This is a genomic window from Alteromonas sp. MmMcT2-2, from assembly GCF_022348305.1.
Taxonomy (GTDB): Bacteria; Pseudomonadota; Gammaproteobacteria; order Enterobacterales; family Alteromonadaceae; genus Alteromonas; species Alteromonas macleodii.
Map to the genome: position 1 here is coordinate 1 of NZ_JAKRFA010000006.1, position 57671 is coordinate 57671.

General features: G+C 45.2%; 50 protein-coding genes, 1 tRNA gene and 1 pseudogene (1 of these 52 running past the window's edge). 22 read left to right on the forward strand and 30 right to left on the reverse strand.

The window, feature by feature from the left end; all coding sequences use genetic code 11:
- The first annotated feature begins 283 nt into the window (after positions 1 to 283).
- On the forward strand, positions 284 to 2599 hold the full coding sequence (locus MHM99_RS05260; protein ID WP_168463467.1) for a DEAD/DEAH box helicase: 2316 nt from the start codon (positions 284 to 286) through the stop codon (positions 2597 to 2599).
- A 91-nt stretch (positions 2600 to 2690) separates the two neighbouring features.
- Here the strand turns inward: MHM99_RS05260 and MHM99_RS05265 are convergent.
- The 8 genes from MHM99_RS05265 to MHM99_RS05300 all read right to left on the reverse strand — a co-directional run bounded on the left by MHM99_RS05265 (position 2691) and on the right by MHM99_RS05300 (position 11192).
- Positions 2691 to 2777: transfer RNA gene (locus tag MHM99_RS05265), tRNA-Leu, on the reverse strand.
- Positions 2778 to 3103: 326 nt separating this feature from the next.
- Positions 3104 to 4201: a HupE/UreJ family protein gene (locus MHM99_RS05270; RefSeq protein ID WP_168463468.1), complete on the reverse strand. Its 1098-nt coding sequence runs from the start codon at positions 4199 to 4201 to the stop codon at positions 3104 to 3106.
- A 28-nt stretch (positions 4202 to 4229) separates the two neighbouring features.
- Positions 4230 to 5300 carry a hypothetical protein gene (locus MHM99_RS05275; protein WP_239218434.1) on the reverse strand — a complete coding sequence of 357 codons (1071 nt, stop codon included), beginning with the start codon at positions 5298 to 5300 and terminating at the stop codon, positions 4230 to 4232.
- 62 nt (positions 5301 to 5362) lie between these two features.
- A complete protein-coding gene (locus MHM99_RS05280; protein WP_168463470.1) occupies positions 5363 to 5941 on the reverse strand; it encodes an Ig-like domain-containing protein in 579 nt (192 codons plus the stop codon).
- Between the two features lie 11 nt (positions 5942 to 5952).
- Positions 5953 to 7545 carry a DUF4331 domain-containing protein gene (locus MHM99_RS05285; protein WP_239218436.1) on the reverse strand — a complete coding sequence of 531 codons (1593 nt, stop codon included), beginning with the start codon at positions 7543 to 7545 and terminating at the stop codon, positions 5953 to 5955.
- A 152-nt stretch (positions 7546 to 7697) separates the two neighbouring features.
- Positions 7698 to 8435: an anti-sigma factor gene (locus MHM99_RS05290; RefSeq protein WP_014950608.1), complete on the reverse strand. Its 738-nt coding sequence runs from the start codon at positions 8433 to 8435 to the stop codon at positions 7698 to 7700.
- The gene (locus tag MHM99_RS05295; protein WP_014977297.1) at positions 8432 to 8965 is read right to left on the reverse strand and encodes a sigma-70 family RNA polymerase sigma factor; all 534 of its coding nucleotides are present in this window, start codon (positions 8963 to 8965) and stop codon (positions 8432 to 8434) included. Before MHM99_RS05295 ends, MHM99_RS05290 begins: the two co-directional genes overlap by 4 nt.
- 151 nt (positions 8966 to 9116) lie before the next feature.
- Positions 9117 to 11192: a TonB-dependent receptor gene (locus MHM99_RS05300; protein ID WP_343213273.1), complete on the reverse strand. Its 2076-nt coding sequence runs from the start codon at positions 11190 to 11192 to the stop codon at positions 9117 to 9119.
- A 175-nt stretch (positions 11193 to 11367) separates the two neighbouring features.
- Here MHM99_RS05300 and MHM99_RS05305 point away from each other — a divergent pair, with 175 nt between their 5' ends.
- Positions 11368 to 11952, forward strand: coding sequence for an RDD family protein (locus tag MHM99_RS05305; RefSeq protein ID WP_239218440.1), 585 nt, complete (start codon positions 11368 to 11370; stop codon positions 11950 to 11952).
- A 58-nt stretch (positions 11953 to 12010) separates the two neighbouring features.
- Here MHM99_RS05305 and MHM99_RS05310 read toward each other — a convergent pair whose 3' ends face one another.
- The 3 genes from MHM99_RS05310 to lptF all read right to left on the reverse strand — a co-directional run bounded on the left by MHM99_RS05310 (position 12011) and on the right by lptF (position 15659).
- The gene (locus tag MHM99_RS05310; RefSeq protein ID WP_239218442.1) at positions 12011 to 13339 is read right to left on the reverse strand and encodes an IS4 family transposase; all 1329 of its coding nucleotides are present in this window, start codon (positions 13337 to 13339) and stop codon (positions 12011 to 12013) included.
- A gap of 157 nt (positions 13340 to 13496) precedes the next feature.
- Entirely contained in the window at positions 13497 to 14558 is a 1062-nt protein-coding gene (lptG, locus tag MHM99_RS05315; RefSeq protein ID WP_168463472.1) for an LPS export ABC transporter permease LptG, read from the reverse strand.
- On the reverse strand, positions 14559 to 15659 hold the full coding sequence (gene lptF, locus MHM99_RS05320; protein WP_014950603.1) for an LPS export ABC transporter permease LptF: 1101 nt from the start codon (positions 15657 to 15659) through the stop codon (positions 14559 to 14561).
- 263 nt (positions 15660 to 15922) lie between these two features.
- Between lptF and pepA the strand changes: the two genes are divergently transcribed.
- Genes pepA through MHM99_RS05335 form a run of 3 tightly spaced genes read left to right on the forward strand, consistent with a single transcriptional unit; the run spans position 15923 to position 20667 of the window.
- Positions 15923 to 17428: a leucyl aminopeptidase gene (gene pepA / locus MHM99_RS05325; protein ID WP_014950602.1), complete on the forward strand. Its 1506-nt coding sequence runs from the start codon at positions 15923 to 15925 to the stop codon at positions 17426 to 17428.
- Between the two features lie 6 nt (positions 17429 to 17434).
- The gene (locus MHM99_RS05330; protein ID WP_071815862.1) at positions 17435 to 17857 is read left to right on the forward strand and encodes a DNA polymerase III subunit chi; all 423 of its coding nucleotides are present in this window, start codon (positions 17435 to 17437) and stop codon (positions 17855 to 17857) included.
- A gap of 35 nt (positions 17858 to 17892) precedes the next feature.
- On the forward strand, positions 17893 to 20667 hold the full coding sequence (locus MHM99_RS05335; RefSeq protein WP_168462826.1) for a valine--tRNA ligase: 2775 nt from the start codon (positions 17893 to 17895) through the stop codon (positions 20665 to 20667).
- 213 nt (positions 20668 to 20880) lie between these two features.
- Here MHM99_RS05335 and MHM99_RS05340 read toward each other — a convergent pair whose 3' ends face one another.
- Both MHM99_RS05340 and MHM99_RS05345 read right to left on the reverse strand, forming a co-directional pair.
- Entirely contained in the window at positions 20881 to 23553 is a 2673-nt protein-coding gene (locus MHM99_RS05340; RefSeq protein ID WP_168462825.1) for an ATP-binding protein, read from the reverse strand.
- A gap of 54 nt (positions 23554 to 23607) precedes the next feature.
- Entirely contained in the window at positions 23608 to 24891 is a 1284-nt protein-coding gene (locus tag MHM99_RS05345; protein ID WP_049588254.1) for an extracellular solute-binding protein, read from the reverse strand.
- Positions 24892 to 25078: 187 nt separating this feature from the next.
- Between MHM99_RS05345 and MHM99_RS05350 the strand changes: the two genes are divergently transcribed.
- Positions 25079 to 25927, forward strand: coding sequence for an SPFH domain-containing protein (locus MHM99_RS05350; RefSeq protein WP_049588252.1), 849 nt, complete (start codon positions 25079 to 25081; stop codon positions 25925 to 25927).
- Between the two features lie 71 nt (positions 25928 to 25998).
- Positions 25999 to 26205 (forward strand): hypothetical protein, encoded by a 207-nt coding sequence (locus MHM99_RS05355; protein WP_039235341.1) that lies wholly within the window; start codon positions 25999 to 26001, stop codon positions 26203 to 26205.
- Between the two features lie 56 nt (positions 26206 to 26261).
- Here MHM99_RS05355 and MHM99_RS05360 read toward each other — a convergent pair whose 3' ends face one another.
- The 3 genes from MHM99_RS05360 to MHM99_RS05370 form a co-directional block, all read right to left on the reverse strand.
- The gene (locus MHM99_RS05360; RefSeq protein WP_049588251.1) at positions 26262 to 27074 is read right to left on the reverse strand and encodes a choice-of-anchor H family protein; all 813 of its coding nucleotides are present in this window, start codon (positions 27072 to 27074) and stop codon (positions 26262 to 26264) included.
- 116 nt (positions 27075 to 27190) lie between these two features.
- Positions 27191 to 27589 carry a ribonuclease E inhibitor RraB gene (rraB, locus tag MHM99_RS05365; protein WP_239218444.1) on the reverse strand — a complete coding sequence of 133 codons (399 nt, stop codon included), beginning with the start codon at positions 27587 to 27589 and terminating at the stop codon, positions 27191 to 27193.
- A gap of 32 nt (positions 27590 to 27621) precedes the next feature.
- On the reverse strand, positions 27622 to 28347 hold the full coding sequence (locus MHM99_RS05370) for a 1-acylglycerol-3-phosphate O-acyltransferase (protein WP_168462824.1): 726 nt from the start codon (positions 28345 to 28347) through the stop codon (positions 27622 to 27624).
- A gap of 205 nt (positions 28348 to 28552) precedes the next feature.
- On the opposite strand from MHM99_RS05370, the gene MHM99_RS05375 reads away from it, so the two are divergent.
- On the forward strand, positions 28553 to 29692 hold the full coding sequence (locus tag MHM99_RS05375) for an HD domain-containing phosphohydrolase (RefSeq protein ID WP_239218446.1): 1140 nt from the start codon (positions 28553 to 28555) through the stop codon (positions 29690 to 29692).
- A 62-nt stretch (positions 29693 to 29754) separates the two neighbouring features.
- Here MHM99_RS05375 and glnG read toward each other — a convergent pair whose 3' ends face one another.
- From glnG to glnA, 4 genes are all read right to left on the reverse strand, one after another.
- The gene (glnG, locus tag MHM99_RS05380) at positions 29755 to 31164 is read right to left on the reverse strand and encodes a nitrogen regulation protein NR(I) (protein WP_239218448.1); all 1410 of its coding nucleotides are present in this window, start codon (positions 31162 to 31164) and stop codon (positions 29755 to 29757) included.
- Entirely contained in the window at positions 31154 to 32239 is a 1086-nt protein-coding gene (gene glnL / locus MHM99_RS05385) for a nitrogen regulation protein NR(II) (protein ID WP_014950590.1), read from the reverse strand. Before glnL ends, glnG begins: the two co-directional genes overlap by 11 nt.
- Positions 32240 to 32369: 130 nt before the next feature.
- Positions 32370 to 32996: a DUF4124 domain-containing protein gene (locus tag MHM99_RS05390; protein WP_343213272.1), complete on the reverse strand. Its 627-nt coding sequence runs from the start codon at positions 32994 to 32996 to the stop codon at positions 32370 to 32372.
- Between the two features lie 239 nt (positions 32997 to 33235).
- Complete coding sequence (gene glnA, locus MHM99_RS05395; RefSeq protein ID WP_168462823.1) at positions 33236 to 34645, reverse strand: glutamate--ammonia ligase; 1410 nt, start codon at positions 34643 to 34645, stop codon at positions 33236 to 33238.
- A gap of 457 nt (positions 34646 to 35102) precedes the next feature.
- Between glnA and typA the strand changes: the two genes are divergently transcribed.
- From typA to MHM99_RS05410, 3 genes are all read left to right on the forward strand, one after another.
- Positions 35103 to 36935 (forward strand): translational GTPase TypA, encoded by a 1833-nt coding sequence (gene typA, locus MHM99_RS05400; RefSeq protein WP_049588246.1) that lies wholly within the window; start codon positions 35103 to 35105, stop codon positions 36933 to 36935.
- Positions 36936 to 37296: 361 nt separating this feature from the next.
- Positions 37297 to 37674 (forward strand): response regulator, encoded by a 378-nt coding sequence (locus MHM99_RS05405; protein WP_014950586.1) that lies wholly within the window; start codon positions 37297 to 37299, stop codon positions 37672 to 37674.
- Between the two features lie 263 nt (positions 37675 to 37937).
- On the forward strand, positions 37938 to 39113 hold the full coding sequence (locus tag MHM99_RS05410; RefSeq protein WP_039226147.1) for a PatB family C-S lyase: 1176 nt from the start codon (positions 37938 to 37940) through the stop codon (positions 39111 to 39113).
- Between the two features lie 215 nt (positions 39114 to 39328).
- On the opposite strand, the gene MHM99_RS05415 is transcribed toward MHM99_RS05410, so the two are convergent.
- Positions 39329 to 40525: an Nramp family divalent metal transporter gene (locus MHM99_RS05415; protein ID WP_239218450.1), complete on the reverse strand. Its 1197-nt coding sequence runs from the start codon at positions 40523 to 40525 to the stop codon at positions 39329 to 39331.
- 253 nt (positions 40526 to 40778) lie between these two features.
- On the opposite strand from MHM99_RS05415, the gene MHM99_RS05420 reads away from it, so the two are divergent.
- Complete coding sequence (locus tag MHM99_RS05420) at positions 40779 to 41480, forward strand: UPF0149 family protein (RefSeq protein WP_239218452.1); 702 nt, start codon at positions 40779 to 40781, stop codon at positions 41478 to 41480.
- Between the two features lie 60 nt (positions 41481 to 41540).
- Here the strand turns inward: MHM99_RS05420 and MHM99_RS05425 are convergent, their stop codons facing one another.
- The 3 genes from MHM99_RS05425 to MHM99_RS05435 form a co-directional block, all read right to left on the reverse strand.
- On the reverse strand, positions 41541 to 41732 hold the full coding sequence (locus MHM99_RS05425) for a hypothetical protein (RefSeq protein ID WP_014950582.1): 192 nt from the start codon (positions 41730 to 41732) through the stop codon (positions 41541 to 41543).
- Positions 41733 to 41928: 196 nt separating this feature from the next.
- Positions 41929 to 42357, reverse strand: coding sequence for a CopD family protein (locus MHM99_RS05430; RefSeq protein WP_014950581.1), 429 nt, complete (start codon positions 42355 to 42357; stop codon positions 41929 to 41931).
- 1 nt (position 42358) lies between these two features.
- The gene (locus MHM99_RS05435) at positions 42359 to 44035 is read right to left on the reverse strand and encodes a chloride channel protein (protein WP_239218454.1); all 1677 of its coding nucleotides are present in this window, start codon (positions 44033 to 44035) and stop codon (positions 42359 to 42361) included.
- Positions 44036 to 44141: 106 nt separating this feature from the next.
- On the opposite strand from MHM99_RS05435, the gene MHM99_RS05440 reads away from it, so the two are divergent.
- Complete coding sequence (locus MHM99_RS05440; protein ID WP_049588142.1) at positions 44142 to 44849, forward strand: DUF6776 family protein; 708 nt, start codon at positions 44142 to 44144, stop codon at positions 44847 to 44849.
- 58 nt (positions 44850 to 44907) lie between these two features.
- On the opposite strand, the pseudogene MHM99_RS05445 reads toward MHM99_RS05440, so the two are convergent.
- Positions 44908 to 45306, reverse strand: a pseudogene (locus MHM99_RS05445) (putative manganese transporter); the annotation flags it as partial.
- A gap of 168 nt (positions 45307 to 45474) precedes the next feature.
- Positions 45475 to 45924 carry an azurin gene (gene azu / locus MHM99_RS05450; protein WP_014950577.1) on the reverse strand — a complete coding sequence of 150 codons (450 nt, stop codon included), beginning with the start codon at positions 45922 to 45924 and terminating at the stop codon, positions 45475 to 45477.
- 190 nt (positions 45925 to 46114) lie between these two features.
- Between azu and MHM99_RS05455 the strand changes: the two genes are divergently transcribed.
- From MHM99_RS05455 to minE, 5 genes are all read left to right on the forward strand, one after another.
- Positions 46115 to 46453: a hypothetical protein gene (locus MHM99_RS05455; RefSeq protein ID WP_014980170.1), complete on the forward strand. Its 339-nt coding sequence runs from the start codon at positions 46115 to 46117 to the stop codon at positions 46451 to 46453.
- A 153-nt stretch (positions 46454 to 46606) separates the two neighbouring features.
- Entirely contained in the window at positions 46607 to 47980 is a 1374-nt protein-coding gene (locus MHM99_RS05460; RefSeq protein ID WP_239218456.1) for a class II fumarate hydratase, read from the forward strand.
- Positions 47981 to 48331: 351 nt separating this feature from the next.
- Positions 48332 to 49114 (forward strand): septum site-determining protein MinC, encoded by a 783-nt coding sequence (minC, locus tag MHM99_RS05465; RefSeq protein ID WP_239218458.1) that lies wholly within the window; start codon positions 48332 to 48334, stop codon positions 49112 to 49114.
- Between the two features lie 30 nt (positions 49115 to 49144).
- The gene (gene minD, locus MHM99_RS05470; RefSeq protein WP_014977272.1) at positions 49145 to 49954 is read left to right on the forward strand and encodes a septum site-determining protein MinD; all 810 of its coding nucleotides are present in this window, start codon (positions 49145 to 49147) and stop codon (positions 49952 to 49954) included.
- Positions 49954 to 50214: a cell division topological specificity factor MinE gene (minE, locus tag MHM99_RS05475; protein ID WP_014950572.1), complete on the forward strand. Its 261-nt coding sequence runs from the start codon at positions 49954 to 49956 to the stop codon at positions 50212 to 50214. Before minD ends, minE begins: the two co-directional genes overlap by 1 nt.
- Before the next feature lie 48 nt (positions 50215 to 50262).
- Here minE and MHM99_RS05480 read toward each other — a convergent pair whose 3' ends face one another.
- Positions 50263 to 51096, reverse strand: coding sequence for a UDP-galactose-lipid carrier transferase MED92 (locus tag MHM99_RS05480; RefSeq protein ID WP_014950571.1), 834 nt, complete (start codon positions 51094 to 51096; stop codon positions 50263 to 50265).
- A 248-nt stretch (positions 51097 to 51344) separates the two neighbouring features.
- Between MHM99_RS05480 and erpA the strand changes: the two genes are divergently transcribed.
- Together erpA and MHM99_RS05490 are read left to right on the forward strand one after the other, a co-directional pair.
- Positions 51345 to 51689 (forward strand): iron-sulfur cluster insertion protein ErpA, encoded by a 345-nt coding sequence (gene erpA, locus MHM99_RS05485; protein WP_014950570.1) that lies wholly within the window; start codon positions 51345 to 51347, stop codon positions 51687 to 51689.
- A gap of 191 nt (positions 51690 to 51880) precedes the next feature.
- Positions 51881 to 52453, forward strand: coding sequence for a glutathione S-transferase family protein (locus MHM99_RS05490; protein WP_014950569.1), 573 nt, complete (start codon positions 51881 to 51883; stop codon positions 52451 to 52453).
- 72 nt (positions 52454 to 52525) lie between these two features.
- Here MHM99_RS05490 and MHM99_RS05495 read toward each other — a convergent pair whose 3' ends face one another.
- The gene (locus MHM99_RS05495) at positions 52526 to 53518 is read right to left on the reverse strand and encodes a D-2-hydroxyacid dehydrogenase (protein ID WP_039226160.1); all 993 of its coding nucleotides are present in this window, start codon (positions 53516 to 53518) and stop codon (positions 52526 to 52528) included.
- Between the two features lie 155 nt (positions 53519 to 53673).
- Between MHM99_RS05495 and MHM99_RS05500 the strand changes: the two genes are divergently transcribed.
- Positions 53674 to 55485 (forward strand): PLP-dependent transferase, encoded by a 1812-nt coding sequence (locus MHM99_RS05500; protein WP_041449864.1) that lies wholly within the window; start codon positions 53674 to 53676, stop codon positions 55483 to 55485.
- Positions 55486 to 55686: 201 nt separating this feature from the next.
- Positions 55687 to 56133, forward strand: coding sequence for an SRPBCC domain-containing protein (locus tag MHM99_RS05505; RefSeq protein ID WP_014950566.1), 447 nt, complete (start codon positions 55687 to 55689; stop codon positions 56131 to 56133).
- 100 nt (positions 56134 to 56233) lie between these two features.
- Here the strand turns inward: MHM99_RS05505 and MHM99_RS05510 are convergent, their stop codons facing one another.
- A complete protein-coding gene (locus MHM99_RS05510) occupies positions 56234 to 57355 on the reverse strand; it encodes an alkene reductase (protein WP_049588122.1) in 1122 nt (373 codons plus the stop codon).
- A gap of 211 nt (positions 57356 to 57566) precedes the next feature.
- Positions 57567 to 57671, reverse strand: partial view of a carbohydrate porin gene (locus MHM99_RS05515; RefSeq protein ID WP_239218460.1) — the 3' portion only. Its footprint extends 1215 nt past the window's final position; 105 of the gene's 1320 nt are visible here — the last part of the coding sequence; its start codon lies beyond the right edge, outside the window — the gene reads right to left on this strand; it ends in the stop codon at positions 57567 to 57569.

Below are 57671 nucleotides of genomic sequence, written 5' to 3' on the forward strand. Positions count from 1 at the left end.
ACCAGAAACTGGGATAAGATCGGAAGCGTAGAGCTAAATCCGGAGAATAAAAAAGAAGCAGCTTAACAGCTCAGGCGACAACTACCTTGAAAAACGCCGGACTTGAGGAGATTCGTATCCGAAGCTGCAATACAAAATGCCAGCAAAGGCATAAAATCTTACTGCGCCGCTTTTTCAATCGTATCAGATAACCCTCTAAAAATAATGCGAAATGCGTTAGATTCAGTTCACTTGAAAGACCTTCTTCAATTTGAAGCTATCTTCCTCATAGGGGTCAAAGTAAATGCTTGAGCAGATAGCGAACGGCACCGGTATACGAGAGATACTTTCTAGCGCAATTAAGGAGTTCCACACTAAAGGTCCTACAAATCTTGAACTCTTAGAAATCATTAGTCTGATCAAAATGATTCACCCTGAAACATTTTCTGATTATGAAGATAAGCTAACGAGTGTAATGGGACTGTTTTATAAGCAAGTTCAGCCTCGTTCTGTACTAGAAGCGATATACAAAGATTTAGGCGATGCAATTGAAAAGAAGTACGGACGAGCTTTCACTCCAATGCAGGCAACTGCTTACAAGGCAATTCGTGAAAAGCACTTCTACTCATTTTCTGCTCCTACAAGTACTGGCAAGTCATACCTATTTCGCGAACTTGTTAAAGACTACGATAAAGATATTGTAATAGTAGTTCCGTCACGTGCATTAATCGCCGAGTTTTACTCGGTAGTTATTGACTTGGTGCAAAACGATGTGTTGGTGCTTCAGTTTATTGAAAATGTAAATCAGCATAATACTTCAAGGCGAATCTTTATAATTACACCGGAAAGAGGGACTGAAATATTTAAATATAGCGGTGATTTTGATGTTGGAATTTTTCTTTTTGATGAAGCTCAAATATCTGAAGAGCCTGTTAGGGGTCTGTCCTTCGATGCGTTCGTAAGACGCACAGAAAGAGAGTTTCCAAACGCTACAAAGGTATTTGCGCACCCATTTGTCTCCAACCCCAAAGCACAGTTCACTAAACACGGTTTTGTAGAAAACTATCAAGCAGATAGCTTCAAGCAGAGCAATGTTGGTAAGATTTTTGTCTCTTTGGAGGTGGATGGAAGTTTTGAAATATTTTCTCCTTACAAAGATGCTGACGACATAAAGTTGGATGAAGACATAATTTCCTCCACACTCGCCAAAAATGGAACTGTTCTTATTTACTCATCGAAGGCAAAAATTTTTGATGGGAGGCACATTGAAGAGTATGGGCAATATATAGAGCAGTGTCAGCCGCTTGACGAACCAGAAGCTTTGAAATTTGTTTCTATGCTTGAGAAATATATTGGTTCTTCAGAAACCCAGCTAGGTAAGCAGTCTTCTTTTATTCAGTTAATGAGAAGGGGTGTAGTAGTTCATCACGGCTCTATGCCGCTAAAGGCAAGGATCTTAATTGAAAACTTTGTGCGAAAGGGATATGCAAAACTTTGCTTTGCTACATCGACATTAAATCAAGGTATTAATATGCCGTTTGATTGCGTACTGATCGATAACTTCACTTACATGAATGAGCTGACACTCAAGAATTTGATCGGCAGATCTGGAAGAAGTACGGATCTTCCTAAATTTGATTATGGATACACCATTGTTCGTAGAGAGAACGTTAAAACATTCTCAAGTAGGTTGTCGTCTGATGTTGTAATTAGCGAAACGTCAAAATTAGACGATGATATAAAGAATATCCATGAAGATTTCACAGATCTAGTCGAAGCTGTTAAAACAGATACGTTTAATGACGACCTCCACTTGACTGATTCTCAAGTTGAACGTATTCGAAATGCTAACTTAAAAGCGCAAATCAAATTCATTCTAGATAAACTTATTGATGGTGAGAAGGCCATAACTGGTAACCAATATTATGCGTTGGGGGACTCAATTAGGCGGCAAATAAAAGAAAAATTAAAGATCATATATTGCTCTCATCTAAGACGCAGTCAACTCTTATCTGGTGAACAAGCTGTACTTAGTGCCGCCATACCTCTTCTTTTGTGGAGGGTTCAAGGCAAGTCCTTCAGTGAAACCTTGTCGTTACGTCACTCTTACCTAACGCAAAGAGATGAGAGACGAAAGCTTGCCCGGAAACTCAGAGAGGGTGAGCTAGAGCAAAGTGAATACAATAAAGAATTAAAACGGCTAAAGATCAAGTATTCTGCACAAGCAGAAAAGTTACCCAATTCGAATTTGAAAAAGTCATATCCGCTTTTTCCTGCTAGTGTATCTGTCAAAAATTTTGATTATGATCGATTGGTTTACGATACATACGATTATTTAGATAAGGTAATAAGCTTATCACTAGCTGATCCCATATGTGCTGCCTTAGCAGTTTACTATGAAGAAACTGGAGATGGACGTTCCAAGGTGCTTAGTAACTATCTTCGGTTCGGCACAAATGACGAAACCGAAATTTGGCTATTAAAATATGGGTTCGATCCTGAAGATGTTGAATGGATATCAGCTGTTGTTGCTCATGTAGATGAAAATGGCATCGTGTTTATAGATGACCTTTCCACTTTGACAGATGAGCAGAAACTAATAATTAGAAGGTACGTCTAGCTTTAAGCTATGGTAGATAAATAAAAAGCGATGACAAAAACAAAAAAACCAACTCAAAGGTTGGTTCATTATGTGCAAAGAATACAGAGATTGGTACCAGAGGCCGGACTTGAACCGGCACGCTATTTCTAGCAACGGATTTTGAATCCGTCATGTCTACCAATTTCATCACTCTGGCATCAAATTTTAATATTTGCGAAACTTAAAAACTTTGCAAATCTTTGCAAGCATATTTTAGCTTGTTTGAGTCAAAAGGCGCTTACCTTTCAGTGACTTGCCTTAGTTTGATTGTTAGACACTATCAGTTTTGAATCCGTCATGTCTACCAATTCCATCACACTGGCATTGTGTATGGTTATCAACGTGGTGTTGATGCATGGCATTATAGCGATGCGGCGCGCCTATACAACAACTTTTTGAGCTTTTTGTGATTAAGTGCCGAAAGATTGTTCAAAAGCGTATTTTGCTTTATCTATTTCTTATTAATCAACAGAACGCACACTTTTACCAACGCTGAAGCGTCCAATTAATCGCTACTACCGCGATTACTGACGACGCAATTGGCATTATGGCTTTTGAATATAATCTTACGTTTCTAAGTAAGATGAGTAAGGGCAATAGCAGCGTAACTATGGCAAGTTGACCCAGCTCTACCCCTATATTAAAAGCGAATACATTCATTACCAAGCTGCCCGACTGGGCGTTAAGGTCGCCAAATACACTCGCAAATCCCATTCCATGAAGTAGGCCGAACCCAAAGGTAATTAACCCTAAACGCATGATGATAGGGTACATATTGTTAAGCGCAGTTATAGCCACTGATATAGCAATGCCTAGCTCAACAATACGGCTATCTAGCGTAATAAAATCCAGTGCTGTGGCAGTTAATGTAATCGAATGCGCTAACGTAAACGTGCTTACTAATATCACCGTACTTTTTATAATGTGCCTTTTGCTTTGCTCTTTCACCCAGCTCTTATTTTCCCTGTAAAGATTAACGGTGAGCAACGTAGCAACCAAAAACAGTATATGGTCTAGTCCAATGAAAATATGCCAAATTCCCTGATAAACCATCTCCCCAAACTGTGAAATCCAGCTGTTTCCTGTAGCAGAAGCAGTGATAAACGAGCGTTCATCACTTAGCACATAAACACTTGTGTGATCGTTTAACGTTACCGTTGTGAGTAGCTTGTGGGTGGGAAAATCGCTAACTATGCCAGTGTATTGTATCGATACTTCGTTTACATATACGCAGTTTACCGACAGCGGGTATACCAGTAATGACTCTGCAGATATATCTCGCATAGAAGGGGGAGCAATACTAACCGAACATCGCGTTTTGCTATCTCGAATCACTAGGTGGTTTTGGATATAGTCGTTCGCCATAGTGTGGTTTCTGTTGACTTCACCCCAGGTCAAATTACCGTCATTATTACTATCTAGCCCTGCTGCTTGTCCTATATCTTCAGGCTTTAGCAAAAGCTCGCCAGACAAAGTGTTATTTGAATCATTTGTAAGCGTTAAATAGCCGTTGCTCAGTTCGTGTGAATGCGTGAAAACGCTGAAGGCGGCAAAGATGAAAAATGTAATAAATCTAATCATGACTCGTTTACTGAAGGGCGGGAGAACTTTAAGCATTGGTCGATACTTCATTAGCCTGTCGAGCGCGCTCTAGGAGGTTTTTGTCATCTAATGACTGTGCGTATTGCCAGTTGATTTCGGCAAATTTAAGCGCCAGTGGGTAATTGGACTCAATCTCTAAAAAGTAAGTGGCGACCTGTGCGGCGTGAGAACTGTCTTCTCGCCACACTCGAATTTCCATGTTCTTAGCAAGTTGAGTTTGCACTTCAGAGCGCACAATACCTTGCGCTCGTTCCGCAATGGCCCATTTAAGTAGTAAGCCTTCGTCGGCTGTCAATATATCGGGTACGGAGTTGCTAAACCCAGAACTCACTGCCTTATAGTTATTCAACGCAAAATGTGCGTCGGCCCAAACTAACATGGCGCTTATAGGTAGCTTTTCGAATTCTGTTTGTGACAAATGCTCAAGCGCGGCTTCAGCGTTACCAAGTTGAAGCGACATGTCTGCAAGTACTTCATAAAACCACTGGCGCTCCGCAGGCCTCACTGTACTCGTGTAGGTCTCAAAAGCGCTAAGCTTTTTTAAAAATTTTACGTCTTTATTTTGTGAAAAATCAGCGTTAACCATACACGTGAAAGCGATTAAAAAACTTGTTTGCCCTACCAGCTTTTCACAGTTTTCTTTCGCCTTTTTAGCGTTACCTTGCTGAACGTTTATGTCTGCCAACAATAACTGTGCAGCTGGAGAGCGAAAGCGGGCTATTTGATTAAGGTGTTGCTTGGCTTGTTCGAACTTATGAATGCCTTGAAGTAGTCGAGCTTCTAAAACAACTAAACGCTCTTTTTGACCCGCGTTCAACGAATCGAATTTTTGTCGCATTATGTTCGTGAACCTAGCAATACGCTCTCTTTCATCACCTTTTGCTTCAAGGTATCTACTCGAAGTTAAAATTTTTTCCGCTTCGTCGATACTTACTATGGATAGCTGTTGAGGCTGCCACGTTGCGATGACGGTATCATAATTGAGTTTTTCAGACTGAGCAGATACCGAACAGACTGTTAGCGCTGACAATACGCTCATTGTAGGGAGTATGAGAGTACTGCTTCTCATCAACTTCATCAGAACTTCCTTTATAAAAGCCGTCCTTGGCTTTACGGTTGACACTGGGTACTGAACGTTCGTTATTGACCAATCAATAAATCATCGAACGTGGTGTCGTCAGCATCTTGGGTGAACTCGCGCCCGTTAATTGGCAGAGGTTCATCGGTCGGTGCTTGATTAAAGGCATCACGGGTATAGCTAGAGAACGATACCTGCTGTGCCTCAATCGTAACGCTAACAGTGGCGGTAACTTCTGGATTTACGCCGTCAGAAACGGTGAATGTGAAGCTATCGCTACCCGTTACCTGAGCGTTAGGTGTGTAGGTAAAGTTGCCATCAGCATTAACTTCTGCATTACCTAACATACCGTTTTCACCAAGCCCGAATGTAAGCGCATCACCATCGGCATCGGTTGCTGTCAACGTGCCGTCAAACGCAATATCTGCTTGTGTCGTTAGCATTTCATCAACGGCTACGGGCGCTACATTTTCTTCTGGCGCTTGATAATCGTTATCGTCATCACTATCGAAACAACCAGTTAGCGCTAGTACCAATCCAGAAATGACCCACAACTTATGTTTCTGCAAAGGGGCTTGACCCGACTTAACAAACGCGGGTGCATTTGGATTCTTGTTAAATAACCTAATCTTCATAGACATGATGGATCTCCTTATTCAGAGCCAGCAAGTGGTGTTTTTAGGTAAGGAAACGATGAATCAATCATGCTTGCATCTACAGGTGCACCATCAGTGAAAGGTACATTACCTACGCTGGCGTCCTCTGGTGTACAAAGGCCAAGATCTGTATCTTCACCTGCTACCGGGATGGGATAGCACAAGCGGCCCATAACTACGCGAAGGGCAATATCAACCACGTCATCACCTGGGCGGCGACCGTTCGGGAATCCTGCTAAGTCATCGCCTGCCACACCAAATGCTGACTGCGATTCGGCTGGCGTTGCTGGGATCCCTGTGTTTAGGCGCAGCATTTCTGATGCTGTGACCATTGCCTGCTGGTTAACGCCCTGGAAGCCAGTAAGGAACGCTGTTACTAAGTCCATACGCGGGAAGTTAGTCGGCGCAAGGGTCTCAATATCCGTACCCAGTGTAGTATTCACTGCATCTTTAAACAGAATGTCCAGTAGTTCTGGCAAAGAAGGGTGGGTTACATAATCAGCGAATTGACCGTCTGCACTTGGGTGAGAAGTAGAAAATTTGTCTTTATCACCAATACCGATAACAAGCTCATTTACTAGCGGGCTACCTAAACGAGACACTTGAGTCATCGCACCACCATTAGTCTCAGGTTTCGCAAAAGTAGCATCTGGGTTTAGGATACGCGCTTGCGGCAAGCTTGCCGTGGTCCAGCTACCAATTACGCCATTACCTTCACCTGTAACACACGCCTTGGGTACTTCAATAGATAACGCTGTCACGTTTTTATCGGCTAAGTCATCATTCATGGCACTTTGCGTTATACCGCCAGGAAAACCTTCACCATCGCCTGCGCCCGGTGCGCTGTCGCCCTCAACAGGTACATAATTTACCAAGTCGAATGTTTTGCCTAAGTTAACAACGAAGGGGTCTTTACGCTGACCAACAAATACTTTGGCCATGTCATCGCACCCAGGGATGCTGAACGAATAAATAAAGCTTTCAGCATAGCGTGCGTATTCCGCTTCACTGGTAAAGGTTTTATTACCAATGTAATCAAGCGGCTTTTTAAACATATCGCCCATGGCGGGAGTAAGAGTAGTGCGCGTGCCTGTCTGCATGTCGCCACTCACCATAGTAAGGCTATACATTTCCGAGAAGTTCGCTGCGCTTGAATCGTCTGCGCTGATACCGCCTACATTTTTAAGCGGTACTTTCACCATTTTCTGTTCGCCTTCAGGGCCTATAGGCAAGGCGATACCTTCGTTATCGGCAGCAAGCATATTGTTAAACTTAAAAACAAAGCTTAGGTCTTCAACCGCGTCGCCATCGCTATCAATATGAATGGCGTAGTGCGCGTTGGGATCCATTGCAAAGTAGTTAGGGCCACCATAAGCATCTTGCAGTGGAATATAATTTGCTATGAAAGTCACATAATCTTCACGGCCTTGTTCATAGCTATTGAAAGCATAAAAGTCGGTGCTATCTAACGCTGGGTGGCGAGTGATGTTCGGTGCTTCTCGGTGACTTGACGCTATTGCGCCAGCAGTTACGGCTGCACATGTCACGGCGACAGCCAGTGACAAAGTTTTGCGTTTGAATTGGGTCATGTCGAGTCTCTCTGTTTTTTATGAGTTCAAGAGACCAAACGACTGAGGTTTCACCTTAGATGCAAAAATATTTAAAAAATTAAAATAAAGTTTTTATAAAAAGTAAAAGGCCACGTTTCGTGGCCTTTTGGTGTGCTGCTTTGTGCGTAAAATTACACTGAAACAATCGGCGCTATATATAGCACTTCCGTTGGTGCGCCTGTTACCGAGCCGCCTGGTGCTTCTAAGCTCACTGCTAACGCTGCGATACTTTGATCTAGCAAGATATCTGGTGTCACGCGCGTGTCGCCATTAACTTCAGGCATCAAGCCGAGAGAAATTGGTGCTTCGCCGTTTGCCGGCACCATCCAAAGCTCATAGTCTTTGTCTGCTAACGCCACAAATGCATCGGTGACCTTAACATTCATTGTCGTGTCAGATACCTCTATCACCCACAATGGCGTGTTATCAGCATTATTGACTACGGCAATATGGGAAACCTCTGGGGTAGGCACAGGTTGCATCATGAAAAGCAATACGGCTAACACCAATGCAGCAGCTGTGGATATGAATGATAAGTTCTTCCAGCGTTTCTGCTTTTCTTTTTCAAGATCAACTACATTGTCGCTACTTGGTTTTGCGTTAGTCGTTTGATCGACAAACTCTGTATCATTGGCCGCCTTGTGGCCAAGCTTCACTTGTATGCTCTCCCACACGCTGTCAGGTGGTGTCACCGGAGGCAAGGTTTCAGCAAATCCAGTAAGGTATTGCTCCCATTGTGCGGTTGCATCGCTAACAGCCTGATACTGCATCATTAACTTTTGATAGCGCGTACGCGCTTTGCCGCGCAGCGTTCCAACTACATACTCAGCGGCGAGGGCGTTTAATCGCTCTTCTTTTAAATAATTCATAGTGATAGGCACCTCTGCAAGCTTTGCAAGCCTCGTCTTATCCAGCTTTTAATGGTTCCAAGTGGTGACGCCAAGTGAGTTACCACCTCTTGATGCGACATGCCATTCACATAGGCTAAATGGATAGCCTGACGCTGCGGTCCATCAAGTTCATCTAAACAAGAGGCCAACTTTGCTTGCTCTGCCTCTAACTTTATTGATTGTGTGGTTTCCATACCTGACGGTGCGTCATCATTTAATTCGACTTCATTTCTTACGTTGTGATAGCGGATTAAATCGAGCGCACGATAGCGAGCTATACTGACCATCCAAGTAAGTACCGTACCTTTGCCTCGTTGATAATTACCGGCGTTATGCCAAATTTTTATATAGGCGTCTTGTGTGGCTTCGTCAGCGAGTTCAGGGCGTTTCAAAAGCCTTAAAGCAACAGCGTAGAGCTGTGGACTTGTTATCTTATAAAGCTCTGCGAACGCTTTTTTGTCGCCGTCTGCGGTTTTACACAGCAGAGGAAACAGAGTTTCGTGTTCCATTGTTGCTCCTATTTTTATCGTTGTAGCGCGGCCATTTGTTTATTGCTCTAACTATTTGGCGGCAACTTCTTAAAGTAGCATGTTTTATATACAACTGCCTGAATGGTTACCTAATCAATAGACAGACCCCAAACAGTAAAGCGTTTATGTATTAATACTTTACTGAAAAGGTAAGGCGAACATTTCTTGGCTCTACAGGGTGATAATGCAAATCCTCAATCCCTTCCTCTGGCTCTCCGGGCAGCCTAGATGCGTAAAAATAATCAATATCGTGATCGTCACTGTCTAGGGCATTGAGTACTTCTAACGTTACGTCCCAAGTTGGCTGGCGATAGGCAACTTGAGCATTAACTAAAAATGTTGATGGCGGTGAAATTTCATCGAAGCTTTCTACGGTGCGAGAGCTTAAGTAGCGGCCTCGTAGGGTATAGCTGAACCCTAGTTGGTTACTTCTTTGATAGTAGGTTAGCCCTGCACTCACCACACCTGGCACGGTGCCATCAATGTGACGGCCTTCGCCTTCAACGCTGTCGCTAAATCGTGCCTTGGTCCACGCAGCTTCAATGTCTGTTGTTAGGTGATGGCTTATCCAGTAGTAGGCACTCACTTCAATGCCGTGTCTCTCGGAGGGGCGACTGGCTTCAGTAAAGCCTGCATCACCAACATATACCAGCTCGCTATCAAGCTCTAAGCGCCACAGGGCAGCAGACAGGTTATAGGTTTTATTATCGGTATAGTTAACGCCCGCTTCATAGCCAAGGCTCTTTACCAATAAGGGAGCTGCTTCGGTAGCGTCACCACTTACCGGGTCTATGCTAATTGTTGCTCCTCGCGCATCGTTAGAGTGAAAGCCCTGCCCAATGTTGGCAAATGCGGTGAGTTGGTCTGATACACCGTACTTCAAGCCTGCTTTAAGGGTAAATAAACCGTCACTTTCGCTACCTGAATTGGCCCCAAGACTGCTGGTAACGTCCACATCTAAGTAATCGTATCGACCACCTAATGACAGGCTTAGTGCGTCGCTTAATACGATGTTTGATTGAGCAAAAAGTGCATAGCTGTTGCTGTTAATCTCGTCTTCTCGGATAGTGCCAAAGCGGGTTAAGTTTTGGGTGCGATACAAACCCACGTTTTCAATATCGTCGAAACGCCACTGGCCGCCTAAGGTAATACTGCTTCCATCCGTAAGCGCCAAGGGAAGGGTAGTGAATATTTCACCACCGTAAATTTTTCGGTCGTCGGCCTGTTCGAATTGATCGCCTGTCTCTGGGTTATCAAGAAAGTAAGTAAAATTTGAAAAAAGGCTTAGCGTTGTATCTATGGCATACAGTGAGGCATTCCATGTATCACTCGTATAGTTTGCGGAGAGACTATAGCGAGACGAATCACCGCCAACTTGGGTGTCGATAGAGCCAAGACGGTCTATTAAGCCGCTTTCAATAGCGCGCTCAGGTACCTGGTCAGCACCGTTCCAGCTATTATCGTAGGCCATTCCTGTAATGGTGAGTTGGCCGTCTAACAAAGGCGTAATATAACGAATATGGGCGTTTTTCTTTTTTACATCTTCGTCAACGTCAGTCCACGGGCCGTCATAGGTTTGATATTCCAGCGCTGTAACAACGCGGCTCTCTCCTGCTTCAAAGTGATTTAATGCAACAGCGCGCTTGAACCCATATTCTCCTAAGCCTAAGAACAACTGGTTTTGCTCAAGTGAATCTCTTAAATTGAAGAACGCCCCGCCAGCGCTAGAAAAATCGCCGATGTTGGCATAATAGGTGCCTTTGAAGTAGCTTAGATTGTCGATAAATTCGGGAATAATAAAGTTAAGGTCACTGTAGCCTTGGCCATGTCCGTGGCTTCGCATGTTCACAGGCATACCGTCTACACTCACCGTGAAATCCGTGCCATGGTCGAGGTTAAAACCGCGCAGGAAGTACTGGTTGGCTTTTCCCGAACCACTGTGTTGGGTCACCATCATGCCCGGGATGAATTCGAGTATTTCACCGGCGCGCAACATTGGGCGTTCAATCAAGGTGTCACCAGACACCCATCCCTGCGAAGCCGAGATAAACTCTCCGTCTTTTACAGATGAGTCACCACGTACTCGAATATGCTCAATATCACCTTCGGGGTCGTCTAACGCCATTGCAGCGCCCATACCAAGCGAAAATGAGCTAGCGAGAAGTGTTGTTACCAGAGTTTTTGCTGTCACCGTATTTACGTCCATTATCCGTTTGTAATAGCAATAACGATTAACAATGGTTAATGGATGCAAAAAGGTGGAAATCATTTTTCTTTGCTTATTGCGCTATTAAATGCCGTTAACTAAGGCTTATGTTGTTTAAGCGTTGTGGCGCTTGTGTCAAAATAAACGCTGTTGTTAATGAAGTGAAGAGAAGCCCGTGGCGAGACACGACAGAAAAGCCAAGAAGAAGTCCCCATCATCAAATCCTCTAAAAACGAAGGATGATAAAAACACGCCCAACTCAGAATCAGGCAGTTCATCACTTGAGCGAGCGGGGTTTGTGCGACGCTTGTTGGCAATGATTTACGATACGCTCGTGGCTACTGCCGTAGGGATGTGTGCTGCTATGGTCATGATAGTAACGCTGGTGGTTATGCTGAAAAATGGCGCGCTTGACCTACAAGGCTATGCTGAACCTGCCGATCTGATTCAGGCCTCTTTTGGTTATAAGCTGCTTATTCAAACGTGGGTGGGCTTGTGGATAGCTGGGTTTTTCTTGTGGTTCTGGCGCAGGGGCGGGCAAACCCTAGGCATGCGTGCATGGCGTTTGCGAATTTACAGCTCGGTTGAAGAGCCAATGACCTGGCCACGCTTGTTCATTCGCCTAATAGCATCGTTAGGTGGTCTAGGCACCTTACTTGTTTTGTTTGATTTTAAAAATAAACAATCACTGCAAGACCGACTGGCAAAGACCGAAGTGCTGAAGCTGACCAAAGAAGCGAACGACCACAAGAGCTGGTAAAGGTGCTTTGTAAGGCGCTAAAAAATCGCAAAAAAAGAGGCTGTAAGGCTAATGCCAGTCAGTTAAGCTGACTGGCATTTTTCTTTTTAGCGGGGTACTTACCCGGTTTAGGTTTAACACATCGCGGATATAACCTGTCTTCTCGGCGTGTCGGTAGCTCGTAGTAAGTCAGCTGATTGATAAGATTCTCATACAACACGGGCAGCTTCCCGGGGCTTGTAAGCCCCGTTGTTAGAAGGAATGCAATCACTGCGCTAGAACACCCGCTGAAGCTTAGCTGATTAGGCCAGATGCCTTTGCGTAGTGCAGCTTCAGTCATTGCCACTCGTATTAGGTTATAAGCCAGCAGTAATCCCCATAACTCTTGCTCAACCATGTCAGGTCGCTTACTCCGAAGCGTGTATTCACTATTCAATAGCGTCTGCTTCATCTCTCGGTACCCTAATTCAATTTCCCAGCGATGGCTGTATAAGTCTACAATCTCGTCACTGGGATAGCGCATGACATCTGTAAGAGATGTAAGAATTCGACACTCTTTTCCTCGAATTTTCTTCGTAATGAGTCGCGCTTCAATCTCATCGGGAAGCGTGGGGAATTTCTTTCTCGCTTGAGGTGCGGTTGTTAGTTTCACCCGTTTATCTACACGGCTATAGCTCTCTAATACTTCAAACTGGAGGCCTTTTCTGGCGGGTATCATCCAGTGTCTTTCTTGTCCTTCGCTATGCCATTGGTGGAGTAAGCCCAACGAATAAAAACCACGGTCAAACATAGTGAGCGAGTGATTAGGCGTGTCTTCAATTAGCTGCTCGGCTAGCACCATTTCGTTAGACTTATATTTATCGAACGCACTGTTTACAAGTTGATGACTTGTCAGTTCCATCTGGCAGACCATGCGAATCTGAGGAAAGGCTGTATCACCATATTGTGTGCTACCAGAACCATATTTTTCACGGTTCTCCGCAGTATCAGCCGTTCGCCAAACGACACCATCGACACCAAGTAAATTCAACCCGTTCCATGTTTCGAATTGATTCTGCTGGTACCAATGTTTAGCCATCTTTTTAAAAGACTGTTCAACGGCCTCAGTTCCCAAGCGCTGACGCGCTTGAACCATAGCGCTTGGCGCTACGAGCGGTGCTTTACCGGGCAACGCGATATCCATCTTAGTGGCAATATTCCACACTGATTCTTGCCTAAAAAGACTCATGCCCATGACACACCACATTACCGACTCAAGCGGTAAGCGACGCTTTCTAACGGTTGCCACACCTGCTTCTACAAAGGCCTCATCAATAATTGAAGGGTCTAAGAAAGTTGAGAGTTTTTCAAATGAGTGAAACTGGGTACTGGCGTTGAAAGCAGTATCTAACGCTGTTTTGATATCCATAAAAAAATCCGATGGCAAATGCTCATCGGATTTTTACATCTATAAAAGATCGGTCAACCGATCGCTAAAATATTTCTTAACTGATCGGCATTAGGCTGTAAGGCCTCTTTTTTTTATTAGTTTTGACTATTGAATCAGATGAATGCTGATAGCTTGATCAACGCCTCAACATTACCCCTGCAATGGCCGCAAACAGTAAGCTAGGCAGTAAGGCGCCAAGGAATGGTGGCAGCTGATAGACTAAACTCACTGGCCCAAATACTTCATTGAGAATAAAGAAACCGAAGCCTGTCAGTACGCCCATGATCACGCGTGCGCCCATTGTAACGCTACGCAGCGGGCCAAAGATGAACGACAATGCCATTAACAGCATTACGCCTACCGAAATAGGTTGGAATACCTTGCGCCACAAGGCGAGTTGATAACGAGAAGGGTCTTGGTCGTTGTTGTCTAGGTAGTTCACGTAATCCAGCAGCCCAGTAATAGATAAAGCCTCTGGCTTAACCGCAACAATGCCTAGTTTGTCTGGTGTCAGTGTTGAATTCCAACGCATGCGGTTATTTTCATCTACCGTAACATTCGTTTCAGTAAACTTGGTTACTTCAACGTCGCTTAGCCACCAACCGTCGCCGTCGAAGGCCCCATTTTTAGCGTGAGTAATGCTCTCTAGCGACAAGTCAGGGTTAAAGCTAAATATGCTCACATCTTTGAGAGAGTCTTGGCTTAACACCTGACCTATGCTTACAAATCGGTCGCCATCCTTTGCCCACACCAGCTTATCGGAAGAAAATAAACTACCGCCTGAAATGGCTTCAGTTCTTATCTGTTTTGCCTTGGTTTCACTGTACGGGGTGACCCACTCGCCAACGGCCATCACTAATAAGATCATTACAAGGGTCGACTTCATGGCTGAGTTTATAATGTTCCAGCGGCTCATACCTGCGGCTTGCATCACTACCAATTCGCTATTGCTAGCCAGTACGCCCATGCCAATAAGGCCGCCCAGCAATGTTGCCATAGGGAAGAACTGCTCTAAGTCGCGAGGCAAGCTTAGCAATACGTAGATAAAAGCGACCAGCATGTCATAGTCGCCTTCGCCAATTTTTCGCAGCTGTTCTACAAATTTAATAAGCGCGCTTAAGCCAATTAGTACACTAAGCGTAACGGTAATAGTGCCTAACAGCGTACGGGCGATATATAAATCGAGGATCTTAAACATCTACTTTTTCCCCAATATCCAAGCGCGAAGCTCAGTGCCGGTTTTTCTGTCTCGCACAATCAACATGACACCAATAATCAGCATGATGGTATGCACCCACCATAAGCCAAGCTGAGGTGGCATTTTGCCGTCTTCTAACACTCGTCTACTCGCAAGCAGCAGCAAGAAGTATCCCAAGTAAAGCAGGATGGCAGGGAACATTTTACCAAAGCGCCCCTGACGCGGGTCGACTGCGCTTAGCGGCACAGCAATTAGTACTAAAAACGGAATGGAAAGCGGTATGGCAATACGCCACTGAAGTTCTGCTCTAGCTTCAATACTGTCGTCTTCCCACAGTTCGTTAGTAGGCAGTACGCTTACCTTACGACGAGTTTCGTCGGCAGGTTTATCGGCAATCTGAATTTGGTATTCGTCAAATTCTACTTTGCGGAAAGCCTTTTCAGATTGCTTTCCTTCGTACTGTACCCCTTCTTTCAGTACAAGGTTTCGCGTGCCGTCAGGGTTATTTGCCACTTCACCAGTTTGTGCATACACAACGCGCACGTCGCCTTCGCTATCGTCTGTTTGATTTTGCGATAAAAACACACGTTGTAGCTTATCGTTATTGTCTACATCGTGAACAAAAATAACCGCTTTTTCGTTACCGGTTTGCTGGAATCTACCTGGCATTAGCGCCGATATTCCCGCCTCATTTCTGGCTTTTTCTCGCAGCTGATACTCGTTCTCTGCAGCCAATGGCGCGAAATAAAGGGTAATTGCGCCTGTGACTATCATGATAAGTACAGACAAGAACAGCATTACCCGCGTTACATACCATTCACTGATACCACAGGCTCGCATTACGGTCATTTCACTGTCTACATACAGCCTGCCATGTGCCAGCATAATGCCCAAATAGGCGCTGATAGGCAGCACTAATGAAGAGAGGATAGGGGCATATAAACCTAGGAAGCCAAGCACTAGCCCAGCGGGAATATCACCGTCCGAGGCGTCGCCCAAAACGCGCACAAATCGCAAGGTGACAAAAATTGCCATTAGGATAAAGAAAATCGCTAACTGAGATTTCAGCGTTTCCTTAAGTAAATAGCGGAATATCAGCATCTCAGCCCTTCCGGAAAATTAGGAATTTTAGTGAAAGAAAGCACAATTTTGTTTAAACTTACCGTTTTTACAAGTTTTGCCTGCAATCATAAACCGTTTGCATGGTGTTTTGACGCAAATTTAACCTATATTCAATAGGTCTTTAAGCGTGAATTGCAGCGAACTAAAAAGTTATGCTGCGTATTAAAACATAAAGCAGCGCGAAACGTTACGTGATTTTAGTCATCGTGCAAACCATAAACGACGAAAAGCGAGGTGATATCGTGGAGTTTAGTGTAAAAAGTGGCAGTCCTGAAAAGCAACGCAGCGCATGTATTGTTGTAGGTGTCTTCGAGCCGCGCCGCCTAACGGCAGTGGCTGAACAGCTAGACGAAATCAGTGAAGGTTATATCAGCAACTTGTTACGCCGTGGCGACCTTGAAGGTAAAGCCGGCCAAATGTTGTTGCTACACAACGTGCCAAATGTACTAAGCGAGCGCGTGCTTCTAGTCGGTTGTGGTAAAGAGCGCGAATTAGACGAGCGCCAGTACAAAAACATAATCGCCAAAACCATTCAAACATTGAATGAAACAGGCTCGATGGAAGCGGTATGTTTCCTTACCGAACTTCACGTTAAAGGTCGCGATACCTACTGGAAAGTACGTCAGGCAGTAGAAGCAACTGAAGACACGCTTTACACCTTTATGCAGCTTAAAACCAAGAAAGGCGAACCACGTCGCCCACTGCGTAAAATTGTATTTAACGTACCTACACGCCGTGAACTTACTGTGGGTGAACGTGCAGTTGAGCATGGTTTAGCGGTTGCTCGTGGTGCGAAAGTGACCAAAGATGTGGCTAACATGCCGCCAAACATCTGTAACCCAGCGTACCTATGGCAGCAGGCGCAAGAGCTTGCCAGCCAGTACGACAGCGTAACCGCTGAAGTCGTTGATGAAACCCAAATGGCAGAGCTTGGTATGCAAGCGTATTTGGCTGTAGGTCGTGGTTCAGACAACGAAAGTATGATGAGTATTATGCATCATCGCGGTGGCCCAGCTGATCAAGCCCCAATTGTACTTGTAGGTAAAGGCCTTACGTTCGATTCAGGCGGCATTTCAATTAAGCCAGGCGAAGCCATGGATGAAATGAAGTACGACATGGGTGGTGCTGCAGGCGTACTGGGTACCATGCACACTATCGCGGCGCTGAATCTGCCCATTAACGTTATTGGTGTATTGGCAGGCTGTGAAAACATGCCAGATGGCAAAGCGTACCGTCCGGGTGACATTCTAACGACTATGTCGGGTCAAACCGTTGAAGTGCTTAACACTGATGCCGAAGGCCGTTTAGTATTATGCGACGCGCTAACCTATGTAGAGCGCTTCGACCCAGAGCTAGTAATTGACGTAGCCACGCTAACTGGCGCAGCGATTATCGCACTTGGTCACCATGCAACAGCGGTAATGAGTACGCACAATCCGCTTGCTCACGAACTACTTAATGCGTCAGAGCAAAGCTCAGATCGCGCATGGCGTCTACCGCTATGGGACGATTACCAAGAGCAGCTTGAAAGCCCGTTTGCCGACATGACGAACCTTGGTGGTCGCCCAGCAGGGTCAATTACTGCGGGTTGTTTCTTGTCGCGCTTCACTAAGAAGTACAACTGGGCTCACCTTGATATTGCCGGTACGGCATGGCGCAGTGGTAAGAACAAAGGCGCAACAGGCCGTCCAGTGCCTATGCTGTCTCAGTTCCTAATGAACCGCGCTGATATCAAGTTAGAGGACTAATCATTCATGCCACAAGTGATATTTTATCAACTTACCAGCAGTGACAATGGTGTGGCAGGCCGCGCCAGCGAAGTTATTGCATCAGCGTTTGCCAATAAGCAAAAGATTAGCGTGCTGTGCGATACACAGGCGCAGGCTGAAGACGTTGATGAATTGTTGTGGCAGCTGCCGGCTGACCGTTTTGTTCCCCATAACCTTTATGGTGAAGGGCCGCAATCAGGAACGCCGGTGGAAATTTGTTGGCGGCCAGAGCAGGTAGCCAGACGACAAATGGTGGTTAATGTGGGGTCCGGTATGGTGCCTTCACCCAACCAGCATCGTCAAATCATCGATTTTGTACCCGTGGACGAGAACGCCAAACAGGCCGCGCGGGTAAGATACAAAAACTATCAGCAAGCTGGATGCAACATGCAGTTCAAATCTGCATAAGTCATTCGCGTTTAGCTTCAATTTGAGAGTGTGTAATGGATAAAACCTTCGAACCGCAGTCCATCGAGCAGCAATGCTACAAGTCATGGGAAGAGGCGGGTTTATTTAAAGCTTCAGGTAGCGGCGACCCTTATTGTATTTTGCTTCCGCCACCAAACGTTACCGGTAGCCTTCACATGGGCCATGGTTTCCAACAAACCATTATGGACGCCTTAACCCGTTATCACCGCATGAAGGGCGACAATACGCTATGGCAAGTGGGTACTGACCACGCCGGTATTGCAACCCAGATGGTGGTAGAACGCCAACTTAACGCACAAGGCAAGACGCGCCACGATTTAGGTCGCGAAGACTTCATCAAAAAAGTGTGGGAATGGAAAGAGCACAGCGGCGGAACGATCACTGGTCAAATGCGCCGTCTAGGTACGTCTCCTGACTGGTCTCGTGAAGTGTTCACCATGGACGAAGACCTGTCTAAAGCCGTAACTGAAGTGTTCGTTAAGCTACACGAAGAAGGCCTTATTTACCGCGGTAAGCGTTTGGTTAACTGGGATCCAGTGCTTCACACAGCAGTATCTGATCTTGAAGTACTAAACGAAGAAGAAGACGGCCACATGTGGCACATGCGCTACCCACTTGCAGATGGTAGCGGTGAACTAGTGGTTGCAACAACGCGCCCTGAAACCATGCTAGGCGATACCGCGGTTGCGGTACACCCAGATGATGAGCGTTATCAAGGCTTTATCGGCAAAGAAATTAAGCTACCGATTACTGGCCGTTTAATTCCGGTTATCGCCGATGACTATGTAGATCAAGAATTCGGTACAGGCTGCGTTAAAATTACGCCTGCTCACGACTTCAACGACTACGATATGGGTAAGCGTCATAACTTGCCTATGATCAACATTCTTACCGACGATGCGAAAATTAATGATGATGCGCCAGAAGCATATCGCGGCTTAGATCGCTTCGACGCCCGTAAGCAAATTGTTGCTGATTTAGACGCACAAGGCGCATTGGTTAAGATTGAGCCGCACAAGCTTAAAGTGCCGCGTGGCGACAGAACAGGTGCGGTAATTGAACCCTACCTAACTGACCAGTGGTATGTAGCCGTTGAGTCTCTTGCTAAACCTGCAATTGAAGCGGTTGAAAGCGGCGAAATTCGTTTTGTGCCAGAGAACTGGAACAAGACTTACTACCAGTGGATGCACAACATTCAAGACTGGTGTATTTCACGTCAGCTGTGGTGGGGACACCGCATTCCGGCGTGGTACGACGAAAACGGTAACGTTTTTGTTGGCCGCACCGAAGAAGAAGTGCGTGAAAAACACGGCCTTGGCAGTGACGTAACCCTTTCACAAGACGATGATGTACTAGATACCTGGTTCTCAAGCGCACTATGGCCGTTCGCGACCATGGGCTGGCCAGAAGAAACGCCAGATCTAGAAACCTTTGTACCGTCTTCAGTGCTAGTAACCGGCTTTGACATCATCTTCTTCTGGGTTGCCAGAATGATCATGATGACCAAGAAGTTCACGGGCAAAATTCCGTTTAAAGACATCTACATTACTGGTCTTATCCGCGATGAGAATGGCGATAAAATGTCAAAGTCGAAGGGCAACGTGCTTGACCCCATCGATTTGATTGACGGTATTGATATTGAGTCGCTAGTTACTAAACGCACCGCGGGCATGATGCAGCCTCAGCTTGCTGAGAAGATTGCCAAGCGTACCCGTAAACAGTTCCCTGATGGTATTCAGGCCTACGGTACAGATGCACTGCGCTTTACGTTTGCCGCTATGGCGTCAACCAGCCGCGATATCAACTTTGATATGGCCCGTGTTGAAGGCTACCGCAACTTCTGTAACAAAATTTGGAACGCATCGCGTTTCGTATTGATGAACACCGAAGAGCACGATACAGGTCGCGACGGTGGTGAAATGGTGCTTAGCATGGCCGATCGCTGGATTTGGGCTAAGTTCCAACAAACGCTGGTTGAGTTTGAAAAAGCGCTTGAAGACTACCGTTTCGATATTGCAGCACAAACCGTTTACGAATTCACCTGGAACCAGTTCTGTGACTGGTATCTAGAGCTTACTAAGCCAGTGCTTAACAATGACGCCAGCACCGAAGCTGAAAAGCGCGGTACACGTCATACGCTTATTAACGTGCTTGAAAGCTTGCTTCGCTTGTTGCACCCGCTTATGCCATTTATCACCGACACTATTTGGCAGCGCGTTGTGCCACTAAGTGCACTTAAAGTGGAAGAGGGCGCAAGCATTATGGTTCAGGCATTCCCTGAAGTTGATGCAGCGAAACAAGATGACAAAGTACTTGCTGATATCGAGTGGGTGAAGAAGTTTATCGTGGGTATTCGTAATATCCGTGGTGAAATGGATATCTCGCCAAACAAACCGCTTAATGCGCTACTTAAAAACGTAAGCGACGAAGACGCGCGTCGTCTTGATGCGGCTAAGGCATTCCTAGATAAGCTTTCCAAGCTTGAAACCGTGACTATATTGAAAGACGGTGAAGAAGCGCCAGCCAGCGCGACAGCGCTTGTGGGTGAGATGGAAATTCTTATCCCGATGGCAGGGCTTATCGACAAAGACGCAGAGCTTGCCCGTATTACTAAAGCCATGGAGAAAATCGAGAAAGACGTATCTCGTACTCGTGGCAAGTTGGGTAACGAGAAGTTCGTAAGTAATGCGCCAGAAGCAGTAATTGAAAAGGAACGCGCTAAGTTGGAAGAGGGTGAAAAAGCCCTAGCCAAACTTAAAGAGCAGTTCGAGACCATTAAAGCGCTTTAAGTGCAGCCCCTAGAACGGGGGTTATCGATACAAATTAGAAGGGTTACCGAAAGGTAGCCCTTTTTTATTAGCGATTTAACAGGCCCTAAACATAGCGCGTTTGTTCGAAAGCCGTTCCTGCATTCTCACACTTCGCTATGAAGCTTGCCAGCGCCTACTGAGCGGGCAATTATTTATGCGAATTGGTATACGAACCTATCTTTACGTTGGCGTTTAGAGCTGTTTGCCTAAGTACTGTTTTAACATGCCTATCAATGATTTTTGCTTTATTGGCTTGGTGAGGTAGTCGTTCATACCCGCGTCTATCGCGCTTTGTTTATCTTCCTTCATTGCATTAGCCGAAAGGCCGATAATAGGTACGCCAGTAAAGCCTTTTTCGCGGAGTTGTGTGGTTGCCTCATAACCGTCCATCACCGGCATTTGTACATCCATCAATATTAGGTCGTACTGCGGGGCATTTTCTACTTTTTGCACGGCTTGCTTGCCATCTTCTGCAATATCGAAAGTAAGCCCAAGATTGGTAAGCATTTCTCCGGTGACGAGTTGATTTATATTATTGTCTTCTACTAAAAGCACGTGGCCTTCTAGCGACGTTGCTTCCGCTTCTTCACTAAAATGATGTCCGTCATAACTTGCATCTTTAGATATCACCTGATGAACAAAACGCTCAAATTGCGCAGGTGTGAATGGATGCATGATAAGTGGGCCTCTCCATAGCGTGTCATATTTAGCTTGTAGCGCGCTGCCTGCACTCTCCATTACCAGGCCTACCGACTTCCCTTTTTCTAGTAAGGCGTTTAACCAAGCAATATTCTGTCTGAACTCACTGAACTCATGGATATCTACAATGATATGTTCAGGTAAAGCGGCGATATTTTTGGCTTCTTCTATTGATAGCGTTGATTTAGTCGGCAGCTGTATCTGGTTGCAATACGCCGCAGGCAGCAATGCTACTTCAGTAACATAAAGGCTATCAACAGGTAGCTGAGGTGTTTGTTCAAGCACGCCTGGTTGGTTTTTGAATGCTTTCAGCGGTAGTTCAACTTCAAACGTACTGCCTTTTCCCATAGTAGAAGTGGCATCAAGGCGGCCGTTCATAAGTTCAGTAAGCTGGCTTACAATCGCAAGGCCTAGGCCGGTACCGCCATATTTTCTGTTGGTTGAACCGTCTGCTTGAGTGAAAGGATTAAATATTCTATCTAGCTGGGCTGCACTCATACCTATGCCGGAATCGGTGATTCGCATGGTAAGGTTTAACACGTTCCCTTTTTCGTTCAAGTTGCCGTCAAACTCAATATCTATACGCCCTTGCTCGGTGAACTTCACAGCATTGTTGCCTATATTCATAATTATTTGCGCGATACGCAGTGGGTCGCCAATTACTTGCGGAGGTATCTTTGGATTTACCGTAAAGTGCACCGATAAGTTCTTTTCTTTTGCGCGTAGTGCAATGACTGCAATGAGGTTGTCGAACAGTGAATGCAAAGAAAAACTCACTTCCTCAATCTTCAATTTACCCGCTTCAATTTTTGAGAAGTCGAGAATATCGTTAATTACGCTCAGTAATATTTGCCCTGAATACGCTGCCTTGTCGAGATACCCTTTAACAGTAGTGGACAGCTCTTGCTGTTGCGCCAGTTCTATTAGTCCGATAATACCATTCATCGGCGTGCGGATTTCATGACTCATATTGGCTAAAAACATACTCTTTGACGCGGTTGCTTGCTCCGCTTTTATTTTCGCCTCAGTAATCGCTTTATTTAAGCTTTCAAGCTGCGAGTTCATGGTTCTTGCTTCACCTAGCAGTTTTTCTGTCTCTCGGTTTTTATCACTAAAAACAAGCGCCGCTTTTGCTAGCTTGCCAATTTCATCTTTTCGACTGCTGCCAGGAATATTGGAAATTTGTACGCCTTGGGCAAGTTTGTTGAAAACTTGAGTGATAGAGCGGATAGGACCCAATATGCGAAACATGGTAAACAGCGCGGCTGAGAGGGCGAGTAGAATGGAAACAAGAGAAAATAGTTCTCCGTTACGCTGTGTGCTTTCAGCCAGTGTATAGGTGCGTTGGGTCGCAATTTCAGAGTCTGTGGTTACTTTTTTGGCCAGCTCACCGCTTAAATAGAGAAATTCATTGGCAGAACCTGCCATGACTACGTTAACCAAGAATAAATTACCTTGAGTTATCTGGGTTAGCTTAACGAAATCGGCTTTAATGTTTTCCGATAATCGCTCAACTCTTTCCTGAAGAGATGTATTTTTCGTTAGCGTTAATTTTCGTAGTGAATCTGTGGCTTCGTTGAATGCTCGAATAAAACCCATGTCGGGTTTCATCAGATATTTCAACATCGCACTTTCTGCCCGAATAAGAAGCGACTTTGCTTGTTCTTCAGAGGCAGCAGAGATATCCCCGTTTGCTTTAGCGTCACTCAGTATCTTTTCCAGTAACGTAATATCAGATAGGGTGCCTCTTGCAATAAGATTATCCCTTTCAGAGCGCGCATCGACAACTTGAGTAAAGTTCTCTTGATAGGCGTTAAGATGCCCCTTCATTCTAGAAAGGATATGGTTGCCTTCCTGTTCTTCGTTGTCTTCGTCTACCAGAGCCAGCTTGTCGAGCTTGTTGTTAATAGTCACCATGAGTCGACTGAAGCGAGTAATGGCTGATTTACTCGCATTCTCTTTGAATATGAGCACGTTGCGCTGTAAGTCCACCACATCCCGTTCAAGTTCCTTAACAAGTGCAACGTCAACTGCTGCCTTTGACGCTGATGCCACGCCTTTGTTTAGGACTTCTTGGTTTTCTCTAGCAATAAACCCCTGTGCCAATATAAGCGCTATAAGAGCGAGTAGCACGGTGATAAGCTGAATTCGAATTGACGATAACATGTGAACTAAAAAAGCCTTATTCCATTAACGTTATGGGTTTTACTTAACGCAACATTATACGGTGATGAATTCGTACCACTTCTGCAAACTGTATTCGTAGGTTGGCATAATGGTATTCCATACGGCAACGTTACTAAAACGCTCTTCATAACCCCCACCAGTGCGCTGGGCGCCTTGTTTAACACTAATATTTCCGTCGGGCCCTTTAAGCGGTTCAGACGCCACTTGCCCTTTGTACCAATAGTTCCACTCTGCGTCTGAAAGATACTGAGCTGAACGTTTAGGGTTGGAAATATAATAGCCTTGTCTGGCAATAAATGCGCCAGGCCACCCCGACAGCCACCAATTCATATACTCATAAGCCACGTCCTTTATTCTACCTTGTGTGGCAGAGGACATGCACATTACACCGTGCCATCCGCGGTAGCCTTCTTTCGGTGCTGCAAACGTAACCGGAATATCTTGACCGTTTAGTGCAGAGACTGCAGGCGAGAACATGCTTTCGATTGCAACCCGTCCACTTTTCATGAAATCAATAGACTCAGGGACGGAGGTCCAGAATCCATTGAAATGGTTTAACTGATTCAACTCTATAAGTAAGCTAAACAAATCATCAAGTTCATACTCGGTCATGGCACCGATATCTTGGAATTGAATGAATCCTTTAGCTTGTGCGGCAAGTGCTAAATCGAAAAGTCCGATAGTGGGGTCGTTGACTATGCCCACTTTTCCTGAATAGCGGCTGTCTAAAAGCCAGCCCCAGCTTTCTTCTTGCCCTTGCAGTTCTTTAGGTAACTTTGATGTGTCATAGCCAAAAGAGTCAACATTGTGCACATAAGGTAAAAAACTAATTGTGTCAGTATGGTTGGCACCTAGTGTGCCGTCGTCCTGTATATTAATAATTTTATGCGGTGCGTCGCCAGCGCCCATTCGCGCGTTCTCGGTAAGTTTTCCGGTCTTGCTTAAATCGTTTATTTCTTCCCAATACTGAAGGCGTTTCTTCTCTATGGGCTGAATAGCGTGAGCGCGCCACAATACATTAATGCTATTAGACCACTGCTCATAAAGGTCGAATGACGTGGGGTTCATCGACGCCTTTTGAAGAACGGCTGCACTGCCACCCGGCTCGAACTCAATATTAATGCCTAAGTCTTCCATGGCGCGCTGACGAATGGCTTCTTGAAGCGTGACATGGGTGCCTAATACGCGCAGCGTCGGTTTTTCTTTTCCGATTGAAAAAGGGGTAATGCCCGCAGTAAGGCCAAAAGCGAGACCGCCCTTTAGTAAGGTACGGCGCTGGAAAGAAGAAGCGACGTTTTTATCTGAGTTTGAAGGCATTAACGTACATCCATAGCAAACGATGACCCTCCATCATTCTGGCATCTATTTCATAGAGTTACCAAAAAATGTTACCCCATAGTTAAAAATAAAATGTTGCTTCGACATATTTGGTAACACATCAAAATTAGCGAGTAGTTATGTTTTGTATTATAAAGATATCAAAATGATATCAAAGGTGAGTGGTATGAAAGAAAAGAAAGGGTTTTCGGTAAACGGTTATTTGATGATCTGTGTTTTGCTAGTCGCACAGGTTGCTACGTTTTTCTATGCAGTGTCGGGTAACCCCGAAGCTGGTGTGGTTCTAAGCGTTTTAGTGGGAAGTTTGTGGTTGGGCTATTTCATGGTGCAACCCAACCAAGCTAAGGTCATGACGTTTTTCGGCAGCTATGTAGGTACTGTCTCTGATGTTGGATTACGCTGGACAATTCCTTTGTTCCGTAGAGCTAATATTTCTTTGCGCATAAGAAACTTTGAAAGTGCCAGAATTAAAGTTAACGACAATCAAGGAAATCCCATTGAAATCGCCTCTATTGTAGTGTGGAAAGTGAGCGATACTGCTGAAGCAATGTTTGACGTGGACGATTATGAAAGTTTTGTGCGAATTCAAAGCGAGTCCGCAATCCGCAATATGGCAAGTAGCTTTCCTTACGATCCTCGTGACGACGAGCAAGCGGAAGTCGCGCTTCGTAGCCACCCGATAGAGATATCAGCGCGTTTACAAGAAGAGATCCAGGCTCGCCTTGCGAAAGCTGGGATCACAATCTTGGAGTCTCGTATCAGCCACCTTGCCTACGCGCAAGAAATCGCAAGTGCCATGCTACAGCGTCAACAAGCATCAGCTATTGTGGCTGCCCGGAAGCAAATTGTAGATGGTGCTGTGGGAACGGTAGAAATGGCACTTCAGCGATTAAATGAAAAGGGTGTAGTAGAGCTTGATGAAGAGCGTAAAGCGACGATGATCAGTAATTTATTAGTTGTGCTGTGTGGTGATAAGTCGACGCAACCGGTTATTAATACAGGTACAATCTACTAGCTCGTTTTTTTAATTTAAGTTTGAAATTGTAGTGCCGCAGCGATGCACTGCGGCACATAAGGTTTGTAATTTTGGCAAAGAAAAAAGCGTATCCACTTAGGATAAATGAAAACGTACTTGCCGCCATGGAGCGATGGGCTGCCGATGACTTGCGCAGTGTAAATGCGCAAATTGAGTATGTATTAAGACAAGCACTAGTGAAGCAGGGAAGAGTGAAGCTAGTAGAAAAGGTTGTAGTAGAGGTTGAAGAAATAGACTCCACTCAAAAAGATAACTGAACGCGAAATAGCAGGGTATCAGCTATCTTTTCGATATGATCGTCACTAGCTAAGGCTTAGATATTCCGCTTGATTCTGCGTCTAACAAGTACAATGCCACCTAATAGACACAGTGGGAGTAAAGACCATGCTCCGCCATGCTCTTCTACTATGACTACCGTATCTTCAACCACATATTCATTATTTTCACTTTCAAGGGGAAGATAGGCGAGTGCGCTGTCATCATAGGCATCGGTATACGCCACAAGCATTTCGGTATCTGCATCATAAAGCTCTAATAGAATGTCGTACTCACCGGGCGGATAGCCAGAAACTAATGTGCTTTCAATGGTAAAGGTATCTGTTGAGTCTTCTGAGTAAATGTAAAATTCAGACGACACGTGAATAGACTCGTACACGTCGTTTTTGCCCAAATACAGGACCGCGTATACTGGCGCACGAGTGAAAATGGTGTCGGCGTCAAACTCAATCGAAAACGTGGAGTGATAACCATCGTAATCAATGTCTTGCTCAAGCTTTACCCAGCTTTCATAAATCCAAAACTCATTAATACTGCTGACTACGATATCGCTAGAGGACTTACTCACGGCCAAATGCTGTTGATGCTTACCTGTCTTGGGAAGGGACTGTTGGTCAGTCTCAACGTTATCAACAGATTGAGAGATTGTTTCTTCGCTTGTCAATGCTGCTGAGGTTTTAGGCAGCAGCGATTCAGCGGCAATAAATGGTTTGTCGTAACGGTATTCGTTAGAGGTAACGTTTTTGTTTTGTGCGCTATTTTCGGTACTGGCATGCACAGGTGACATAAGCGCAAGCTGTATTGTTGCAATAGCAGAATATGTAGTAAGTGAGAAAAGTAGCTTTTTCATCTGTCCATCCTTTTCCAATCGATAATGACAGTGTCATTGTTGACGGAAAAAGATGAACAAAAGCTGAAGGCTAACTTAACGCCTTCTCAGTTAAAACGGTGAGGGTGCCTTAGAGATCAGTCGTCGAAGTAGTGATCTTCTTGTTCGTATTCACCTTCTTCACGCGGCTCGAAGTAAGTACCCCAACCGTCGTAGGTTACATCATGCCTGTCGGCAATTTTAAGCAAGGTGTCAGAGTCCGCATTAAGTTTTTCAATATCTAGCTTTCGCTCTGCAACCGCGTCGAAGCAGAAAATAGTTTCGCCATCGTCAAGAATAAGCTCTTCTGCGTCGGTGACTTCAAAACCAGCTTTAAACGCATCAACAGCTGCCTTTTCTAGCACGTCGAAGTCAGTGCTGGCGAAGTGGTGCTCAATGGTATAGTCGGCATCGGCTTGGCTGCCGTCTTCTAGAAGGGCATCAATAGTTTCTTGGTTAAACTCGTACCACTCTTCTCTTTCATCGAACTGGGTCATAATAAACACTCGTTAGCAATTTTGACGCAAGTTTACCTGCTTTTTTCCAGTTCATCGACCTGTGTATTAAGCGCATCAAACTTTTGTTTCATTTCATCGTTAAAATGCACCATCCACTCTTTAATTGTCTTGTCTTCGTTCAAAGCCTGAGGGGCGGCAATATCAATAAGCACAATGCCGTTATTCCAACGGTTCCATTTTACTTTATTGTGCAAATTGCTGGCGGTTACCATAACAACCGGTTCGTTCGTGGTCTTAGCTAGGCGAAACGCACCTTGCTTAAAAGGTAATATGCCTCTGCCATAGCTTCGTGTACCTTCTGGGAACAGCCATACCGACGTTTTCTTTTTCGCAATGCGTTTTGCAGCAATGTCGAGTGTATTACGGGCTTTACCTGAATTCTTTCTATCAATCATGATATTGCCTGACAACCAATAGATTTGGCCGAAAATAGGGATCCACTTTAAGCTCTTTTTGCCAATGGTTACCACGCCAGGCAGTGCAGCTTTACAGATAGTGATAACGTCGAAACTGTTTTGATGATTGGCGATGTAAACGTAGGGCTCGTTTATTTTAACCGCAGGATCTTTCTTTATAATAATTTTGAGACCTACGATCTTAGCCATAAGTGAATACATACTACCCGCAATATGCACGTTATCTTTGTGAAAAGGTCGTGCGATACAAACAATTAGCAGAACAATGTTAATGACTAAAAAAGCGATAAAAAGTGCCGGAATGCGGAATAAAGCGATCAAAACAACTCCTAGATACAATTGACGCGCGCAGTATAGATGAAGTTTCAGCGTACACTTGTCCGATGAGTTTTTATAGTGCGGAAGTTATAGTTGAGCAATAAGTTGGAAAAGTGGCTATGTTTATCACCTTTAGTATGAGGAAATTTTGCCGATACCCAATTACAATAATAAAAAGCGCAATCGAACCTAACTCGGTAACCACTATATGCAGACATTTACTCCAGACGACCTAGAAGAAGATATTCTTGCTGACCTTATGGAGGAAATAAACGAACTCTATGAATCAAGTGAACAAACCTTGATTGAACTAGAGCTTCGTCCTGAAGACAACGAATTGCAGCGTGCTCTGTTTCGCTCAATCCACACCATTAAAGGTGATTTAGGCCTGGTTAATTTCTCGCCCATGATCCCGCTTTTGCAGCATGTAGAAGACTTGCTAGATTATTTGCGCAAGGGGCAGGTGGCGTACACAAGTACTATGAGTGACTTGGTATTGCTTACTATGGACAGAGTAAAAGCCTTTGTAGAGGCTGTAATGGCCAGTGGCAAAGCCGAATACGATGACAATCTTCACAATCAGCTGGTTTTAGCTATCGGTCGTGTGACGCCTGAAAATACTGCTGAGCATGAAAAACGCCTTACCGAAGCGGTCTTATTACTTAACCCAGCGTTAGATATTGTTGCGGATGAAGACGACCCACAAAACGTTCAGATAAAGCCCCCTACGTTAGCGGCTACAGGTATCCCTAAAGATATTAGTAGTGAAAAGAAGCAAGATATTCTATTTTTCCGCGACTTAATGCAAACCATTGAACGCCGCTCTAACTACTGGTCTGGTCGTGGTGATCGCATTGCCAAACTGGCTATGTATATTAACGACGTGGCCGAAAACCCTATAGACGAAGATCAGCTTGCCGTAGCCAGCTATGTACATGACTTCGGAATGGCCTTCATGCCATTGAAGCTTTTGCACAAAGGGGATGCGCTAAGCGATATCGAATTTAATCTTATGCGCTCTCATGTGTATAAAAGTGCCCGTTTGTTAGAGCACCTAGACCAATGGGATATGGCGCGCAAAATCGTGATGCAGCACCATGAACGCACTGATGGAACAGGTTATCCATTGGGGCTAAAAGAAGACGATATCTGTGAAGGTGCGAAGTTATTAGCCATTGTTGATACCTACGATGCAATGACACACCCAAGAGCGCACAATGAAGATAACGTACTTTCTAAAAAAGAGGCGGTGATAGAAATAAATCGAAGCGCCAAAGGCCAGTTTAGTATGAAGTGGGTAAGGCATTTCAATCAGGGAATGACGGCGCTATTGTCGAAAGGACATTAGGTAGCAAGCCGCTCATAAGCTAGCAGTGAGTTCCCTGCTAGCTTTCGGCGTAGTCACTAGGGTTAGTTCACACCCAGTTCTTTTAACTTTCTTGTTAGGGTATTTCTCCCCCAACCCAAGCGTTTAGCCGCATCTTGTTTGTGGCCATGAGTGTGCTGAAGTGCTCGCTCAAGCATAATACGCTCAAACGTCAGCATCGCGTCGTTAAGAATATTGTGATGGCCGTCGCGAAGCTGTTTATCGGTCCAGTTTGCCAACAAATCTGGCCACTCACCCGATTCAGCGCTAGGTTTTTCAATACTGCTATCGCTGTGAATTTCCGGTGGCAGATCGCTGGGCAGCACTTCTTGACCACTCGCCATTACCGTTAACCAGCGACACACGTTTTCTAGCTGCCTTACGTTTCCAGGCCATGGTAGCTGAGACATTACGCGCTCAGCGTCTTTCGATATGCTTTTAGCTTCTACATCAAGTTCTTTGGCTGCTCGGCGCAAGAAGTGACGGGTCAGTAGTGGAATATCTTCGCGGCGCTCGTTAAGTGAAGGAAGGTGCACTCGGATAACGTTTAAGCGGTGGAACAAATCTTCCCTAAACTTACCTTCAGCAACCCTTTGTTCTAAATTCTGGTGAGTTGCAGCGATGATGCGTACGTCCACACTCACTGATTGATGGCCACCGACACGATAAAACTGGCCGTCTGCAAGCACACGTAAAAGGCGGGTTTGTACATCTAACGGCATATCGCCTATTTCATCTAAGAACAATGTTCCGCCGTCGGCTTGTTCAAAGCGGCCTTGGCGAGCTGCCTGGGCTCCGGTAAACGCGCCCTTCTCATGGCCAAATAGTTCTGATTCTACAAGGTCGGCAGGAATGGCGGCCATATTAAGGGCGATGAAAGGTTTACTTGCTCTTGGGCTGTGCCTATGAAGGGCGTGCGCCACAAGCTCTTTACCCGTTCCTGATTGCCCGTTAATTAGCACGCTAATTGAAGAGCGAGACAAACGACCTATGGCACGAAACACTTCCTGCATGGCAGGTGCTTCGCCAATTATTTCCGTTACTACGTCTTCAACTTGCGCTTTAGATACGGTGGATTGCTCTCTGGCATGTGCCAGCGCCCGCTGGGTTAAGGTTACTGCCTCGTCGATATCAAATGGCTTTGGCAAATATTCAAAGGCGCCTTTTTGATATGCGTTAACTGCGCTGTCTAAATCCGAATGCGCCGTCATAATGATAACGGGGAGCATAGGGTGCGAGGCATGCACTTCGTTCAGTAATGTCATGCCGTCCATTTGTGGCATTCTTATGTCTGAAATGATGACTTCAGGGGCTTGGCCGCTTTGAAGTTGAAGCAATAAATCTTCAGGGTTTTCAAAACTTAAGCAGCTGATATCTGCTGCTTGTAAGGCCTTTTGCAGCACCCAACGAATAGAACTGTCATCATCGACAATCCACACAGACTCATTCGTCATCGTCTGTCTCCTTACGATCTATTGGTATGTAAATTACGAACTCAGTGTGACCAGGGTAGCTATCTACATCTATTTTGCCGCCGTGGTGGTTTATAAGGGTCTGTGAAATAGACAAACCCAACCCAGAGCCATTTTGCTTGCTTGTGACCATGGGGTAGAAAAGTGTGTCTTTTACTTCAGCCGGAATACCCGGGCCGTTATCAATAATTTTTATTTTAGCTACCAGCGCGTGACGCTTCGTTTGAATTGTCATTTGGCGCTCTATTCGCGTAATTAACCTAATTTGTGGGTTGGGGGTTTGGCTCTCGGTTAATGCCTGAACGCTGTTGCGCACAATATTGAGCACCGCTTGCTGAATCATGTCAGGGTCTAACATAAGCGGTGGAATGCTGGGGTCATAGTCGCGAACTATGGTAATGGGATTGTCTGAGTCAAAGCGCATTAAGCTGCGTATTTTTTCAAGCGCTTGATGCACGTTGCTTTCTTCAAATCGAGGTAGTGAATTTGGTCCAAGCAATCGATCAACTAAGTTTCGCAGACGGTCAGACTGCTCTATGATCATGCTTGTAAATTCTTTATGCTCGTCAATCAGCTCTTTTTCTAATAGCTGTGCTGCACCGCGAATACCACCAAGAGGATTTTTGATTTCGTGTGCAAGGCCGCGAACCAATTCCCGTGCTGCGTAATGCTGCGCGTTTTGTAAAGTTTCTCGAGAAATTCGCTTTTGCTGGTCAATCTTTTTAACTTCAAATAGCAGTCGTGGGCCGTCTTCGAAGTGCAAGTTGGTAACGGTTAGGTCGGCAGATACATAGCGGTTATCTCGAAAAGCCAACTTAATTTCGTTTTCGGTGAAATCTTCACCTTTTCTGATGGCAGCTTTAAGTCGGGTGGTTTCTATTGTGCCCGGCAAGAAAAAATCTTGAAGTGGATGCCCAATAAGTTGTTTTAATCCAGTCTCAAACAAAGCTTCACCAGCGTGGTTGGCATAAACAATCGTAAGTTTGTTGTCTACCATTACCAGTGCGGTATTTAGGCTATTGATTAGCTGTTGTGTTTCTAACTCGGTGGAATGCATCCGAGCTCGTCTCCTTTGCACCATAATAGTGCATTGTAGCTTGCAATGATGCGTTGCGCGAATAAAGAGCTCAAGAAGAAATGTTCACTGAACCTCTATGGTGCGCATACATAACAGTGGTTGCACGCTATTAGTTATTAATTAACGCCGATGCCTGATGCAGGTAAAGGGTTTGTAATGGAGACGATGCAAGAGTCTTGCCCGTATTGTTCGTGAGTTCAACTTTATAAGTATGTGCCCCACGATGGATACCAGTAAGCTTAAAGACGCCTGAACTATTGCTAGCTAATGGGGCGTCGTCAAAGATTAATCGGTAGATTGGCGCTTTGGGTGCACCAGGTTGTGCGGCAGAAATAGTGAATTCACCCAAGTTATTGCGAATTGTCGCTTCTGGTGAAGGTGACTTAATGACTACGCGATAGTTGGGCTTGGGGGCAGCCGGCTTCGGAGGGGGAGGTGGGGTAACCTTTGCCGCGGTTACTACGTTTTGCGTTTTTACATCGAAAGCTAGGGGTTCTGCGTTTTGCTGCGGCTTGTCGGTGTAAGTCACAGAGCCGTCTTTACCTACCACCTTGTATATGGTCATTGGAGAGGTAGCTGCGGCTGATGTTGCATTGCTGCTTTGTCCGGTTTCGCTTTCTTGTGCTTCTTGCTGGGTACTTTCTTGGCTCAGCATTTCCGCTTGCACAGGCAGTAAGCCATTGCCGCTACTTAGTAATAGCGAAATTAAGCAAATGTGTCGCGTCATATAGTGCACGTGTCGTTACCTAATCAATGTGGTTTTGGCTAGCTGGCTAATTAATATAGCTTGCTATGTTTGGCTTATGGATAACCTTTCTAGTTGTATGCAGATGCAAGCGGGCAAAGCCCTGTGCGCAGTTGATACAGCATGAAAGAATATTCATTAGCATAGCTATAAAAACATAGTAGATAAATTGTACGCATAAAAAAAGCCCGCAGAGCGGGCTTTAGTATAAATTACTATACAGTGCGAATTTACAAGCTGTAGTACATGTCGAACTCAACAGGGTGAGTAGTCATGTTAAGTTTCGTTACTTCTTCAGACTTAAGATCGATGTATGCATCAATCATGTCGTCAGTCATAACGCCACCAGCTTTAAGGAAGTCACGGTCGTTATCAAGAGCTTCAAGTGCCATTTCTAGCGAGCTTGCAACTGTTGGAATTTCAGCAGCTTCTTCTGGCGGTAGGTCGTACAAGTCTTTATCCATTGAATCACCAGGGTGGATCTTGTTCTTAATACCGTCGATACCCGCCATAAGCATAGCAGTGAACGCTAGGTATGGGTTAGCTGTTGGGTCAGGGAAACGTACTTCAATACGACGTGCTTTATCGCTAGTTACGTGAGGAATACGAATAGATGCAGAACGGTTACGTGCAGAGTATGCAAGCATTACCGGTGCTTCGAATCCAGGAACCAGACGCTTGTATGAGTTAGTAGAAGCGTTAGCAAACGCGTTGATTGCGCGCGCGTGCTTGATGATACCACCAATGTAGTAAAGTGCTTCCTCAGAAAGACCTGCGTACTTGTCACCTGCAAAGATGTTTACGCCATCTTTAGAGATAGATTGGTGACAGTGCATACCAGAACCATTATCGCCAACAAGCGGCTTAGGCATAAAGGTAGCTGTTTGACCGTATGCGTGTGCAACGTTGTGAACAACATACTTGTAAACTTGAATTTCGTCAGCTTTCTTAACTAGCGTATTGAATTGGCAAGCAATTTCGTTTTGGCCAGCAGTTGCTACTTCGTGGTGGTGCGCTTCGATAACAAGGCCCATCTCTTCCATAACTAGACACATTGCAGCACGGATATCGTGAGCAGAGTCCACTGGTGGTACTGGGAAGTAACCGCCTTTAACGCCAGGGCGGTGTGCCATGTTGCCGCCTTCAAACTCTTCGCCAGAGTTCCACTTTGCTTCAGAAGAGTCAATCTTGTAGAAAGAACCCGCCATGTCAGTGTGGAAGCGTACGTCATCAAAAAGGAAAAACTCTGGCTCTGGGCCGAAGAAACATGTGTCACCGATGCCAGTTGATTTTAGGAATTCTTCTGCACGACGAGCAACTGAACGAGGGTCACGCTCATAACCTTCCATTGTTGAAGGTTCAACGATGTCACAACGGATGTTTACTTGTGTCTCTTCAGCGAAAGGGTCAACTACGCAGCTTGTTGCGTCTGGAAGAAGAACCATGTCTGATTCGTTGATGCCTTTCCAGCCAGCGATTGAAGAACCATCGAACATTTTACCTTCTTCGAAAAACTCTTCATCAACAACGCTCGCAGGAATAGATACGTGTTGTTCTTTACCCTTTGTATCGGTAAAACGTAAATCTACAAACTTCGCTTCACTTTCTTTAATCAGCTCTAATGCCTTTTCTACTGACATCGTGTCCTCCAGGTTTAATGTAAAAATGCGGAATGATCAGCTTCACTCCAACAGTGGCAAAAGTGAAAGCGATTATCATGCCATCTATATGTATACCGATTTCTGTGGCATAGACGGGCATCTATCACTTCCGTTTGAATTAAATTGCATTATATTGGTGCAATGTTGCACCAATATGGCGTTTTGTGCTCATTTGTACGTCAATCAGCCTAGATTACTTTGTAGCGTATAGCCACCAAATATGATCAATTAAGTGCAACGGGGCTGGTTATTTGTTGAACAAGTGTTTGAAAACCAATAAAACTCGTTTCCATCAAAAAAAAGATGCGCAAACGTCGTGGTTTTTCTGTACAATCCGCGCAAATTTTTCTATCTGCATTTTTTTGCAACAAATCTAACGCATACTCCTTTCCACTGAATTGAAGTAGACGTTGATTTACACAGGCTCTATATAAGCATGAATACCACTGATATTAATAAATTGCGTAACATCGCAATCATCGCCCACGTTGACCACGGTAAGACCACCCTGGTAGACAAACTGTTACAGCAGTCTGGCACCCTTGAATCTCGAGGCGAGCAAGAAGAGCGCGTAATGGACTCGAACGACATCGAGAAAGAACGTGGCATTACCATCCTAGCTAAGAACACAGCGATTAACTGGAACGACTACCGTATCAACATCGTAGACACTCCAGGACACGCTGACTTCGGTGGTGAAGTAGAGCGTGTAATGTCGATGGCTGACTCTGTACTTCTACTTGTAGATGCGCAAGAAGGCCCGATGCCACAAACCCGTTTCGTTACGCAAAAGGCATTTGCTCAAGGTCTTAAGCCAATTGTTGTTATCAACAAAATCGACAAGCCTGGTGCGCGTCCTGATTGGGTTATGGATCAAGTTTTCGACCTATTCGACAACCTAGGTGCAACTGACGAACAGCTAGATTTCCAAGTTGTTTATGCGTCTGCACTTAACGGTTGGGCATCACTAGATGCAGATACTAAAGAAGACGATATGACGGCATTGTTCCAAACTATCGTTGACCAGGTTTCTCCTCCTGATGCAGATATCGACGGCGCATTCCAAATGCAGATCTCTCAGCTTGACTACAACTCATACGTGGGTGTTATCGGCGTAGGTCGTGTTAAGCGTGGTTCTGTTAAGCCAAATCAACAAGTAACGGTTGTTACTGCTGATGGCAAAAAGCGCAACGGCAAAGTAGGCTTAGTTTACGGCTACCTTGGCCTTGCTCGTCACGAAGTTGAATCTGCGCACGCGGGCGACATCATTGCAATCACAGGTCTTGGCGAACTTAAGATCTCTGACACCATTTGTGACGTCAACACTGTAGAAGCACTTCCTCCACTTACGGTTGACGAGCCTACAGTAACCATGACGTTCCAGGTAAACACCTCGCCGTTTGCAGGTAAAGAAGGTAAGTATGTAACGTCACGTAACATTCTAGAGCGCCTTAAAGACGAACTAGTACACAACGTTGCACTGCGCGTTGAAGAAATGCCTGATCCGGACAAGTTCCGCGTATCTGGTCGTGGTGAACTTCACCTAGGTATTCTTATCGAAAACATGCGTCGTGAAGGTTACGAGCTTGCAGTGTCACGTCCAGAAGTAATTCTGAAAGAAGTTGACGGCGCAACGCAAGAACCATACGAAACCCTGACTATCGACTGTGAAGAACAGCACCAGGGTTCAATCATGGAACAGCTTGGTCTGCGTAAAGCAGAAATGACTGACATGTCTCCAGATGGTAAAGGTCGTGTACGTATCGACTTTATCATTCCAAGCCGTGGCCTAATTGGTTTCCAAACAGAGTTCATGACGTTAACGTCGGGTTCTGGCTTGCTATATCACACGTTCGATCACTATGGTCCGTACAAAGGCGGTATCATCGGTAAGCGTAAGAACGGTGTTCTAATCGCTAATGCAAACGGTAAAGCACTAACTAACGCTCTGTTTAACCTTCAAGAACGCGGTCGTCTATTCATCGGTCACGGTGTTGAAGTGTACGAAGGTATGGTTATCGGTATTCACAGCCGTGACAACGACCTTACTGTAAACGCCCTTAAAGGTAAGCAGCTTACTAACGTTCGTGCATCAGGTACTGACGAAGCGCAAACACTAGTTCCACCAATCAGAATGTCACTTGAGCAAGCGCTTGAGTTCATCGATGACGACGAACTAGTAGAAGTAACGCCTGAATCTATCCGTATTCGTAAGAAGCTTCTTACAGAAAACGAGCGTAAGCGTGCATCACGTGCACCTAAGTCTTAATAGCTTCTAAGACTTACATTGATTTTGAAAATGCCAGCGTCAGCTGGCATTTTTTTTCCATTTTGCCGATGAGTTTGGCCTGCAATCTTTCAACTCGTGTCTCAACTTACACACCGTCACTTCCCATCAAAAAAGCTGCTTTCTAGCATTATCACTAAAACGTTAGAAAAAGTTTAAATATCGACCAAAGGTTAGTGGTCAAAAGCGTTCAGAGATTCTATGCTTGGAAAATCAGTCCGCATAGATCAATACCCAGCGAGCATTAATCTATGCGGATTGGTACAATAGACTGATGCCTTAACACGTGAGCTAAGTCGTTGTAATATTTACGGCTAATGACCTAACAAAAAGGGGAAGGGTAGTGTTTTCTGTAGCAGTAGTTGAAGATGATCCTATCACGCTTGACCTTATTACTGACGCGTTGGAAACGCAGTTAGACGCCACCGTGTATCCATTTACACGTAGTAAATTTGCAAGGGATTTTTTGCTGCAACAAACCGCAGAATCTATCAGCTTGATCATCAGTGACCAAGTAATGCCGGATTATGATGGACTAAGTCTTCTAAAAACCTGTCAGTCTTCGGGGTTGGACGTTCCATTTTTACTCATTACTGCCGACCCTAACAAAGAGTTAGTGATAGAAGCGCGTAAACTTCAGGTTACCGGTTTTCTTGCTAAGCCACTCAATATGGAAGAGCTAGTTCAAAAATCGAGAGAGGCGGTGTCGCAGGCCAGCTAAGCCTGTAGGTTGTTTTTCATTTTATGTATCGCACGCTAAAGGTGTGCATGAGAGCCAAAAATCTACTTCGTGGTTAACGATGACAACGTAAAACAGGTTAGGACAGCAAAGCGCAATTTACCTTTGGCTTTAACGTGTTAATTTATCTCTATTAAAGTACATTTCGATATAGAAAATTCGGGTTAATTCATCTCACGCCCCTAGTTTATGAGGCGCTAAAATTCTACACTGGTGGCATAAGTTTTTATGCAACAGGATGTAATGTGAGCGCCTTATTCGATAATACCCCTCCCAGAAAAGACACGTTTTCGTTCAAATGGCAAAAGTACAAAGGGAAAGACATCATTCCTGCGTGGGTTGCCGATACTGAGTTTCGTTGCGCGCAGCCAATTCTAGACGCCATTTCGGGTCAGGTTGAGCATGGCAACATGGGTTACATACTGCCTGCACATCACGAAGGCGCCATTCAGGCTGTAGTGAGATGGCTTAAAGATAAGCATAATTGGGAAATTCAACCCGAGTGGCTAGTGTGGACACCAGGCGTTGTGCCAGCGTTTAACGTAGCGTGTAAAGCCTATTGTGAACCCGGTGATAAAGTACTTATTCAAACACCTAATTATCCGCCTCTACTGGCTGCCCCAAAGCTAAATGGTCTCGAACGGGTAGATATAGGCACGGTAGTGCAAAATGACGACGGCACAAGTTCTGAAACTATATCGAGTGTTGAAGGTGCGCGCTATACGTTAGATTTTGAAGCATTAGAAAGAGAAGCGGCTGATCCTAAATGTAAGCTGTTTATTCTTTGTAACCCAATGAACCCGGTAGGTTCGGTGCTTACTAAAGCTGAATTAGATCGCATTGCTGAGATCTGTAACGCGAACAACGTTAAGCTATGTTCTGATGAAATCCACTGCGACCTTATTCTAGAAGATGGCAAGCAGCACATACCGGCGGGCCGCGAGTCCAACCTTGCTGAAAATAGCGTTACGCTAATGGCTGCCAGTAAAACATTTAATATTGCTGGTTTGGGAACGTCTTTTGCCATCATCCCTAATCGCCAGCTGCGTCAGGCATTTACCAATGCCGCAGCGGGCATCGTACCTTGGGTTACTGTATTGGGCTTAGCGGCTACAGAAGCAGCATTCACTCAATGTGATGAGTGGCATCAGCAGCAACTTACCTACTTGCGTGAAAACAGAGATATGGTGTTTAACACAGTAAACAGCATTGACGGGCTTAAAATGCTCAAAGCCGATGCGACGTTCCTTGCGTGGGTAGACGCCAGTGGACTAGGTGTAGAGAACGTCCAGCAGTGGGCCGAAGAGAAAGGCGTAGGCCCGTCACCAGGCATCGATTTTCACAAGGCGGATCATTTCAGAATTAACTTTGGCTGCAGTAAAGCGATGCTCCAGGATATTCTGCAACGCCTCGCCAGCTAAAAATAGGGGTCAGAGTACTTTTTCAGCCCCAAAATGGGGGCAGAGTACTTTTTGCAGCTACGCTCTCTATTAAAAAAGGCCAAAGTATTACTTTGGCCCTTCTCATATGCAGTAAGTTTGTTAGTCACGTAATTTCATTGCTATCTGCGAGTGCACACTATAATGACATACAAAGGGAGAAAATTACTCTGACCCCATTTTTGCCATTTTGGAGATTAGCTAAATACGCCGATTAGTTTATACAGGCCTAAACCAATCACAGTACCCACTACTAGAAAGCCTGCCAGGTTACTTTTCCATGTGTTTCTAAATTCACCCAGTGCGGTGCTTTTATTCATAACGATCAATAGGAATATGGCAATAATTGGCAGCAAAAGAGCATTGGTCGCTTGAGCAAACAAGATGGCGGGTAGGGGCTTAAAGCCAAGTGCTGCAACGCTGACACCCACTACAATGATGATAAACCATACCGCTTTAAAGCTCTTGCTTTGCATATCGTCAGAAAGCCCTAGTGCTCCTGTTACCGCATAAGCGGCTGCTAGCGGCGCAGTGATAGCACTGGTTAAGCCTGCGGCGAATAACCCTAGTGCAAAGAACCACTGAGCTTTGTCACCTAAAACCGGTTTAAGCTGCTCGCCCATGTTCGAAGCGTCCATAGTGGCAGCTTGATTGAAGAACGCCATCATTGCTGTTGCCATTACGATAAGCGTAATAAGCCCACCCATACTAATAGCTCTAGCAGACTGGTTTCGGCACGCGACGACCGCTTCTTGTTTATCTTGGCCTTTCGATGATTTTGCAACTAGGCTCGCGTGAAGAAACAAGTTGTAAGGCACGATGGTGGTACCAATAAGCGCCAGTACCGTGGTAATGGCGTCAGCGTCCAGCCGCGGAGACATTAACTGACTAAACATCGCGGCGATATCAGGTTTGGCTACTAACAGCGTGATAAGAAATACGCCAGCCATAATAAAGACGAGATAAACCAGTACTGTCTCTATCCACTTGTAGCTGCCCGACCAGAGTAAAACTATAGCGATCGTGCCCAAAATACTGGCCCAGGGGCCAATGCCTATACTGATAAATGCGTCTAGGCCGATTGCTGCGCCGGTTAGGTTGCCCGATTCATAGGCTGCGTTGCCAATGCCGATAGCACTGACAATAAGCACGATAAAAAGATTCTTTAGCCATGGCTTGTAAGCCATGTTTTTCATTGCACTGGCTAGGCCTTGGCCGCTGGCCACACCTAAACGCGCTGCCATGTCTTGCAATACTATGGTTGCGAATATGGAGAAAAGGAGCGCCCATACTAGGTGAAAGCCAAAGTTTGCACCTGCCAGACTTGCCGTAGTTACTGTTCCAGGGCCAATAAAGGCGGCCGCGATGATGTATCCTGATTTATCTTTTGCCATTGCAACGACTCTTAGTTAAGTTTTGCTATCATGACAATAGGTAGGCGAGCACGCAACAGTACCGCTAAACCAATACAGTAACAGATTGGTTTTAAACCTATTGTCGCGTACCCAGTGTAGAAGTTTGTTGTTTACTCTTTACCTTATTTCCCATTATTTTGGGTAGATAAAAGGTTACAAAACATGCCCTCTACAAAGTGGCCGCGCAGACTACCGTTTCATAAAAGAGAACGCAAATTAAAATAGGATGGTAATGGTGAAAGATGGGTTTCCAATTAACACAATCAGCGATATTGTTTCGCTTCCCAGTTTCGAGAATGTGCTTCCGGATGCTTATTATGTAGATGGAATGATCTTTGCCGTTGCCTCCGCACCAGAAATTCCCATGCCCGAACAGTGGATGCCCTGGCTCATACAGTCTAGTGACAGCCACCTTGTAGACAAAGATGTAGATAAGCTTGCTGATACATTAATGAATGGCCTGCGGGCGCATTTGGATTTTATGCGTCAGGAAAAGTCGCCCATGCCTAGTGAATTGAACGTTGCGATAGAGGTGCAAGGAACGACGAGGCCTTCGAAAGAGCTCGAAAGCTGGCTAAATGGGCTTTTACATGTGCACAAGCAATTAGAACCAGTGTGGCAAAATGCGTGGAACCATTGGGAAAAGCATTTAGAAAAAAGTAAGGCGAACAAGAAAGACTGTGACAGTAACGAGCCTGAGAAAACAGAACCTGCAGAAGCTCGCCTGTCTCGATGTTTAAAGCTTTTCTCAACGCTTGCTAATATTGAATTAGCCTTGTCTTACAGAAACGACAAACAAGCTGCTCAGCTTGAAAGTAATATAAACATGCTTGTTAAACAGCTTCCTTCGGTGCTGGCAGATTACACCAAGTTGTCAGGGGAGCTAGCCGGCGCGTTACCCAATCAATTTGAAACCTTCAACAAAGTAACCTAGGGGAAAACTTGATAACTGGGAGCTGCAGGAGAAGCAAAAAACAAAAACGCTAATTCAAAATTAGCGCTGTCTTTGTTGTTGATGCCGTTGATTCAACGTGTGTTTAAGCGAAGCGGTATAGCTGTCTAGTTCAAGTTTTGCCTTTTCGTATTGCTCGTTAAGAAGCCGTGAAGCAGGCTCCCTCATAAGCGCCTTAAAGGCAATGTCTGTCTGTTTGAGCAAATGCTTGAGGTGTTGATTACTGTCATCCATGTATAGCATTCCGATAAAAACAATTTGTTAAACCCGAGAAACAGCAGGTTCTGGGCGACTATGTGCAATGCTTACAACACTCTCAACAACAAGCTTAAAATTACTTCTCACACTACACAGCAGTACTGGTTCCTTGAGTACTGACTTTTCAATAATTTTGTACGTGCGCCTTTACTATTTAGTTTGGCTTAAACTTTTATAAAGGTTTTACCACAGCCAGGCAAACGATGGCGAGAATGATAAGCACCGGCGCTTCATTTAAAAAGCGATAAAAGCGCGGAGAGTGTCTATTTTCGTCGCGTGCAAATTGCTTCATTAACTTAAACAAATAGAAGTGATAGCCGTAAATAGCAAGAAGCAGCAGCAACTTTATATGAAGCCACCCCGACATTTTAAACCAAGTTCCACCATAGCTGACAATAAGCGCAACGCCGAATGCCAGAGTTAACAAGGCGAATGGAGTAACAAAGAACCACAGGCGGCGCTCCATGACCTTAAATTCGTCTTTTACCACTTGAGATTTCGTTGTCGCGTGATAAACGAAAAGTCGCGGTAAATAGAAAAGTCCTGCCATCCAAGCCAGCATGAAAAAGATGTGCAGCGCTTTAAACCATAAAATGTACATACTAATAATGAGCCTTTTGTAAGAAGCTTTGTAAGATATTCCACGTTACTACGCCAATAATATCGTTTAGCTCCTGATCGTAAATATAAACTGCGCCAGAGCGCGAATTTTTAAGGTGTTCGTATACTTCGTGCAGCGTAGACTGCGAGCTAATACCTTCCATTTCGTAATAGTTTAACGCTGTTGCATCGTGTTCCAAACTCACATTGTATTGGACCAGCTTATACTGCACATCTATTTCAAATTTTAACTTCTGAATGACAATTTTTGTTGGATCGCTTTCTAAGTAGTTAATTAACGCTTGCTCCGGCGCATCGTGAAATAGCTTGTACTCGGTATTCATCGCTGCAAGTACGCCCGTTTTCTCAAGCGCTTCACGAATAGACGAGATAGCGTAAGGGAGATTTTGATAATCAAGCTGGCGTATGAAAATAGAGCGGTTGCCAAAGAACTGCGTAGAAGTCACGTAAGCAGGCACAATTACCAACATGGCTGGTAGAATAATTTGCGGGCTGTACGATAGTTCCATAACCGCGGAAAGCGCTGCAAGAGGCGCGTGCAATACTGCGGTCAACATGCCTGCTATGCCTAACAGGGCGAAGCTGTTGGTAAATTCGGGTACGTCAATAAAGTACGACAGTGGCAATAAAAGTACGGCGCCAGCGAGCATGCCAATAACCATCACAGGGCCAATGATCCCTCCTGGAATACCGAGGCCAATAGCAAATACCGCTAAGATAACTTTAAACACCAAAGTAGAAACCAACAGCAGCGCGCCGGGGGAGCTATCAAATAAGTGCTCAACATCGATAAAGTTGGCGCCAAGGGCTTCAGGTATAAACATACCAATGGTACCGGTAATTAGCGCAGCAAGTATTAAACGCCACACCATGGAAACCGGCCTGAACCACGTCATCACCCGCATGAGCTGGCTATTGAATAAAACGGCCAGCATGCCTAACAAAATGCCTAGCAGCACCAAGTAAAAATACATCCACTGGCTAAATGCATTAAACGATAAAAACGAAAGCTCGTTTACTTCCCCAAATACAATGCGAGTGAGCACAGAGCCACAGGCAGCAGCCAGCATGACAGGAACAAAAATATGTATTTTGTATTCTCTAAGTACCACTTCCATCACGAATATTACGGCAGCAAACGGTGTGTTGAATGATGCCGAGATCCCTGCCGCAATGCCGCAGCCTGCAAGTATTCGAATACTATTGTAGGGCAAGCGAAGCCATTGCCCTAAGAAACTACTGCCTGACGCGCCTAAATGAACGGAAGGGCCTTCTCGACCGACAACGAAACCGCCGGCCAGGGCTAGCATGCCCCCAAAGAACTGGTTAATGGTGGTTCTAAATGGAATATGACCGTAATAGTACTTCACTCGATGAATAACGAAGGGAATACCTAAACGGTAGTGCTTGAAGCCCGTAAGAAAGGCGATAAATAGAATTAACCCTACACTGATAAATGGCATGATAAGCCAAACCAACCAGTCATAGGTAAGCACCGACTGAAGCGACGAAACGCCTGTTTCTTGTAGCCATTCTACGCACAGCCGAAACAGTATAATGATAAGCGCCGCGCAGGTTCCCCCTACAATGCCCAGCATGCACAACTGAATGGATGTGCGTGGATGAGCTACTTCCTCTCTTAAAGCCTGCAAGCGCATGTTGTGGTACAGTAGATTAACGTAAAAAGAAGCTTACCATAAACACCTAAAATTCATAATGTTTAGAGCGCCTTAGCGCACGGTGTTTTTTGTTGATGTAGATATCATGACGACAGATCAGTTAAAAGAAGTTTTAGGCAACTACAAGTGGACACTGTTAGTGGCGCTTATTATGTTTGCCATGGTTGGGTTCGGCTATAAGCTAGCGCGAATTATTGACGAAGGTGACAGCAAGAAAGTACAGGCTCAGCAAGAAACTATTGCTATTTTGTCTGAAGAAAATCATGCGCTTACTACCAAAGTGAATCAGCTGGAAGTCGCCATGGAGCTTGCCACGCTCGAGACAGAGAGCATTACCAATACATTAGGCGAACAGAAAAAAGAATTAGAGGCACAACAAGAATTACTGAGTTTCTATGAACGCGTCGTGGCGCCTGAGAAAACCGACGAAGGTTTTGCCATTGAAGGGGTAGAAGTTTTTAAGTTAAGTGACAATACCTATCAACTTAGGTTGGTTCTGCTGCAGTCTAAACAGCAAAAAGCAGTGATAAATGGCAGTTTAGATATTGCCGTAGTCGGTGAGCGAAACGGTGAAGCGATCACGCTGAAATCCGGCGAATCGAGCCTGCTGGCAGAAGATATCAAATACCGCTTTCGCTTTTTCCAAGCCGTGAACGCAACTCTCACTATCGAGGAAGATATAAACCCCGAATCCATCAGTTTTTCTACAACGGTCTATCAATACAAAACCCGTAAAGGCAACTATGAGATAAGCGTGCCGTGGAGTGAAGCGCTTTCTGTCGAAATAGAGTAATCGCTGTGGGGCAGCGCTATCCTTTCCGTTAATTCAACCTTTTAACGCATCGAAAGCTTTATTCAAACAAATACCAGTAGCCATAACCCACAAGAAACGCAGGAATAGCAGAGTACACTGTGGCAATAAGCGCTGCTTTGGGTGAGAGCGCAATGGCGGGAAACAACGCGTCGCCGTCATTACTTATTGCATTGCCAAGTTGGGCTGAAAACGGAACTGCGCCATTAAGGTATAAGCTGGTTACCAATATCTGCGGACCGCAACCAGGTAAGAACCCGATGATGATCGCCAGGCCAACTAAGCCGGGGCCCATGGATTGAAGCAGCCCTGTAATGTCTAGCCCAAACCAGACAACAGACAGCTCGAACATAAGAAACGCGAGTACTACCCATGCCAATACAAACTGTGTGTCTAATGCGGCTTTCTCTTGCCATTTAGGCGTAGGCGGAATTAAATCCCGTTTCTTAGTAGGGCGCTAGTAAAAGAAGGTAAGTGATTATACCGGACCACCGCCTTAGCGCTTTTTGATGTGTGAGACGCCGTATCCATTACAACTACACCCTCGACCTACTGTTATCCATGTTTAAGGCGTGCCTAGTTAAGCACGCCTAGTTTTCGCAACGCCTTAGCTCGAAAGCGTAACTGTGCCTTTCATGATGCCGATGTGACCAGGGAACGAGCAGAAAAACATGTATTCTTCATCTTTGCTTAACCCTTCAACAGAAAAGGTCGTAGAAGTCTGTTCACCGCCGCCAATAATGTCAGTCGCGCCAATTACACGCTCATCGTCTGGCTTAACGTAATTGTTGTCTAAACCCGCACTCATACCGTCTGTTGCCACTGCTTGTCCGTTGGCTTTTGTTGTCATCACCCAGTTATGGCCCATAGCTTGTTTAGGTAACTGACCTGTGTGCTTCAAGGTCACGGTAAACTCACTACAACTCGCCGGGATAACAACGTTCGACGTATTGAATTGCATGGCGTCGTTTGATTCCACAGTCACTTCGCATTCGTTAGCAAATGCACCAGAGGCCATAAGAAAAAGGGCTGTGCCACCAAGTAACTTCTTGATCATAAATAATGTCCTTTGAATTTTGGTTAACTTCACCTATCGGTGGAATTGGAAGATCCAATTTTCTTTACGAAAAAGAATAGCACTGGATCAATGTAAATGCTAACGATTATCATTTATATTGAGTGGTATATAAAGAAAGCGCTTTTATGTACATCGAGCTTTTTTGTTTTTTCACGCACAAGGGATGCACATGTCTTCGATACGAAATGCAGTTCAACACGTTCGATTTGGATACAACGACAATGAGCTGAACTCAACGCTTTTAAGAAACTATCTAGATGGCGTAACTTTCGTTGCCAACTTATTGCCAAGTGATAGAGACAAATTTTCTATCTATAAAAATGCGGTTGAGGTGCTTTATGAAACCCTGTGCGATCCGCAGGTCAGTCAGCAATGGCGGCATAGTTGTTTAGAGCATTTGTACAAGCCGTTACTTAAAGCTGAGCGCTACGCGTGTAACGAGAGTGATCGAATTGCGCTTGCGAGAATAAAAATAGACATGAACACCAGAGAGCCTGTTGATCTTTGATGTACAGCAAAGGTCTGCAAGCGCTAGTGCACCATTTTTTATAATTCACTTACTAGGGCCTAGTTTTCTAATGCCACTAGCCCTAATAGGATTCTGATAAAAGCGTGGCAACCACGCCGAAAAACTAGCTATATCAACACAAGGATACGAGTCATGACAGCAACACGCACAGAACGCGACAGTATGGGCGAGCTACAGGTCCCCGAAAATGCACTCTACGGCGCGCAAACTCAGCGTGCCATTCAAAACTTCCCTGTAAGCGGGCAGCGCATGCCCGAAGCCTTCGTACGCGCGTTGATTACAGTAAAAAAAGCCGCAGCACAAGCCAACATGAAACTCAAAGTGCTGGATAAAGATCGCGGCCAAGCGATAGTTAAAGCCTGTGATGAGCTGTTGGCACTTGATGATGTGATGCAGCATTTTCCCGTTGATATATTTCAGACTGGTTCAGGCACCAGCACAAACATGAACGCCAACGAGGTCATTGCTCGCTTAGCCTCTCGTTATTCTAGCGAAGAGGTTCATCCGAATGATCATGTAAATTACGGGCAAAGTTCAAATGATGTGATCCCTACCACCATTCATGTTAGCTCGGCTATTGCATTGTCAAACGAGCTTATACCGGCCGTTGAAAGTTTAGTTCGTACTATTGAAGTTAAAGCAAAGTCGGTAGCGCAATACTGCAAAACCGGACGCACTCATCTCATGGATGCGATGCCTGTAGGCATGGATCAAAGCTTACTGGCTTGGGCTTCTCAGCTTAAGCAGCAGATTAAAACCCTGCGCGCTGTGCAGCCAGCTATTCAAACCCTTGCCCAAGGAGGCACTGCCGTGGGAACAGGTGTAAACGCCCATGCGGATTTTGCTACGACATTTTCAGACGCGCTAGGGGAGCTGACCGACATTGCGTTTAAGCCCGCTGACAATTTCTTTGCATTGATTGGCTCTCAAGACACAGCAGTGACGCTTTCCGGTGCGACAAAAAGTTTAGCCGTCACCCTTATGAAAATTGCTAATGACTTGCGCTGGATGAATTCTGGGCCTTTGGCTGGTTTAGGTGAGATTGCGCTGCCTGCGCTACAGCCAGGTTCATCGATTATGCCCGGCAAGGTAAACCCGGTCATTCCGGAAGCAGTGGCGATGGCTTCAGCACAGGTAATAGGTAACGATACGGCGATTACCGTAGGTGGGCAGTCTGGGAATTTTGAGTTAAATGTAATGCTACCAATGATTGCCAGCAATTTGCTTTCAAGTCTGTCGCTAATGACCAACAGTGCGACGCTAATCGGCGAGCAGGCGATCGAGGGCTTTACTGTAAATCAAGATAACATTGAAGCTGCGCTTTACAGAAACCCCGTGCTCGTCACCGCGCTCAACCCTGTTATTGGCTATGCTAAAGCCGCAGAAATAGCAAAAACAGCCTACAAAGAAAACAAGCCTGTTATTGATGTGGCTGAAGCGATGACAGATATCCCCAGAGGCGAGCTAGAATCACTACTAGACCCGAAAAAACTTACCACACCTTAAGCGCCGTGAGAAAACGAAGATGATAAAAAGTGCGATCTACGATCGCATTTTTTTGTGGTGAAAGAGACGTTTTTATACAAACAGGACGCACTAAAAACTCGCATGATCCACGCTTGATTAAAAACTGCTCAATGATTGGCACGTTCTTGGCTTGTTCTAGGGTTATTATCAGGGTAAAACGTGTTTTAACCGGTATACAGTTGCTGTATGCGAACGGGATTTTTGATACAGTGACACAATAAATAAATTGTATAGCTGCGTAAGACAGCAACAGACACTAGCGCTAATAGGTTTTGCTTATTGTCATGGCTAATTGCTATGAGGAAAGTGACGCCTTTTCGGGAAGAAAAAATGACAGAAACTTGCTTTCGCATGAAGGGCACTACGCTCACCAGTATTGTGTTAGAAGTAATAGATTTTGAGCCAGATAATTTTGAAGCTCAGTTATCTCAGAAGGTCGCGAGCGCGCCGCAGTTCTTTACCCGTTCCTCACTGATTTTACATTTGATAAAGCCTTTATCTGCGACAGAGTTCGAGCTGCTGGTGGCGCTATGTCGTCGACTGCAATTACAGCCCATGGCCGTGAAAGGTGAGGTGGCAGAGCTGAAGCCTACCATCAATGATTTGGGGTTAGCCGATGTAAGCCAAAGCAAATTTACAGACAGCGCACTTCGTTCGAACAAAGCGAATGGTAGTGAAAACAATAACGGAAGCGGCGAAAACCCTTCTCAAACCGCACAACAAGATCAAACCGTTTCAGCGCCGCCAAAAAGTGAACCGGCTCCTGCAGCTACAACCACGCTCAAACCTGCCAAAGTAATTAACCGACCGGTACGTTCTGGTCAGCAAGTCTATGCCGAAGGCGGAGACTTGGTGGTAACGGCTTCTGTAAGCGAGGGGGCTGAGCTGCTTGCCGATGGTAATATTCATGTTTACGGCACCCTGCGCGGCCGCGCGCTGGCAGGCGTAAAAGGCAATACGGGAGCCCGTGTATTTTGCCAGTCGTTAGACGCGGAGCTTATTTCAATTGCAGGGCAATTCATTATGCACGAAACCGTGAAAGGTGAATGCTGGAAGAAACCTGCACAAGTATATTTAGAAGAAGAAACATTACGTATAGAGCCGTTGGCTTAATGCTTTGTACGCACTAATAGGAAAGAATAGATGGCAAAGATTATCGTAGTAACCTCAGGAAAAGGTGGTGTAGGCAAAACTACATCGAGTGCAGCAATAAGTACGGGACTTGCGTTAGCAGGCCATAAAACGGTAGTGATCGACTTCGATGTGGGCTTGCGAAACCTTGACCTTATCATGGGATGTGAACGCCGCGTTGTTTACGATTTTGTAAACGTCATTAATAAAGAGGCCTCACTTAAACAGGCACTAATTAAAGACAAAAGAACGGAAAACCTTTTCATTCTTCCGGCATCACAAACTCGCGATAAAGATGCGCTTACCGTTGATGGTGTGCAGGCCGTATTAGATGAGCTTAAGAAAGACTTTGAGTTTATTATCTGTGATTCGCCAGCGGGGATTGAGCAAGGCGCACAGATGGCGTTGTATTTCGCTGATGAAGCCATTGTGGTTACTAACCCTGAAGTGTCGTCTGTACGTGATTCAGATCGTATTTTGGGTATTCTTCAAAGTAAATCGATGCGCGCAGAAAAGGGCGAACCGGTTAAAGAACACCTTTTATTAACCCGATACAACCCAAGTCGTGTTGAAAGTGCTGAAATGCTAAGTGTTGCAGACGTTGAAGAAATTTTGGCGATTCCACTATTGGGTGTTATTCCAGAATCTGAATCGGTGCTGAAAGCATCTAACCAAGGTCAGCCGGTTATTCTTGACGAAGAAGCTAATGCAGGACAAGCTTATGCTGACGCTGTAAAACGTCTGCTAGGCGAAACTGTTCCACATCGTTTCCTAGAAGCAGAGAAGAAAGGGTTCTTTAAGCGTCTGCTAGGAGGGAAGTAATGGGAATTTTCGACCTGCTCAAAAAGAAGCAAAAGCCAAGCACCGCAGCGGTCGCCAAAGAGCGGTTACAAATCATTGTTGCGCACGAACGTAAAAAGCGGACAGAGCCTGATTACTTGCCAATGATGCAGCAGGAAATTATTCAGGTAATTCGCAAATACGTGACGATTGCTGACGATCAAGTATCAGTACAGCTAGACAATAACGATGATTGCAGCGTACTTGAATTGAACGTGACTTTGCCAGACAGCAATAACTAAGGCTTAATCGCTTAATTAGTTATGGCTGCCTGCCAGCGTTCTTTCACTTTAGCCGCTCATTAGATCTTCATCGACATCTAGTTGTTTGGAGGCTAGCGCGATTAAACGCTCATCAAGTGGAGGCGGAGAGATATCTACGCCTTCACTGAGTTTGTCGATAACGGCGTCAAGTACGTTAACCCTTGCTTGCCACTTAAACTCTCCGTTAATTACATGCCATGGCGCATAACGCGTGTGGGTGTGCTTGAACATGTCATTTGTAGCTTCTACGTAGGCGTTTCGCATCTTGCGGTTATGCAAGTCTTCTTCGGTTAACTTCCAGCGCTTGAAAGGATTGTGCAGCCGCTCTTCAAATCGCTCGCGCTGCTCGCTTGACGAAATATGCATAAAGAGTTTGATAATACGAACCCCGCTGTCACTGAGCGTTTTCTCAAATGCGTTTATTTCTTCATAACCGCGCTGCCATACCTCTTCATCAACCAACTTATCTACTCTTTCTACAAGCACTCTTCCGTAATGTGAGCGGTCAAATATTTTAAGTGTGCCAGGGGAGGGGATGTGTTGCCAAAAGCGATAGAGAAAGTGTTTGTCTTGGTCTTCTTTTGCGGGCTTTGCCACAGGAAATACACTCACGCCACGAGGGTCTAATTTCTCAGTAATACGCCTTATAGCGCCGCCTTTCCCTGACGCATCCCATCCTTCAAACACAATAAGTGCTCGTTTTTTCTGATGAAAGTAAGATTGCTGAACGTGAAAGAGTTTTTCTTGCTGTTTCACTAACGCGTCTTTGTATTCTTCTTTGCTCGTAAAGCGAGACTGTCCGAAATCGTCAAACAGCACTGGGGTAGAAGAAGGTAATTGGGAGTTGTCGGTTGTACTCATATGCCGCCCCTTTATTCGTGTATCGTCAATATTTTAGATACGTTGACCACACTGCTATTTTCTATCTGTTAGTGTTAACTAGTTTACTTAACTTTTCTATCTCAACGTGTCACTTAACAGAAATGCCGTTAATGTGCAGTAACTTGAATCGTTAAGTTTTGCCCCAATAATTGCTAACTATCCGCAAGTATTAGATAATTGCGACCAAGCACAAAGTGCGAAAGCACGAGGTTAATGTAGAGGTGGGTATGTCTGTAGAAACGGCGTTGCCAATTGAGTTTTCAGACGCTGCAGCAGCGAAAGTGAAAGCCCTTGTTTCAGAAGAAGAAAATCCTGATTTGAAATTACGTGTTTACGTAACAGGTGGTGGTTGTTCTGGCTTCCAATATGGTTTCACGTTCGATGAGAAGGTGAACGAAGGCGATATGACCATTGAAAAAGACAGCGTAACTATGGTTGTCGACCCGATGAGCTTACAATACTTGGTCGGTGGCATTGTCGATTATGTAGATGGTCTGGAAGGTTCACGGTTTTTAGTTCAAAACCCAAATGCCACGACGACTTGTGGCTGTGGTGCAAGCTTTAGCGTTTAAGGGCTTAAGCTATACACTACTACGCTTTTTAAGCGTTGAACGTTCAGCTTTGAGCGCTTGATGTTAATACGATAGGCATACATCGCATCATTTTGTATGCCTGTCGGTTGTCTTGTTCTTAACACTTCCTTTTATTTTCAAATTCCGGCTACACTGATTTCATAGAACGACTACGGTTTAGGACAGCGTTTATGAAATTATATGGCTCCACCACTTCTCCCTACGTGCGCCGCATTCGCATCGTACTTGCGTCTACAGAACATGAATTTCTTAATCTTCAAATTTTTTCAGGTGAAGATCGCGAGTTGCTCGCCTCTCGCAACCCTACGCTTAAAGTGCCTTGTCTTGAAGATGACGGCCAAATGATTTTCGACTCTCGCATTATTTATAACTACCTTGCCGATAAGCTTGATCACGAAGGGTTAAGTTGGGAAGAAGAGAATCAACTAACCCTGATTGATGCAGCTAACGACTCCTTTGTTCAGCTTATGCTGCTGAAACGTTCAGACTTTGATATTAGCGAAGACAAAATGTATTACCGTCTTCAAAACGAGCGAATTGAAGCTGTGTTAGATGCGCTGTCAAACCAGCTTGATGCGGGTGGATTTAGTGGTTGGACTTATCCCGAAATCTGTTTGTACAGCATGATTGACTGGGTACTTTTCCGTGAGCTACACAGCATGAAGGATTATCCTCAGCTGTTATCGTTTCATGAAAAGCACCATGATCGCATTGAGATAACGGCAACTGACCCTAGAATTTAAGCGTCAGCGTAACTAGCTACAGACAGGCTGTATTTTAGCCTTGAATGGATGACGAGAAGGGCTATTTAAACACTAATAGCCCTTTGCAAAATCAAACTGATAATTAAGCGATTCACCGTTGATGTAACGCAGCGCATTCTCTAAAAACACGTCGGCTACGTCGCTTGGCTGTGATTCCGCTGCAGTGTGAGCGGTTACTGAAATACGAGGGTGCTGCCAAAACGAATGAGCGGGGTCGAGAGGCTCGTTACGAAAGACGTCCAATACTGCATGGGCCAATGCGCCGTTGTCTAAAGCTTGCAAGAGCGCATCGTCGTCAACCGCACTGCCTCGCCCTGCGTTAATAAATACACTGTGGGGTTTCAGCGCACTAAAAAATTCGTGAGAAAGCATGTTTTGCGTAGATGGCGTGTCGGGCATTAAATTCACCACGTGGTCACATGCTCTGGCAAACGCTTCGATAGTGTCGGGTGTATAAACAGCATCGGCACCTTTTACTGCTTGCCCGCTTCGGGTTAAACCCACAACGCTCATACCCAATGCGTGAGCAACGGGAATCAATGCTTGCCCAATACTGCCCAGTCCAGCAATGCCAAGTGTTTGTCCATTTAGCGGCATACGCTTTGATGCTTCCCAAATTGGCTGGGCGGCACGCTGGTTTTGCTCAAAAGCCTTTACGTTTCTGGCATGCCCAAGCAAGTAAGCAAAAACATACTCTCTCATGAGTTTACCGAAAATTCCCTTTAGTCCGGTAAGTATGTAGTTCTTCTTATCGGCATTTAGAAGGGGAGCATTGCCTGCCCAGGTAGACTGACACCAGGTGAGTGCTGAACATGTATCAATAATTCGAGACGCAAGGTCGGGGTCTGCAAGCAGTACCGTAACGGCTTCTGAATTTACATCTTCAGGGCATTGAGCAATTTGTTTAAGCGTTAAAAGCGGGTGGCCATCAGCGCCTATGAAGTCGTTATTATCTGCTATTCTTTGGCGAATCGCTTCGGCAATATCATTCGCCTCATCGCTTAAAATAGTCAGTTCAATCCTCTTTGAACTCCTTGCTGTCATTTGCTTAACACTCCTAAAGTAAACTTTTCTTTCCTCTGTCTGACTGCACAATCGTAATGCCAATTGTTCTAAAAATGTGATTTAAGTTTTACATTTTTGTAAACAGTATTGGTGTCATGTACATGCACCTGAAGTCAATTTGCAACGGAATCGCTATGCAGTCAGAAAACAAATTCCAAAACTCAACAGATGTTGATGTAACGCACGCTAAGGTGCTTTCACCTAAGCGTAACACGACCCAAGCCGAAACAACGCAGGCTTTAGTTGAGGAACAATTATCTCATTTCGGTATAAATGCTGAGAGCGACTACGGTAGGGCACTCGCCAACACCGCTCATCACTTATATGGTGCTCAAGCCAGCGTTATGCAGCTATGGGATATTACGAGTAATACGCTACAAGGACTTGATAAAGAAGACAGACTGGCTTATTTCAACGCTAAAAAGTTTCTGTCTTTTCAAATTGCGAAGATACTGGATACGTTGCAAAACCCATTTCGTGCCACGTACCAAAGTTTGTCGAGTGGCAATGGCTCGCAAGGGCACTATCCACTGTTCGACAATGTCACGGCACTTTTTTCTGCAACACCGGTGGTGGTAAGAACAGCGACTTATGTGTATGCCTGTACTGAATGGGTCGACGACGCGTTTCAAGGCAAAGAATTTACTCACCAAATTTATTCACGTCTGTTGAACCCAACGAATATTTCCCTTGCTAACGCCATTGTGGATATGGAAGCGGGTCCTTACGCTGCCGAATATCTAGCCTGGAACTTCAACTCGGGCATGGCTGCCATTGATGCGTGTTTATCAAATGTTCTTAGTCATGGCGATGTACTGATTGTTTCGAGGAACGTGTACGGCGGAGTGTACCAGCTACTTCATGATTATTTCGCCCGCAGCAACCGAATGGACATACAGATCGCGTGGTTTGACGGTTATGACGCACAGAGCTTTGCAGAGTTCATGCAGCAAACTAAAACTGAACATGCGTCGCGCTTAAGCAATGGTGCGAAAATGCACGTGTATTTAGAGTCGCCTTGTAACCCACATGGTTACGTATTGGATGTGCCTGGGATCTGTGAATTAGCGCATGCACAAGATGCGTTGGTGATGTTGGACTCCACCCTTGCGACACCTGTACTGCACCAGCCACTTCAGCATAAAAACAAAGCTGCACGACCTGACTATGTGATCCACAGCTACACTAAAGATTTGTGTGGTAGCGGTGCTACCACAGCAGGCGTAGTTATTGGCGAAGGGCACCGCATGTTCCAGCCAAAAGGCAGTTCAGCAAATGGTGTTGATTGGTCACAGACCATGTTTTGGGATGTGTACTACATCAAAGGTGCGTTCTTAGATTCTGAAAAGGCCTTTGATGTATTAAACGGCATGAAGACCTTAGAGCAGCGCATGATGACCAAGGTCATCAATACGCAAGTGTTTACTGCATTTTTGAATGCCCACGATCAAATTCGCGTTAACTGTCACGCACTGCCTGAACACAGTAATGCCGGTTTGCGTGAAAAGCAGCATACACACGGCTGGCCGTGTACTTTATTCACGGTTGATATGGCGCCGGCAAACCTGCCTCGCGATGTATTTGTGCGGTTCTTCGATGCCCTAGAGCCTGCATTCAGCCACCAAGTGAGTATTGGCCAGAATAATACGATAATTTTATGCCCGGCGCTGACCTCTCACTCTGAGCTCAGCTCAGACGAGCAGAAGAAAGCAGGGATAGAACTGACCACTATGCGTATCGCCATGGGTACCGACAACGTTAAACAGCTCATTGCCCACTTTATGCTAGCCGCCAAACATTTTATCGAGCCTCATGTTCCAGGATTTTGTGAAAAGTTTATGGCAAATGCCGACATCGACAATCTGTATTTGTCGGTAAGTGAAAGAGTAAGTTCACAGCACTTTGGCAGCAAGGCCAGTATGGATTCACTGATGAAAGGTGCGTAGGTTCATTTTTTAGCTCAAGAAGTTGCTTTGAGCTGTCGATAAAAAATATTGAGGATGTTCTCCTTCTCCCGGGCCTTTCCTTACGCGGGCTCGGGATTTTTTTATTTATAGCAAAGGTAAATGACGCTAGAGCGCCTAACTTTTGTTATAAGGTAAGATAGACACAGATCTTTAACGTCAAAGAATATCTAAGGCAGCCTTATGCACGAGTTTAAAATTGATGTAACGCTAGATGCATCATTGCCCTTTGTTTTTGCAGCATTTCACGAGCCTGAATATCTTAGTGAGTGGTTTGCGCCGGGCGATTGTTCGGTCACACAAATCATGAGTGATTTCAAGGAAGGCGGTCGCTATCGCATAAAGATGATGGATCCCAGCGGTATTGAAATGTCATTGACTGGTGAGTACGTGACTATTTTAGCGAACGAGCAGCTGTCGTTCTCTTGGGCGTGGGAAGATGATATGGAAGAGTCGGTGATGACATCAGTGGACATTCACTTCGAAAAGACTGAAGAGGGGAATGTAAGGTTGGTTCTCATTCAGCAAGGCTTTCTCAATAAGCAAGAGTGCGATCAGCACAACTACGCGTGGATGTCGTGCCTAGAAAAACTTGCCGTATTAGCCGCTAAGAAAAAGTCGTTTAACTAAGGCCATATTTAAATAGTGAGAACGCGTTAGCATTACGCATCGTGTTATTTCAAATAACGCTTTTGAAAAGGGCAGAGCGCTAGGCTCTGCCCAAAGACAATCAGGTCAGCGAAGTCATCGCGTCCTTCCCACTCTTCTCGCGGTAGGTTTCAAAATCGTTGTAGCCTTCAACACCACCTCCGTACCACGACGATGGATCGTCAAAGGACTCGAGAGGGTAATTATGCTTAAATCGTGTCGGAAGATCTGGATTCGTGATCCAAGGTCTTCCAAACGCAATCATGTCACCATCGCCATCAGATAAACGTTTCTCGGCTTCTTCTTTGGTGTAGCCACAGTTTCCAATGATCATACCGTCGAATAGTGCTCTAAATTCAGCAAGGGTCATGGCTTCGCCTCGTTCATGGAAGCCAAAGGCCAAGCCATCCATTACGTGTAAATAACCTATCTCCAATTTGTTTAGCTGTTGGGCAACAAAGGTAAAGGTTTCACGAAAATCATCGGCCCCCATATCGTTAAATACACCGTTTGGCGATAATCTCACGCCAACGTGCTCTTTATCCCACACGCTCAACACTGCGTCCATCACCTCGGCCAAAAAGCGGTAGCGGTTATCGACACTACCACCATAATTATCGGTGCGCTGATTGCTGCGGCTATCCAAAAATTGATTGATGAGATAGCCATTTGCAGCATGAACTTCGACACCGTCGAATCCGGCTGCCTTGGCGTTAACGGCCGCTTTTTTGTAGTCTTGCACTGTGCGTTTTATATCGTCAAAGGTCATCGCCTTCGGCACTTCGTAGGGCTTCTTGCCTTTAGGCGTGTGAATTTCGTCCCCTTCAATTTTTATTGCTGATGCAGACAGGGGCAAATTTCCATTGTGGAAATCGCTGTGTGATGCGCGTCCAGTATGCCAGAGCTGCAAAACGATTTTTCCCCCTGCCTCGTGCACTCTATTGACCACCGAGCGCCAGCCCTCGACCATTTTGTCGGTATAAATTCCAGGGGTATCAACCCAGCCTATGCCTTCTTCTGAAATGGCCGTTGCTTCAGTAATAATGAGCCCTGCATCTGCGCGTTGTACATAGTGATCGCCCATAATTTTATTGGGTATGCGGTCGGCGCCAGCTCTACCTCTCGTCATAGGGGCTAATACCATGCGGTTTTGCAATGTATTCTCTGCCCAATCAAACGAGCTAAAAAGTACTGAGTCTGTCATTCTTATTCCTTATTCAACGTAGAATAGATTGATGTTGAAGCGCTAAGCGTATTGGTGCTCAAAACGCTATAAGATAGTAGTGAATACAGAGATAGCGAGAAGTTGGATTGGTAGAAAGTTGTCCTTGAAACTAATTAAACACAACGGCAGGGAATGGCATCGGTTTGAAAAAAAGCGCCCGAAGGCGCTGTAAAGTGTATTGCAGGGAGATTTAAAGTATCAAAGCCGCTAGGTTTACGTCGAACCTTAGGCCCAGAACAATCGCATCATCAAGTGCCATGACTCTGTCGCGCTGTGCGAATTGGTCGGGGTTGAT

Coding starts and splice junctions, on each gene's coding strand:
- MHM99_RS05345 (WP_049588254.1), bottom strand. CDS start 24,891: ATGCCTTCAAACTCAGATAAAAACGTCGCTTCTTCTTTCCAGCGCCGT.
- MHM99_RS05260 (WP_168463467.1), top strand. CDS start 284: ATGCTTGAGCAGATAGCGAACGGCACCGGTATACGAGAGATACTTTCT.
- typA (WP_049588246.1), top strand. CDS start 35,103: ATGAATACCACTGATATTAATAAATTGCGTAACATCGCAATCATCGCC.
- MHM99_RS05280 (WP_168463470.1), bottom strand. CDS start 5,941: ATGTCTATGAAGATTAGGTTATTTAACAAGAATCCAAATGCACCCGCG.
- glnL (WP_014950590.1), bottom strand. CDS start 32,239: ATGCATTCCACCGAGTTAGAAACACAACAGCTAATCAATAGCCTAAAT.
- azu (WP_014950577.1), bottom strand. CDS start 45,924: ATGATCAAGAAGTTACTTGGTGGCACAGCCCTTTTTCTTATGGCCTCT.
- MHM99_RS05335 (WP_168462826.1), top strand. CDS start 17,893: ATGGATAAAACCTTCGAACCGCAGTCCATCGAGCAGCAATGCTACAAG.
- MHM99_RS05455 (WP_014980170.1), top strand. CDS start 46,115: ATGTCTTCGATACGAAATGCAGTTCAACACGTTCGATTTGGATACAAC.
- MHM99_RS05415 (WP_239218450.1), bottom strand. CDS start 40,525: ATGGCAAAAGATAAATCAGGATACATCATCGCGGCCGCCTTTATTGGC.
- MHM99_RS05430 (WP_014950581.1), bottom strand. CDS start 42,357: ATGTACATTTTATGGTTTAAAGCGCTGCACATCTTTTTCATGCTGGCT.
- MHM99_RS05270 (WP_168463468.1), bottom strand. CDS start 4,201: ATGATTAGATTTATTACATTTTTCATCTTTGCCGCCTTCAGCGTTTTC.
- minC (WP_239218458.1), top strand. CDS start 48,332: ATGACAGAAACTTGCTTTCGCATGAAGGGCACTACGCTCACCAGTATT.
- MHM99_RS05480 (WP_014950571.1), bottom strand. CDS start 51,096: ATGAGTACAACCGACAACTCCCAATTACCTTCTTCTACCCCAGTGCTG.
- MHM99_RS05295 (WP_014977297.1), bottom strand. CDS start 8,965: ATGGAACACGAAACTCTGTTTCCTCTGCTGTGTAAAACCGCAGACGGC.
- MHM99_RS05435 (WP_239218454.1), bottom strand. CDS start 44,035: ATGCGCTTGCAGGCTTTAAGAGAGGAAGTAGCTCATCCACGCACATCC.
- lptG (WP_168463472.1), bottom strand. CDS start 14,558: ATGTTTAAGATCCTCGATTTATATATCGCCCGTACGCTGTTAGGCACT.
- MHM99_RS05350 (WP_049588252.1), top strand. CDS start 25,079: ATGAAAGAAAAGAAAGGGTTTTCGGTAAACGGTTATTTGATGATCTGT.
- MHM99_RS05330 (WP_071815862.1), top strand. CDS start 17,435: ATGCCACAAGTGATATTTTATCAACTTACCAGCAGTGACAATGGTGTG.
- MHM99_RS05440 (WP_049588142.1), top strand. CDS start 44,142: ATGACGACAGATCAGTTAAAAGAAGTTTTAGGCAACTACAAGTGGACA.
- MHM99_RS05495 (WP_039226160.1), bottom strand. CDS start 53,518: ATGACAGCAAGGAGTTCAAAGAGGATTGAACTGACTATTTTAAGCGAT.
- MHM99_RS05310 (WP_239218442.1), bottom strand. CDS start 13,339: ATGGATATCAAAACAGCGTTAGATACTGCTTTCAACGCCAGTACCCAG.
- MHM99_RS05285 (WP_239218436.1), bottom strand. CDS start 7,545: ATGACCCAATTCAAACGCAAAACTTTGTCACTGGCTGTCGCCGTGACA.
- MHM99_RS05300 (WP_343213273.1), bottom strand. CDS start 11,192: ATGGACGTAAATACGGTGACAGCAAAAACTCTGGTAACAACACTTCTC.
- MHM99_RS05500 (WP_041449864.1), top strand. CDS start 53,674: ATGCAGTCAGAAAACAAATTCCAAAACTCAACAGATGTTGATGTAACG.
- MHM99_RS05425 (WP_014950582.1), bottom strand. CDS start 41,732: ATGGATGACAGTAATCAACACCTCAAGCATTTGCTCAAACAGACAGAC.
- MHM99_RS05420 (WP_239218452.1), top strand. CDS start 40,779: ATGGTGAAAGATGGGTTTCCAATTAACACAATCAGCGATATTGTTTCG.
- MHM99_RS05505 (WP_014950566.1), top strand. CDS start 55,687: ATGCACGAGTTTAAAATTGATGTAACGCTAGATGCATCATTGCCCTTT.
- MHM99_RS05460 (WP_239218456.1), top strand. CDS start 46,607: ATGACAGCAACACGCACAGAACGCGACAGTATGGGCGAGCTACAGGTC.
- MHM99_RS05490 (WP_014950569.1), top strand. CDS start 51,881: ATGAAATTATATGGCTCCACCACTTCTCCCTACGTGCGCCGCATTCGC.
- minD (WP_014977272.1), top strand. CDS start 49,145: ATGGCAAAGATTATCGTAGTAACCTCAGGAAAAGGTGGTGTAGGCAAA.
- MHM99_RS05340 (WP_168462825.1), bottom strand. CDS start 23,553: ATGTTATCGTCAATTCGAATTCAGCTTATCACCGTGCTACTCGCTCTT.
- erpA (WP_014950570.1), top strand. CDS start 51,345: ATGTCTGTAGAAACGGCGTTGCCAATTGAGTTTTCAGACGCTGCAGCA.
- MHM99_RS05375 (WP_239218446.1), top strand. CDS start 28,553: ATGCAGACATTTACTCCAGACGACCTAGAAGAAGATATTCTTGCTGAC.
- MHM99_RS05290 (WP_014950608.1), bottom strand. CDS start 8,435: ATGAATTATTTAAAAGAAGAGCGATTAAACGCCCTCGCCGCTGAGTAT.
- rraB (WP_239218444.1), bottom strand. CDS start 27,589: ATGACCCAGTTCGATGAAAGAGAAGAGTGGTACGAGTTTAACCAAGAA.
- lptF (WP_014950603.1), bottom strand. CDS start 15,659: ATGCTGATATTCCGCTATTTACTTAAGGAAACGCTGAAATCTCAGTTA.
- MHM99_RS05275 (WP_239218434.1), bottom strand. CDS start 5,300: ATGAAGTTGATGAGAAGCAGTACTCTCATACTCCCTACAATGAGCGTA.
- minE (WP_014950572.1), top strand. CDS start 49,954: ATGGGAATTTTCGACCTGCTCAAAAAGAAGCAAAAGCCAAGCACCGCA.
- MHM99_RS05360 (WP_049588251.1), bottom strand. CDS start 27,074: ATGAAAAAGCTACTTTTCTCACTTACTACATATTCTGCTATTGCAACA.
- MHM99_RS05510 (WP_049588122.1), bottom strand. CDS start 57,355: ATGACAGACTCAGTACTTTTTAGCTCGTTTGATTGGGCAGAGAATACA.
- glnG (WP_239218448.1), bottom strand. CDS start 31,164: ATGACGAATGAGTCTGTGTGGATTGTCGATGATGACAGTTCTATTCGT.
- glnA (WP_168462823.1), bottom strand. CDS start 34,645: ATGTCAGTAGAAAAGGCATTAGAGCTGATTAAAGAAAGTGAAGCGAAG.